Genomic DNA, 57671 nt, shown 5'->3' with positions numbered 1-57671 from the left:
CCTGATCTGACCGGACTTCGGGTCATTCAACGCTATGACATTGAGGGTCTGACCGATGACCAATTTGCCGCCGCAGTTCGCGATATTTTGTCCGAACCTCAAGTCGACGAAACCTTTGCTGAGCTCCAGTTGGGCGAACAGGAAATCGCCTTCGGGGTCGAATACCTGCCAGGGCAATTCGATCAACGCGCGGACTCCGCCGCCCAGTGCGTGCAGATTTTAACCGGTAAAGATCGCCCCACCGTTTCATCGGCGAAGGTGATTGTGCTGCAAGGCCAACTGGCGGAATCCGACGTCGCCCGCATCAAGTCCTACGTCATCAACTCGGTGGACTCCCACGAAATTTCGGTCGATGGCGTGGTGAAGCGCCAAACCCCGGAGCAACCGGCGGATGTTGCGGTTCTGGCAGGCTTCACTCAGCTGGATGTAGACGGCTTGGCCGAGCTGCGGAAATCGCTCGGACTCGCCATGTCCGAGGCTGACATCGCTTTTTGCCAAACGTATTTCCGCGATGAAGAAGCGCGCGATCCAAGCATCACCGAAATCAAGATGCTGGACACCTATTGGTCGGACCACTGCCGCCATACGACCTTCCTGACCAAAATCGACCAGGTCACCTTCGGCGAAATCGGCACGGCTCCGATCCAAAAAGCCTGGGAAACTTATCTCGCGACCCGCGAAAAACTCGGTCGGACCGAAAAGCCTGTCACCCTGATGGACATCGCGCTGATGGGAATGCGCGAGCTGCGTGCCTCAGGCGAATTGGACAACTTGGAGGTTTCAGAAGAAGTCAACGCCGCCTCAATCGTCGTGCCCGTATCGATCGATGGCCAACCTGAGGAAGAGTGGTTGGTGATGTTCAAAAACGAAACTCACAACCACCCGACTGAGATCGAGCCTTTCGGCGGAGCCGCAACCTGCCTTGGCGGTTGCATCCGCGATCCGCTTTCCGGTCGCTCCTACGTTTATCAGGCGATGCGTGTGACCGGTGCTGGCGATCCCCTGACTCCGTTTTCCGAAACCTTGCCTGGCAAGCTGCCACAGAAAAAAATCTGCCAGGTCGCAGCGAGCGGATACTCTTCCTATGGCAACCAAATCGGTCTCGCCACTGGCCAAGTTGCCGAGGTCTACCATCCGGGCTACGTCGCAAAACGCTTGGAAATCGGCGCCGTGGTCGCGGCAGCCCCGCGCAGCAATGTGTTTCGCGGCAGCCCTGCGCCGGGAGATGTGATCCTTCTCATCGGCGGCCGGACCGGACGCGATGGTGTCGGTGGAGCAACCGGCTCTTCGAAAGAGCACACGGATACCGCCCTAGAAAATTCGGCCGAAGTACAAAAGGGAGACGCCCCCACCGAGCGCAAGATCCAACGACTTTTCCGCAATCCGGAACTCACCCGGAAAATTAAAATCTGCAACGACTTCGGTGCCGGTGGGGTCTCGGTCGCGATTGGCGAAATCGCCCCCTCCCTGGAAATCGATCTGGATCGAGTTCCCAAAAAATACGATGGCCTGGACGGCACCGAGCTGGCGATTTCCGAATCGCAAGAGCGCATGGCCGTATGCGTGGATCCATCTGAAATTGATTTCTTCATCGCGGAGGCGGACAAAGAAAACCTTGAGTGTGTTCACGTCGCCAATGTCACGGATTCCGGTCGCTTGGTCATGACCTGGCGTGGCAAGACCATCGTCGATCTGTCCCGCGCTTTCCTCGACACCAATGGCGTTCAGCAATCCACCAACATTCACGTGGGTGATGTTGCCACTGACTCCGCCGCGCCAACTTATTCCACACTCCCGGAATCCCTGGCGGCGCTCAATCACTGCTCGCAAAAAGGCCTTGGCGAGCGCTTCGATTCATCGGTCGGTGCCGGCACGGTTCTCTGGCCTTTCGGCGGTGAAAAGCAACTGACCCCGCCGGACGCGATGGTCGCCAAACTTCCATTGTTAGAAGGACAAAGCGATGTCGCCACCTTCATGAGCTGGGGATTCGATCCTTATCTCTCCGCAAGCTCACCCTTCCACGGAGCGGTTTATGCGGTCACCGAATCGGTCTGCAAAGCTGTGGCCGCTGGCGCTCGCCTTTCCGATGTCCGCCTGACCCTGCAGGAGTATTTCCCACGCCTCGGCACAAATCCAGCACGCTGGGGACTGCCCTTCGCCGCTCTGCTCGGTGCCTTCCACGCTCAACACGAACTCCGGCTCGCTGCGATCGGCGGCAAGGATTCGATGTCCGGCTCCTTCAATGAGCTCGATGTTCCGCCGACGTTGGTTTCATTCGCTCTCGCACCCGGCGATGCTAAACTCGCGACCTCGCCTGAGTTCAAAAAAGCAGGATCTACGATTTCCATCGTAGAAACTCCCCGAGACGCGGACAACTTGCCGGATTTCACAGCGCTCAAGCGTACGGCCGCATGCTTGCATCAATTGAACGAGGACGGAAAAATCCTCTCGATGAAAGCGCTCGGAGCTGCCGGCATCGCCCCCGCCCTCGCCGTCAGCGCGTTTGGCAATGGCATCGGCTTCACGGGACAAGTCGAGCTGCCGTTTTCCGAACGCTATTTCGCTTTCCTGATTGAGCATTCAGAAAGTCTGCCTGCAGAGCTTGGCGCGACTGCGATCGGACAAACCACTGCCGAGCCGAACCTCACGCTCAACGGCACAACTTACGCCCTGCCGGATCTTGAATCCGCTTGGACTGGGACGCTGGAACCGATTTACCCAACTCAGCCCGATACTGCTCCAGCAGAACTGAGCACGATTTCCAGCCCGTCGCCGAAGTCCTCGGCCTCACGCGCCACCAAGATTGCCGATGCCCGCCCCAAAGTGATCATCCCTGCATTCCCGGGAACCAACTCCGAATATGATTCCGCCAAGGCATTCCATGAAGCCGGTGCCAGCTCGGAAATTTTGGTGTTCCGGAATCTGACTGCCAGCCATGTGGAGGAATCGATCCGCCAACTCGCGGAGCAGATCCGCCAATCGCAGATTTTAATGATCCCTGGCGGATTCAGTGCCGGTGACGAACCGGATGGCTCAGGCAAATTCATCGCCACGATTCTACGGAACCCACGCGTAGCCGATGCGGTGATGGATTTGATCCAAAACCGCGATGGCTTGGTTCTCGGTATTTGCAATGGATTCCAGGCACTCATCAAAACCGGCCTAGTCCCTTATGGCGAGATCCGGGAATTGCACCCGGACGATCCGACCCTCGCCCATAACGACATTTCGCGCCACATTTCCTGCTACGCTTACACCAAAGTCGTTAGCAACCACAGCCCGTGGCTCACGGAATCTCAAATCGGCGATATTCACCGAGTTCCCCTCTCCCACGGCGAAGGAAAATTCTACGCCTCGACAGAAACCCTCTCGCAACTGGCGGCCAACGGTCAAATTGCCACTCAGTATTGCGATGTGGATGGAACGGTTTCGATGCTTCCCGCCATCAATCCGAACGGCTCATTTGGTGCAGTTGAAGGAATCACCAGCCCTTGCGGCCGCGTGCTGGGCAAAATGGGGCATACCGAGCGTGCCGGCCGCCTCGTTGCCAAGAACATCCCCGGAAACAAGCATCAGCCGATCTTCCGCAGCGGCGTGAATTACTTTTTATGAGCAAAAATTTGCGCAAAAAACGCTGAAATGCACTAATTCGCGCAACAATTTGCACATCCTTGGTATTTCCGAGTTGTAATTGAGTAAAATTTTGCGCAAATTCCCCTCGTTTGGGGCAATTTGCGCACATTTCTACTCATGCTTGACCTACTTTCCAATCCGCAAATCGAGAAAGAACTTGGTTCCCGGCTGAAAAGCCGTCGGCTTGAAAGAAATCTCAGCCAAGCCGAAGTGGCCGAAAAAAGCGGCCTCTCCCGCCGCACCATCACTGCAATCGAAAATGGCCAAGGTTCGACGCTGGCCACCTTCATCGCCTACCTGCGTGCCCTCAATGCCCTGGATTCGCTGGAAGGCATTCTTCCCGATCCCGGGCCAAGCCCGGTTGCCTTGGCAAGATTGCAGGAAGAACCCCGGAAATACGCTTCCAAACCGCGCCACCCTTCACCGGCCCAACCTTGGAAATGGGGGGATGAATGACCACAGCGGCGGTCCATCTTCACAACTCCGTCATCGGAGCGGTTACCTGGAATCCCGATATAAATCTGGGGGTGTTCGAGTATGACCCCGGATTTCTCCAAAGTGGGATCGAGATTTCTCCTTTGATGATGCCGCTGGGTCCCGGTCGCTTTTCGTTTCCGAATCTCGCTCCGGAAAGCTTCAAAGGCTTGCCGGGACTGCTCGCAGACTCGCTACCCGATAAATTCGGCAACCTTCTGATCAATCAATGGCTCGCCCGCCAAGGGCGGACGCCCGATTCCTTCGATCCGGTGGAACGGCTTTGCTATCTCGGCAGCCGTGCGATGGGCGCATTGGAATTTCACCCCAAAATTTTTCCGGAAGCCCCACCAGAAACGCTGCATGTGGAGGCACTGGTGCAGCTGGCCAATGATGCGCTTGCGTCGCGCGATCAACTGCATGCGAATCTGAGCGAACCTCCGGAAGCGCTCGCAACCATTTTACGGGTAGGCACCTCGGCCGGCGGCGCGCGAGCCAAAGCAGTGGTCGCCTGGAATCCGAAAACCGGCGAAATCCGCTCCGGCCAAGTTCCATTGGCACCGGGGTTTGAACCGTGGTTGATCAAATTCGATGGGGTCTCGGAAAATCGCGACAAGGAACTGGCAGATCCGAAAGGCTACGGTCGCATTGAATACGCCTACCACCTCATGGCTAGAGCCGCCGGGATCACGATGACAGATTGCCGCCTGTTAGAAGAAAATGGACGAGCTCACTTCATGACGCGCCGGTTTGATCGGACCGCCAGTGGCGACAAGTTCCATTTACAAAGTTTGTGTGCGATCGCGCATTTCGACTTCAATCAAGCTGGTGCGTATTCGTATGAGCAAGCGTTCCAGGTGGCACGCCGGTTGCGACTTCCGCAGCCGGATCTAACCGAACTCTACCGCCGTGCCTTGTTTAACATCCTTGCCCGCAATCAGGACGATCACACGAAAAACATTTCATTCATGATGGACCGGCGCGGCGTCTGGAGCCTGGCACCAGCGTATGACCTGATCCATTCCTACAATCCGAATGGCGCCTGGACCCATCGCCACCAGATGACCTTCGCCGGCAAGCGGGAGAACTTTACCACTGACAATCTTCTGGAAGTGGCAAAGGCCGCCGATGTGAAAACCAGAGCGGCGAAAACGATTCTAACCGAAGTTCACGAAGCGGTATCGCGATGGCCTGAATTCGCTTCCGCTGCAGCAATCCCCGAGCTGTGGGCCCGGCAAATCCACAGCGAGATGCGGATGGATCTGCATCTCTAACCATGACCCCGTACAGGCGAAAAAATCGGGCGTATCAACGGGCGCCAGCTTCTTTCAGTTTGGCGATGGCTTCGTCCAATTTCTTGCGCGTCGCGGCGATTTCCTGATTTTGTTCGAGCAATTTAGCGTCGCGTTGCTTGATCGCTTCCATCCATTGCTCGGTTTGCGCCTGGAGTTCGCTCAAACTCTTCGCGAGATCGTCTGCCTCTTTCGATTTCTCGACCAGGGATTTTTCAGAAGTCTCATACGCTTCCCGAATGGAACTGATCGAGTCCTTGAGGCCGACAATATCCGACTGCAAGACCGCGATCTTGGTCTCAGCCGTCATGCGTTCGTTGTGCTCGTTGATCGCCTCGGTCTTGGCATCCTTGAGTTTGAGCTCCGTGGTGAGCCCTTGGTGCCATTGATAAAAAATGAAGCCGACCAAGATCAGGCAACCAATCGCGTTGGTAATGGATAGGATTCTGGCAGTCACTGATTGGGTGCTTTGGTTTCAAAACTGACCTTGCTGATATGCGCTGCGCGCACCGCGTCCATCACCGCCATGACTTGCTTGTGACGGGTTTCCTCGTCAGCCGCAATCATCACGGAAGTTTCATCCGTCGGCGGAATCGCGAGCAGTTTGTCCGTCACCTCAGAAGGCGTCATCACCGCCGTGTCCCAGGTGATCACGCCGTATGCGTCAATCGCCAGATGAATGGGGGGCGTTTTGTTTTCGGCAACGGCCGAGCTTGATACCGGAAGATTCACCTTCACCCGGTTGATATGGGTCATGCTCAGGCTCACAAGCATGAAGCTGGCGAGCAGGAAGAACATGATATCGATCAGCGGCACGACCTCGATGCGTGCTTCGTCCTCGTGATCCGAGGAACCGCCCTGCAAATGAACCGGCATGGAATCTTATTGTGGCGAGTGAAGTCGTTCGGCGAATGCCTCGAGGTCGTAGCCATGAGACTTGGCGGATTGAACCAGGAGTTCGCTGTGGTTGATCCAGCGCTCCAGGGATCCACGAAGCAAGGAAATGCGCTTGCGGAAATAATTGTAGGGCAAGAGGCAGAGAACCGCGATACAGATCCCCGCTGCGGTGGCGATCAACGCTTCGGCAATACCGCCCGTGACTTTCGTCGCCGCAAGTTGGTCATCGCCAAGGGACGCGAATGATCCCATCAGGCCCACAATCGTTCCGAAAAGGCCCAACAAGGGAGCAAGGGTGATGATGGTGTTGAGCACCCACATCCGGGCTTCGGACTTTTCGATCCAATGTGTCGCGTCCAGCTGCATGGCAGCCAACATCGAAATCCGGGAGTGGGCGATGCCCTCGTTGAGGTTTCGCAAGTAGGGATCCTGGCACTGATTTCCCAGATGCCACGCTTGCTCGAAATTACCGGAGCCAAGTGCTTCCCGCGCCTGCGCCTGCAGAGATGGGCGCTGTTTTTTCATGAAGGCGGCCCACCAAATGGCACGTTCTAACAATACACAAAGAGCTAGAAAGAAGGTGGCGAGAATCGGGTACATGACCCATCCCCCTTCATGGAATTTTTCGAGGACAATATTAGCGACTAACATGAATCAATGGAGCTGGAAACGAATGGTTTGGGTGATGCTGCCTCGTGGACCGGGCCGGAATTTCCAGCGGCGAAGGGTGCTCAAAATCGATGAATCGTTCAAAGAGGGATGGGATGCGCTACGGATCGAAGCATTCACCACATTGCCATTTTCATCGACCGTGATGAATACGACGACGCTGCCTTCGATGTTTTGTCGGCGTGCGGCGGAGGGATACGATGGGCGGGGCTTGCGACCACCGGCAAACCGCGCGGCACCGACATTGCCAGAACCGCTTCCGGTCGAGCTACCGGACCCGCTTCCGCTGCCGGAACCTGAGGTGGTGCGCTTGGCAGCAGGGCCATTGCTCCCCCCTTTGCTGCGGCGACTGTTGTTCGAATTGCTTGATGATGTTTTACGAGGCTGGCGATTTGCGGCCGGTTTCGGCTTCGGCGCGGGAAGATCTGGAACATCCGGTAAAGGTTCCGCAGCGACGAGATCCGGCAGTTCCGGAATTTCCATGGTTTCAGGTGCCTCTTCCGTCTCATGGGAACTATCCATCGGCAAGTCGTGGACAGCAGCATCGTTGGCCGCGGTATCCACTTCAGCACGTTCCGATGAACCAGCGGCATAGAGGTCCATGTCGAATACCTCACCGTCTGTAAGTCCGTCTTTTTCTTCGATAGCCTGTGGCAAGTGCTCTGGCGTATGCACCAAACATGCCACCGTCCCTGCGCCCGCAACACTCATCCAAGCGGCAAGTGTCCCGATGTTCATGGAATAGAAAAACGATTTCATGGTGACTCTTATTGAGAACGCGTCTCAGCTGCGCTGATTCAGTTTTTCTTCAGATCGCTTGTCAATCCATTTCCGGCGGCGAGTGGATCCGGGTCTTCGTATTCTTGTTCGTGCCGGAGACGACTCAGATAGGCGGTGATTTCCGCCCCGATGAAAAAGATCTGAATCGTGAAATAGATCCATAATAACACAACTACTAGCGTCACCGCCGCCCCGTAAGCGGTGCCAATACTACTTTGGCCGAAATAAAATTCTATCCCGCGCCGCAACATCGCGAGCAGGCCACAGGAGATCACCCCACCCACCAGCGAATCCTTGAAAGCGGGCGGTCTGGGAGGCAACCATCTGAGGATCAGAGCAAAGAGCAAGGTAACCAGCACCAGTGGCGCCACGCGCTGAATCGATGACCAGAGCGCGAGATTAACGGGCAACCACCCATTCAGGTGCGTCGTTAAAATTTGTAACGCCGCAGTCGCCAGGGCGGAAAAGGCGAGAATCATCCCTAAACCAACCACCAAAGTGATCGGCACCAATCGACCCACGATCAATCCGATGACGAAACCCTTTTTCCCCTCTCGGTGCCTTTTGCCGAAAACAGTGGTGAGCACTTCACGCAATTCAACCACCACCTTTGAGGCTGCAAACAGAAGAACAAAGAAACCAATAATCGAGGAAATGCCGGTAAAAGCCGCACCCGGCTGGGATTTCAACAAACTGCGGAGGTATTCGGAGGATTCGCGATCGAACATGATCTCCGCCGCCTCGCCCACCCCTTCTTCCGCCCACTGCCTGCCCACCACCGCTGCAGCCAACTGGGTCGCAACCACCAAAATCGGCACCATCGAAAACAAACTGTAAAAGGCCAATGCGGCGGCCGATCGAGAATGGTTGTGATGCCACCATCGTTTGCCCACTTCGATCGCCCCATCGTAGATCATCCGGGCTGCACGGTGCTTCGAACGCAACATGCTGGAAGCCTTCCACACAAACCTGTCACTCTCAAGCATGGTGGGATATGCTGAGAAAACTCCGATTTTCGAATCGGTAAATGCCGGATGGCCGGTAATTTATTCCTCGGCTCAAGCGAGATTGTGCATCAAAAACAAAAATTTTCCCAAATTTAATTTTTCCACTGGATTAATCGAGTCACTCATTTAATTTCAATGTCTCCCCGTTGGGCGGAAACCCATTTTATCCGCTCCGCAACCCGTCTCTGGAAAAAATTTAGGGCTCGTGGCATAATATTTGCTGCAATCTTCTCAAGGAGCGCTTTAATGATTCCGGTAAACGCCGGAAATGTCAGAAGCCTATCTTCATCAGTCCTTATCGCAGCAACAGACCCTCGCACCGCAAATGCGGAAGAGTCTGGAGATTCTGCAGGCTGGCACGCTTGAGCTTTCGCAACTGGTCCGCCAAGCCTTGGAAGTGAATCCAGTTTTGGAGGACATTACCGAGTCGGTTTCGTTGGACGAGGAACTACCGGATCCGGAAGAGGCGGACTCGATGGACTACCTCAATGAGACGGATGATGATTGGCGTGAACGGCTCATTATGGATGGCAAATCCTCTCCCTGGACTTCAGAGGATGAGGAACGGCGCCAGCGCCTTTACGACTCGATCGTTGCCCCGGAAACTCTGCAACAACACCTGCAGTATCAGCTGGATATGGCGATGGTCGATCCGGAAATCCGCGATGCAAGCCAAGCGATCATCGGCAATCTCGACGAACGTGGATTTTTGGACATGTCGGCTCAGGATCTGTGCATCCGGTTAGGCATCCCGCCGAAGCACATGGATGAGGCACTGAAATTGGTGCAATCCTTTGATCCGCCGGGCGTCGGCGCATCTGGCATTCCAGAATCGCTCCTGCTCCAGCTGGAGCGAACCGGCGGCCAGGAATCCATCGAATACAAAATCGTTCGCGACCATTTGGAGGATCTCGCCCGCAAGCGTTACCCACAGATTGCCAGAGCATTGGGAACCAGTGTCGAGCGCATCACGGAAGCCGCATCGCGGATCGGTCGACTGACGCCGAATCCTGGTGGCGATTTCGATCCTACGGGAAATCCTTACATCCTCCCGGATGTGATCATCGAAAAGAATGACGAGGGTCAATGGTCTGCGCGGCTCACCGGCGAGCATTTGCCGAATCTTCGCATCAACGACTTTTACAAAGATCTCATCGGCCGGAACGGAACCGATACCAAAGCGCGCCAGTTTCTCCGCGATCAGATTCGGGACGGCCGCAGCCTGATCCGATCGATTTCATTGCGTCAGGAAACGATTCTCGCGATTGCACATCAGCTCATTAAGCACCAGCCGCTGTTTTTCAGCCGCGGTCCACGATATCTTCGCCCGTTGACGATGAATGACATCGCGGATGAATTGAGCCTGCACGCGACCACTGTTTCCCGCGCGGTAGCAGGAAAATACGTTCTGACCCCGCACGGTCTGATGGAAATGCGAGCGTTCTTTGCGACCGGCTATCACACCAGCAATGGCGAGGAAGTTTCGAACGCGGGTGTGCGGGAGGCCATTCAACAATTGGTCGCCCACGAAAATCCGGCCAAGCCGTTGTCAGATGATGCCCTGGCGAAAAAACTCGCCCAGCAAGGGATCAAAGTGGCTCGCCGCACCGTGGCGAAATACCGCGAGCAGCTCAACATTCTGCCGTCCCACCTGCGCAAGTCGTTTTGATTTTTTCCAGTCGACTCTTCGTCGGTTGATCCCACTCCGCCAAAACGCCATCGTCCTCTCATGTTTCTGATTTCGCTACCTGCCCTGCAGCGCAACACCTCGATTCTCCGCCAGGTCAAACAAGCCGCCGACTGCCATTTGGTATTGGCACTGAAAGGGTTTTCCTGCTGGAAGGCCTTCCCGTATTTGCGGGATGATCTCGATGGCTGCTGCGCGTCCGGACTCTGGGAAGCCCAGTTGGCGCGCGATTATTTCCAGAAACACGTCATCACTTACTCCCCTGCTTACGATGAGGAGGACATCGCTGCTTTATGTGAATTCACGGACCATTTGGATTTCAACTCACTCACCCAGTGGTTTCGATTTCGCGATTTCATTCTGAATCACCCGCGTTTCATTTCCGGTGATTTGCAATGCGGACTGCGGATCAATCCCGAGCATTCCACCGGTGAAACCCCCATCTATGATCCGTGTGTGCCAGGTTCCAGACTCGGAATCACTGCGGATCAGCTCGAAGGAGCCGATCTAACCGGCATCTCCGGCCTGCATTTCCACACGCTCTGCGAGCAAAATTCCGATGACTTGGAAACCACGCTCGCCGCAGTCGAAGAAAAATTCGGCGACCTACTGCGATCTCCTCAATTCACCTATCTCAACATGGGCGGCGGTCACTGGATCACCAAACCATTTTATGATCGTGATCGCTTGATCCGATTGGTGCGGGAAACCCGGGAGAAATATGATCTCGAGGTCTGGCTGGAACCCGGAGAAGCGGTAGCCATCCACTCCGGAGTTTTGCGGGCGGAGGTGATGGATGTGTTCGAATCCGCAGGTCATCAAATCGCGATTCTCTCCATCTCAGCAACCGCTCACATGCCGGATGTCTTGGAAATGCCATACCGCCCGGATGTTTATCTGGTTGATCCTGCGCCATCCGACGCCGCGCCATGTGTCACCTTGGAAGGCGAAAATTACCACGCCGCCACCAATGAGCCCCACTTGCCACACACCTACCGCCTGGGTGGCCCCACTTGCCTGGCCGGTGATGTCGTCGGCGATTTCACTTTTCCGCGCGCCCTCAAGGCTGGCGATATTTTGGTTTTCGATGACATGGCGCACTACACCATGGTCAAAACCACGACGTTCAACGGCGTCAAACATCCGCCTATCGTGCTGCAGCACGGGGACGGCCGATTGGAAACCATCCGCGAATTTGGCTATCCGGATTTCCGCGATCGGCTTTCCTAACTGATGCTAATTCCGACAATTCCCCGGTTCGGCTTGAAACCGGCGGCCATCTGGCCCAAAAGGCCGTTAAGATGAAATTTGACTTTGATAAGATCATTCCGAGGAAGACCACCGGGTGCATCAAATACGATCGCAGGCCGGAATTACTTCCATTCTGGGTCGCAGACATGGACTTCGAGTCCGCGCCGGAAATCCTGGAAGCCCTGCACGCACGTGTGGACCACGGAGTGTTCGGTTACGCGCAGGCTCACGCTGGCGTGAATGAAGCGGTGCTCAACTACCTGAAAACACGCCGCCATGCGGAGGTTCCGATGGAGCACATCGTTCACCTCGGCGGCCTGGTCCCCGCGCTCTCGCTTTCCGCCCGCGCTTTCTGCAAAGCGGGTGACAGCCTGATGACCTGCACCCCGGCTTACCCGCCATTCCTCGGTGTGCACCACGACGCAAAGGTCGGGCTCATCACCGTCGATCACGTTTTGGAAGACGGTAAATGGACCTTCGATTGGGAAGCCATGGAAGAAGCCGTCACGCCGGAAACCAAGTTGTTCCTGCTCTGCAATCCACAGAATCCACTCGGCCGCGTGTTCACAGCGGAAGAAGTTGAAAAGGTCGCCCGTTTTTGCGTGAAGCATGACATGGTGCTCGTCTCGGATGAAATCCACTGCGACTTGGTTTACGATGAGTCTAGTACTCCTCATTTTTCCGCCGTCAATCTGCCTGCGGAATTGCAGAAGAACACCATCACGCTTCTTGCTCCGAGCAAAACCTGGAACATCGCCGGTCTCGCTTTCGCCTTTGCCGTGATTCCCGACGACACCATCCGCCGCAAGTTCACCGCGACCCGCGGTCACACGCTTTCTGAAATCAATGTCTTCGCCTACTATGCAGGTGAAGCCGCATACAAATATGGCGAACCATGGCGTCTGGAATTGGTCGCGTATCTGAAAGAGAACCGCGATACGCTGGTCGACTTCATCAACAACCAGTGCCCGGGACTTTCCATCCTCGAACCTGAAGCGACCTATCTCGCATGGATCGACGCCCGTGAACTCGGCCAGGAAAATCCAGCGAAATTCTTCGAAGATGAAGCCGGATTATTCCTGCAGGATGGTGCCTTGTTCGGCTGGCCGGGCCGCGTGCGTTTCAACTTCGGCTGCCCGAAATCCGTGATGATGGAAGGTCTCGAAAAAATGAAAGCAGCCTGCCTCAAGCTGGAGCCCGCTTCAGTTCATTGAGGTCGGCTTTCTGCCTCGCACATAATCCGCGGCACTCATTCGCTTTCCGCCTTCCGGCTGAACCAGAGTGAGCTTCAACGCCCCGGTGCCGCAACCGACGATCAAATCACCAGCCTGTGGAGCCAACTCTCCAGGCTGGAGGTTGAGATCGACCACCTCGGTCGGTGGAAAAATTTTCAGGCGCTTCGATTTTCCATCCTCCGCAACCAACGTGAAGGTTCCCGGCCATGGATCATACGCGCGGATTCGGCGCTCAATCGCTTCTGCACTCCGCTGCCAATCCAAGCGCCCGTCATCGCGTTCCAGTTTCGGAATGTAAGACGATTTCTCGACATCCTGTGGTTCGCCGGTCGCCTCGTCTGCCTGAAGCTTATCCAAGGCATCCTGCAGCACCAGTGCCGCCAGGTCGGCCAACTTATCGTGCATGCTCCCTCCGGTTTCACCGGTCTCAATGGGGATCGCCCGATCGCAAATCATGTCACCGGCATCCAATTCCCGCACCACGTGGATCGCCGTGACTCCAGTAGTCGCGTCGCCGGCATCGATCGCCGCCTGAATGCAGGCAGCACCACGATATTTCGGCAACAAAGAGGCGTGCAGATTGATGATCGCCTTGCTGGCAAGCGTTAGAACATTTTTCCGCAAGATTTGCCCGTAGGCCATCACCGCGATGACTTCCGGGTTCATGGCTTCAAGTTCCTCGGAAATGTCACCGATTTTCCCAGGCTGCAGCACCGGGATTCCGGCGGCGAGTGCTTCGGTTTTGATCGCGGGTGGGGTCAACACCTGATGCCGCCCCACCGGTTTATCGGGCTGGGTCACCAACGCGAGCGGCTTGGGGCCATGCTCTAACAAGTGGCGAAAAGATGGCAGGGCGATGTCGCCGGTCGCTACGAAAATCAGGCGCATGGCTTCGATCTGGATCAGAATATTTGTCCTTCGTTCTCCGGGTGAAGAGGCAGGGTGAGAATCTTCGAGATGATTTCTGAAACCACCTTCACCGGTGCCTGGGTCGCATCAATGGTGGTGATCTTCTCATCCGGATAATACTCCAGAATGGGCTTGGTTTCAGCCTCATACGTCGCAATCCGTTGATCGATCACCCGGTCACTTGCGTCGTCCAGCCGGTTGTCCTTGAGGGCACGTTTGCGCATGCGGCGGGCCAATTCATTCCGGTTCGGGCAGGACAGATGGAACACATGGTGAACTTCCAAATGCCGCTCAAGGATTCTCGCCTGCTCAACATTTCGCGGAATGCCATCGAGCACCAAAGTGTCGATATCCGGTTTGTAGACGTGGCTGTCCGCCAGGTTGTCGATCTGCGCCTTCCAGAGCTCGATCGTCAACTCGTCGGGAACCAACTCACCGCGGCTCGAATACTCGACGAATTTCTGGCCGAGTGCGGTGCGGGTATCCAATGACCGGAACACATCACCACAGGCGCAGTGAAAAAATCGCGGAATCGTGCCAAGGATCTTGCCCTGTGTTCCCTTGCCGGAACCTGGAGCGCCGAGGATGATGATGGCTGGTTTTCTGAAATCGTGAACGGGTGACATGCCGGGAGGGAAATAATTAGGGAACGCCGACCCGCGCCGCAAGTCCTTAGCCTTGCTCAACCTCAGTTACTGGGAAATGCCACAAAAATGATCAGTGGAATCATCAATGCCACATCGGCGAGGACCCGGAGCGCCATCAACGAAAACCGCGATTTGGTGCGATTCAGGATTTGCAGCAGTGCGGCACCGGTCAAAGTCGCATAAAAAAACGGCCTGGTGCTGAATTGGTGGTCCAAAAGGGCAAACACCAGCGAGGCTCCACCCAGCAGAGTCAAAGGCAGGGTCAACGCCAATTCGTCAGCCGCTTTCACCTCGGGATCGGGTGATCGATTGGAGTGTTCCCACAGATCGATGGCGGAAATGTTGAGCACACACAGGGCGGAAAAGCACAGGAACTCACGGGTTTTCAGCAGCTCCAACGGCCCGCCCATCGCCGGTTGATACACGTGGGCCAGCATCGCGGTGCCATAGCCGAAAGCCAGACCGCCAAAGATGTTTTTCAAATACGAGATCTCATTCCCGCCCTCGCTGGAGAACAGTGACATCGCAAAAAACGCCATCACCAGTATCATTCCCATGAAAATGTAAGCAAACAGGGCAATGGGCAGGGTGGTGACGGTCAACCCCAGGCAGGTAATCGTCGCAACCGTCAGGCCGATCAGGAATTTGCCTCGATGCCGCCAGTGGAAGTGATGCCGTTCCTCGCAGCGTTTCGGATCGTTTTTCCGCAACGCCGCGTCCAGCAGGCGGTCTGCCACATAGATCACCCAAACCGCCAGAAACAACACAGCGTAAGCACTCCACGGATGAGATGCAACTCGCCAGGTTTTCGCAAAAACGAACAGCCACGCGACCGCAACCAGCGGGGCGTCCAGGCTCAATAAGTTTGGCAACAGCCAGAGTGGCTTGCGTTTATCCGAAATCACGGCACGCGGACCTTCTCCGAGCACTGGCCTGAACGCAAGTGCGCATTCGGTCTAAGACTTCATTGCGGTCGAAAGAGGCGGCAAAGGAGCGCCAATTGCTTCCGCAGCTGCCCGCAGTAGCTCGATTTCCCCGTCTTCCAGGGAATTGTCGTGCAGCGCGACCAGAGCACAAATTTTCAGAATTCGGACTTTTACCACCGGACTAGCCGCTTCCAGCTTCACCAATGCCTTGGCTACATCCGCCAAAGTGCATTTTTCGGGGTCGACAGGATTCAAATCCACCCCGGAGCGATGCCAAAATTCCACAACGCCTGCTTCCACCGCTTCTGGATCGCCCGAAATCGCCGCAAACGCACCGATCAACACCGCCGCTTCATGCGAAACATCGGCCAAAGTGTGATACCGAATGCCCGCGACCGCCCGGAGCCCAAGCCCGACCGCAATCTGGCGTTCGATGACTTTTTGCAGCATGAACTCGAACAGGTTCACGTGTCCGTCCGCATGAATCAGCTCCCGGGTGATCTCGATGAATTGTTTCGCCTCGCTCCGACTCATCCGTCGCAGCCAGGGCAGCGAAAGATCGACCAGGGCCAGCTTTTCCGAAGCCGGACGGCCGGCCAGCTCGCGATTCCAAATCGCCGCATTTTCCGCCATGGCCCGGCTTGCCTTCGTCGCGAGAAGATCAAAGCAGGATTCATGCAGTGTCGGGTCCTGCGCCAACAGAAGGCCATACAGCAGTGCCTTCGCTTCGGTTTTGGATCGAAACACGACATTGCGCTCGCTCAGCTGGCGATGGATCGCCTCCCCCACTTTAGGGTCCATCCTTTGGCTATCGCCCAGCTCTTCCAATTGGAGCGGTTCCGATTCTGGAGCAAGACGCGATGGGATCGCGCCGCTCGGTCGGCCATCCCAAAATGGGGCATCTGGATCTGGGCGTTCGCGATCGCGAAAGATTTCCTCCGTCTCTCCCTGCAACATTTCTCCGTTCCATGACGGATCGATTGCCTTGATGCGCTGCTTCAGCGGCGGATGAGTGGAAAGCCCGAGGCCCATCAACTCGCTTTTCACGAAAAACATGTGCCGTGCCTCCGAGGCCTTGGAGCTGTGCAGGGCTCCATTTTTGGAAAAGCCGCCGATCTTTTTCAGTGCATTTGCCAAGCCATCCGGATTCCGGGTGAACTGGACCGCGGAAGCATCTGCGAGAAATTCGCGCTGCCGGGAAACCGCCGCCTGGAGCAAGCGTGCAAAGAAAACGCCGATCGAACCCACCAGCCACATGGCAAGCCCTGCCACCACCACGCCGATGATCGCGCCGTTCCCCTTCGAATCACGCGATCCGCGACTGAACCTGAGCAGCTCGATCAACATTTTTCCGAGCATGGCGATCATGATCAGACCGAACACCCAGCCCATCAGCCGCATGTTCAATTTCATGTCGCCATTCAGGATGTGGCTGAACTCGTGCCCGACCACGCCTTGAAGTTCCTCACGGTTCAAGCGCTCCAGACAGCCTCGGGTCACAGCCACCACCGCGTTGGACGGATCCGTGCCAGCGGCAAAGGCGTTGATTCCGTCCTCGGCATCCATCACCCAGACCTGAGGAGCGGACAAACCAGAGGCGATCGACATTTCCTCGACCACGTTCAGAAGGCGGCGCTCCAGCGGATCACTGGTGGATGGATCGACCGGTCTGGCTCCCATGTCCCGCGCCACAACGCTTCCGCCCGCAGAGAGCTGGACGAGCTTGAACAAACTTCCCAGGACAATGATTCCCCCAACCGTGGGGCAAATGATCGCCGCCAATTGGGGGTCCCACCAGCTCAGATGGGTCGCGTCCGGTTGTATCAAAAATGGGCGGATGAAAACCGCGGCGAGGTAAAGCGTGATCATCACGCCCACCACACAGAGCGCAAACCAGAGGACCAGCCGTCTGGTTTGCTTCAATGCTTTTTCCTGAGCCTCAAAAAAGTCCATTCGCGGGAACCACCTCCAATCAGAACTTCACCTTCACCGCTTCACGCTCGCTCGCATCAGAAACTTCAAAAGAAGCGGCGGTCACGAAGTTGAACATCCCGGCAATGATGTTGGTTGGAATGGTTTCCAGCAAGTTGTTGTACTTCATCACGGCATCATTGTAGGCCTGGCGGGCAAACGAAACCTTGTTTTCGGTTGTCGTGAGTTCCTCGCTCAACTGCATCATGGTCTGGTTCGCTTTGAGGTCTGGATACGATTCGGCAACTGCAAACAGCCGACCGAGCGCTCCTCCGAGCCCTGCTTCTGCGCCCGCAAGTTGATTGATCGCGCCACCATTCGTTGGATCCGCCGCTGCGTGGGAACGCGCGGTTTCTGCCGAGTTCCGCGCTGCGATCACGGCCTCCAGCGTCTCACGCTCATGAGCCAGATAGGCTTTCGCAGTTTCGACGAGATTGGGAATCAGATCGTGACGCCGCTTCAGCTGCACATCGATTTGAGCGAAGGCATTCCGATAGAAATTCCTCGCACGGACCAGCGTGTTGTAGAGTCCCATCACCCAAAGTGCCAAAAAGATGACAAGGACAACTACGACCGCCACAATGATTAAAATTACAGTCATCACCTTTGAATCTATGCCGCATTTTCTTGATCTTGCCATTCCAAAAATCACGACTCTTTCCATGCGAATGACGCATAACGCGAATGCGTTATTCATTCACAACTCATTGATTTAAAATCGACAATATCATCAAACTCGTTCTCTAACAACGCAAAACCCCTGATTTACCTAACGTGATCACGTCAATGTAGATGGTTTGATCCCTTGAAGTATCTAGGTTTATATTCTTCCCCGTGACCCCAAGACCACTCATCGCCTGCTTCACCGCACTCACTCTCGCATCCTCACTCGCTGCGACTGACAATCCGAATTCCAATTCGCTTAACGCCCAAGCTGCAAACGCCGAACGCAAAGCCGATAAAACCAACAACGGCAACAACGGCAACAACGGCAACAGTTCCGACGACGACGCTGAAAAATCCACCGAATCTGACAGCGCTGCCTCTACCGGCACTGAATCGGCCGCCGATACCACCACCTCTCAAGATAGCGAAGTTCAATCCGCTGCCCGCCCTTACAACCTCGACATCGCCGCACCGGTGCAAGTCGCAGGTTCTGACGCCGCTTCCGCAGATTTCCAAGCCAACGTCCTCCCTGGAATGTTGGAGTTGATCAACCAGAACCTTTCAGAGTCCACCTCCGTCGGTGATGCTTCTGCAATCGCGATCGACCCGGCAAATCTGGTCCTCACTGAAGATGCCACCGTCCGGGTTTACTTCCTCGGCGAAGGCGCTGGTTATGCCAACACCCTCGGCTACTCCACCACCGGTGGCAGCCCCCTCAGCGAAGATGCCCAACTCATCTTCCCGAATGTCTCCAGCTCCGGCACCGACGTCCGCACCTCCAGTGAGCCTTTGGTCGCTGGAGATTTCGTCGATCTGGGAACTTTCACTGCGGGAACCGCGTTGGATTTCTTCCTGATCGCCAATGGCGCGAACGGCGGCACCGACTTCTTCTCCACTCAACAAAGCCTCAACGCAGACGGCATCGTTCACGCGATCACGATCGCGGCAGATGGTTCGGCTTACTTGATTATCGGCTTTGAAGACTTGATGGGTGGCGGAGACCAAGATTACAATGACGCCGTGTTCGCAGTTCAAATCGGCAAAGTAAACGTTGCCAACTTGGCAGGTCTCGGAGCTCCTGAGCCATCACTCGCCGCCGGCGCTCTCCTCAGCTGCTGCGCATTGGGCTTCTTCCGCCGCCGCAAGCACGCCTGAACTTGCCTTCCCTTCACCGAATCAACTAGAAGTCACCCGTGCCCAGACCCGTAAAACGCTTTGCCATTTTCACCCTACTTGCAGTTGCCATCACTGCCGCATTGGTCGGCTACTGGCGCTACACGGTGGTAAAAAAGCAGGCGAATCTTTCCGGATCAACGATTGAACAAAGTCTGGCAGCGGGTGACTTCGTCGCCGCCCGATCCGCACTTCAGGGACTTGCGGACCCCGGGATTCGAAAACAAAAGGAACGCCAGATCCGCACTGCGGAGCTGGAAAAAGCCCTCAGCGTCCGCGATACCAGCCTGGCAGCAGTGGCCGTGGGAGATGATGGCGCATCCTGGATCGATCCCAAATTGTTAGAGCGGGCAGACCTCGAATCCGCCCGCGAATCGATCCAAAAACGTGATTTCGATCAGCTGCCAAAGCTCGAAGAAAAATGGACCGGCAAATCGGCCATTCCAGCCAGTTGGAAATTGTTAGAAATCGATTCCCTGCTCGCTCAAGGACATCCCGAGGAAGCCCTGAAAGCACTCAAAGCCGCATCATTTACCGGCAGGGACGAAGCTTCCCGTTTGGCCCGCGTCGCCTTGCTCGAAGCGCGCGATCCGGCGAAGGCCTTCGAAAGCATTGATCAGGGATTGGCCGCCGATCCACGAAATGCCGAGCTGCTTTCCTTCCGCGCCCAAATCGAGGAAGCCGCAGGCCGGGTCACCGATGCCCGGCTGGATTACGTCGCCGCCGTGTTGGCAGATCGTAAAAATCCGTTGTTCCGAGATGTGCTCGCCAATTTTTACCTGCGGACCGAAGACTTTCCAGCCGCGGCCGAAACCTGGCGCGACGCCGCCGAAGACACCGGCCTTGGCGTTTATGCGTTGAAGAGCTGGTTCTGGTCACGCCTGTCCGGAGTGGCCCTCAGCAAACCCCTTCCCGAATGTCATCAAGCAGGCTGGAGTGAACTGATCCCATTGCTTTCAAAAGCTCCCGCTGACGAATTCTGGAGTCCGGCATTGGCCGCTCAAATGCTGAAAATCCCCGGCGGACCGGATCGCCCGGAGGTGATCTGGCTCGATCTGTTAGAAAAAATCCGCACCAAGGATTTTGCCGCAGCGAAAGCCCGCCTGGAAACTGGCTTCCCGAACAACGCGAACCGGGTCAGACCGAACCTTGCCCTGCAAGTTCTGGTGTGGCTGGCTGCCGAACAAGGCCAGAACCCACGCGAAGCCATCGCAGGCCGCCCCCTTCCCCAGGCTCCGGCCAGCAACGATCATCCTTTCATCTCACAATTTTCCTCCTGGGCGCGCAATAACCTGACCTTGGAAGAAGCGAAATCCTTCGAGCAATGGATGGCCCGCCCGGAAGCACTCGTGGGCATTCTTTTCACCACCGGATGGCAAGGTGCAGCTGTCATCATGGGCGGCGCAGAATCGCTTGCTCCTCAAGCAGAACTTCCCGACTGGTTCGATTATGGCTACGCCAAGTCCCTGCAGCGCTCAAAAGGTGTGCAACCCGCGAAAAAATGGCTGACCTCGCTATCGCATCGATCCATTGCCGCTGATCTTTATTTGGGCGAACTCCAGCTTGCGAGCGGTGAAGTGAAAGACGGCCTTGAGCGATTGGAAAAAATCTCAGCGGGCGATTCTCCCCAAGCCTCCCGCGCGGCATGGACTGTGGCATTGGCCGCCCTGGATCAAGGCGATCTGAAGCGCGCGCGTGAGTTGACCCTCGCCCACAGCAATCTTGCCGAAAGCACACAAGGCAAGGAGATCCTCGCCCGCGTGTCACTTGGAGAACAAGACCGGCCCGCCGCGGTGAAAATCTATCAGGAACTCGGCGAAAACTCGGTGGACGCGATGATTTTCCTCTCAAAGGAAGCATTCGCCGCCAAAGATTGGGCACAAGCGCGGAAATGGACTGCAGCGCTCGCTCGCAGATTCCCGGAGCGGCCTGAATTCAGGCGCAATCTGTTGAAGATCGAAGAAGCTGAGAAAGCGGCGAAGCCATGAGCCGTCCCACAAAAGTCTGGCTCTGCGGATTGCTGCTCATCCTCGCGGCAATCGGCATCTGGCTCCGTGATACCAGTTGGATCCACGAAGCTTCGGACATGGTTCCACTCGCGGTCGGCGTTCCCCTCGCTTGGTTTCTGGGAGGCCCCTGGAAAATCGAGACATCGCCGGTTTCCCATCATCTGAAGAAACTCGGCGTTGCAGGTGTGCTGGTTTGGCTCATCGGCTGGGTAGTCGGCAGCATCACGGCTCTAACCGTCGGCTGGACGGCCGTCTGTGTCGTCTGGGCGACATGGGCGTTTGCTCCAGAAGAACGCCGTGGAAGGTTGTCTCTGGTATTGTTGTTTTCCTTCCCGTGGTTGGTTCTCGAATGGCCACAAATCGGTTGGCTGTTTCGCCTCACCTCCGCGGAATTGGCGGAAGGCTTTTTCAAGCTGCTTGCCATGCCGGTCGTCCGGGAAGGCACGCATCTGCGGGTGATGAATGTCCCCGTCGATATCGAGGCCGCTTGTGCGGGCTGGAATCTTCTGCAGCTGACATTACTCGCCGGGGTTGTGATGGGCGCTTACGAAATCCGCGCCGCGCGGCGATTCTACGGCTTGCTTTTGTTCCTGCCCATTCTCGCCTGGGTTGCAAATTTCCTAAGAATCCTCATTCTAACAGCAATCGCCCTGTCATTTGACGTCGATCTTGCAGCCGGAACGGTTCATGGCTTGACGGGCTTGGTGATTCTCTTCGCAGTGCTTGCCATGACCAAGGGCATCTGCCGCTTACTTGAACCCAAACGAACCGCAAGCCGCCGGGTCGTATCTGCCACATGAAATTCTTTTCCCGTCCATCCACTGGAGGCATCGGCTTATTGCTGCCGTTCGCCGTTTTGCTGGTGACGATCTGGAAAGCCTTCCCGACGTTAACGGCGGCCTGGAACAATGACCTCTACTCGCGTGGAGGAATGATCGCTTTTGCCATCTGGACCGCCACCCAGATCGGTTTGGCCTTCCTCTCGCGGCGAGTCGGCTTGCGCGGGCGCTTTTTCTGGGTTGCGGCATCTCTCGGATTTTTTGCGATCGCAGGCCTGAGTGAGCTGAACGTGTTTTATCATCTATCTCTCGCCTGTGCCGTGCCGGGATTCCTGGGGCTCAGGATGATGGGCGTGTTTGTGGTCATTGCCTCCGCTGTTTGGCTGCCCGCCACCGGATATTTTGTCAGCACCTGGAAAGCGGGAGGCTTTTCCGGTTGGGAACGCCCTGGCCTGGCACTCGCGTTTGCGGTGTTTGCCATTGGCTTAGGCCTCGCCAAACCTCATTTGGACTGGTTGAACCGTGGAATTTTGAAGGCATGAAACGCAAAATCCTCTGGGGAGCACTGATATTCACCCTCATCGTGTCCATCATTTGGCCGATGATCCCATTCCCGGGTGCGGGAGCTCGGCTGACGAGCATCCCAGCATCAGGACCTGGATTTCTAACTGAACCACTGAAGCTCAGCAAAGCGGATCAGGAATTCCTCGGCAAAGCCGAAGCCGCTCAATACCTGGTGAGCATGAAAGGTGGTGCCAATCTGATCCTGAGTGTGATCGACGGCAGCAACAACCGGCACGCGGTGCACGATCCCAGTTATTGCTTCTCAGGGGCCGGATGGAAAATCCATGAACAGGCCACCCTCAAAACTTCTTCGGGCGAAGCTTCATGGGTTTCCCTGATCAAAGGTTCCCAAACCTCGGAGTCGCTCTGGTTTTTCGACGATGGCAAAACGCAGTTCACTTCTCCGATGGATTACTGGCTGAAAACCAGTGCCCGCCGGGCGACGCTCGGCCACAGTGGAGAAGAGCCTGTTCTTGTCACCCTGCGCGGTCTTCCGGGAGCGCCGGTGGATTGGGATCGGGTCCGCCAAGTGCTTCTCCCATCGCTCGGATTCAACTGAATCCGCGGCAAACTGCGGACCTAACAAACCGCCGCAGAATATGGAATTTGCAAAACTGTCGTTTTGAGACGAAAGGCATAGGAACATGCCCTTCCCCAAGTCCCGGACTTCATCCGCAGAAGCAATCATTGGTCTTTGGACAATTTCGCTGACCACCTTCATCATTGCGGCGCTCTACTTCGGCCGGGAATTATTAACACCGCTAGCTCTCGCGGGACTTCTTACGTTTCTTTTAACCCCATTGGTCAACCGCCTGCAACGCTGGGTCGGGCGGGTCGCTTCCGTACTGATAGTGGTCGCCATGATCTTCGCGATGACGGTCACAGCCGGGTATGTTCTTACCCGACAAGTGATGGACCTGGGCATGCAATTGCCGGGCTACAAGGAAAACATCCGGACCAAACTGCAAGCCATCCACGTCCCATCTAACGGCGCGTTGACCAAGCTTTCCGAGACTTTCGATGATCTCAAGGAAGACATCCCCGGCGCGCACGGGCTGATCGGCAAGGATGGCGAATCCACGGATAAAGTGAAGCAGGTGGCTCCCCTTTCAGATGAAGCGCAGGCCCTGCCAGTCAAAGTGGTCGCCGCGCCGGACCCGACGCCGCTTGAACTTTTCCAGATGGTGGTTGCCCCGGTCGTCGGCCCGTTGGGAACGACGGCTCTGGTGCTGTTGCTGCTGATTTTCATGCTGCTGAAACGCGATGACCTGCGCGCCCGCATCATCCGACTGATCGGCCAAGGTCGCATCAGCGCAACCACCAGTGCAATGGATGACGCCGCAGCGCGGGTGACTCGCTATTTGCTGATGCAGTTGGTCGTCAACGTTACCTACGGGATTCCGGTCGCGATCGGACTGTATTTCATCGGCGTTCCCAATGCGATCCTGTGGGGCACTTTCGCGACGGTATTGCGATTCATCCCTTATGTGGGGCCGTGGATTGCCGCTTCATTTCCCGTGATCCTGTCGCTGGCGGTTTCGACCGATTGGACCACGCCGATGCTCACCGTCGGCTTGTTCATTGTTCTGGAATTACTCAGCAACAACGTCATGGAACCGTGGCTGTATGGATCAAGCACCGGCGTTTCATCTCTGGCGCTCATCGTCGCCGCGGTTTTCTGGACTTACATCTGGGGACCTGTCGGGTTGGTGATGGCCACCCCGATCACCGTTTGCCTTGCTGTGATGGGCAGGCACATTCCGAAGCTGGCGTTTTTGAGCATCATCCTGAGCGACGAACGAGCGCTCACCCCTGCCGAAGATTGTTATCACCGACTGTTACGTCCGGGTGGGCAGGATGAGCTGGAGCTGGCGGAAGATTTCCTGAAACAGCACACACTCACGGATTTCCACGATTTCATGTTGATGCCCGCGCTGATCGCAGGGGGTCGCGATCATCGGCTGGGTCATCTTAACAAAGATCAGATTGATCAACTCGAACTCGCAGTCGAAGAGCTGATTCTTGAGCTCGATGATCGCCTGCCGGCAGTCGCCCGATTGGATCGGAAGGCTTGGGAAGAATACGAACCGAAGCGCCCGCCTTGCCTGGTCTGTTGCGTTCCGGCTCGGGCACGACGGGATTGGCTGGGCGGGCGCATGCTGGACCAGGCATTGCATCGGCTTGCATTCGAAACGACCCACGGCTCATCACGGATGGTCACCTCCGAGCGGCTGGATCTAGTCCGCGAATCCGGGGCAGATGTCGTTTGCATTTCCGTGGTTGAACCCACCACCACCGCGCACGCTCGATACCTCGCGATGAAGGTCCGCGAGAAGTATCCGATGAAAAAAATCATGGTCGGGCTCTGGGGCATCAAATCGATCGATCCGGAAACCGAGAAAACCTTGCTCGATGCAGGAGCCGACGTCGTTGTCAAAGGCATCAGCCAAGCCACCGCTGCCTTGGAACGAATCGCCCGGCCTTTAGCCATCGAGATGGTCAAAGCCCCGATCCCCGACGACGAAGCGGAGCGAGTGAAAGCGCTCGCTTCCACTGGCGCACTCGAATCCAGCGATGATTTCACCTATTTCACCGACAAGCTCTCGCGGATTTTTGAAATTCCAATGGCGATGCTGAGCTTGATCGACGGTCGCTTGCAGCACTTCAAAGCAGAAACCGGCTTGCCCGTGCCATTTTCCAAAAAAGGCCACACCAAACGGGAGATTTCCATTTGCGGTCATGTCGTCGCCAACAACGAAATGATGATAGTCCAGGATCTCAAGAGAGATCGCCGGTTTGCCAATAACCCGATTGTCCAAGAACACGGTTTTCGTTTCTACGCGGGTGCGCCGATCCGTTCTGCAGAAGGTCACGCCATTGGAGCACTTTGCTTGATCGATACCAATGCGCGTGACTTTTCCCAGCGCGAAAGGCGGCTCTTGAATGAATATGCCTCGGACATCTCGGAAGAAATCAATCGCAAGGTGAAAAAGACCATTTCGCCCAATGCTTGAAGCCAGCCCCGCCCTCAATGCGGTGCCAGCAGAGTGAACGGCCACCAGGGAAAATTTCGCACAATCCCGAAAACGATCACTCCGATAAACAAAACCCACCCCGTGTGCGCGGAAATCCGCACCCGACAGCGGCCCGTTTTCATTTCGATCCAGCGCGCAATCCCATAAGCGCACGCGAATAGCACGCCGGGCAGCAACAGCGGGTGCATTCTCATCGAAAGCAGCGGGTCCCCTTTCACCAAGGCGAAAAATGCCCGGGTCCCACCGCATCCCGCGCAATACAAGCCGGTAGACCGGTGCAATGGACAACCCGGTGAAAATCCGCGGATCGTGGTCTCATACTCTACCAGCAGCCAACGTCCCATGACCCATACAGGCAGCGAGCACACGATCCACAGCCACCATTTTCTTCTCGAAAACCGTGAATCACGCAGGGGATCGCTCATCTCTCAGAAGTGCGATGTCCGAATTATCCTAGAGGAAGAGCTGCTAGACGATCTAGTGGACGTCCAAGCGAAAGTAGCGGTCGTGATCAGCATCATCAGCACCGTCACTCCAATCGCGATCCAGCCCATGATGACGCCGCTCTTGGCCTTGCCAAGATCGTGCATCAGCTCCGGACGAGCCATAATCTGCTTTTTCGCCTGATTGCCAAATACGACTGCTAGAATGGCACAAGGCAACGAAATCAGAATCGAATAACATCCGCAAATTGAGAGTACCAATGACACGATCCCCAGCACCATGGAGGCCGTGGCCTTGCTGCTGGTAACCTGCAAGGGACCGCTAGCAGGCATTGGAAAAGCAGGCGGGGCATAGGGTGAGGGCTCGCCTATCACAGGAGGCCGTGCCGGATTCAGTGGATTCGTCGATGCAGTCTTGAAGATCTCGACTTGTCCCGCCGGCTTCCAGTCAGGCATCCCTTCACACCAGACAAGATCCTGCGCAGACACCTCGCCAGAGGCGATTTTCACGATCAATTCCTCTTGGAACACAGGTCCCATCTGGGTGCCGTTTTTCGAATAATACCACTGCATTTGGAGAAAGATCAGGTTTGGAAAATGTTTCAAAGGAAGATTCCGATTGGAGCGCTTTCTGGCAATGCTCAAATCGCTGCCCTGTCCCCAGTCTCAGAAGACTTTCCAAGCGCGAAAACATTTGCCAGAGATCGCGTCAAAGTTAACCTCGCCGGACCATGATCGTTGCCCCAAAGATCCGCGGATTTATCTGCACCACCGCACACCCGGATGGTTGCGCCAAACATGTCGCTGACCAAATCGCTGTTGTGAAAGCACGCGGCTTGATTGAGAACGGACCGAAGAAGGTTCTCGTGATCGGTTCCTCCACCGGTTACGGCCTCTCCTCCCGGATCGCAGCCGCATTTGGCTCAAACGCCGCTACCATTGGCGTCTTTTTTGAAAAACCAGGCGAGGCCGATAAATGCGGCACTGCGGGTTGGTACAACACCGCTGCATTCGAAAAAGAAGCTGCCGCAGCTGGATTGTATGCGAAGTCATTCAACGGAGACGCGTTCTCCGATCCGATGAAATCGGAAGTGATCGAGGCCATCAAAGCCGACCTCGGCAAAGTCGACCTCGTCGTCTACAGCCTCGCCTCGCCTCGCCGGACTGACCCGAAATCAGGTGAAGTTTACAAATCCGTGCTCAAGCCGATCGGCGAAGTTTACACCAACAAAAACCTCAACACGACCACCGGCGTTGTCAACGAAGTGACCATCGAGCCGGCCGAGGGGGACGACGTTGCACAAACCGTAGCCGTCATGGGTGGCGACGATTGGGAACTCTGGATGGAGGCTCTCATTGCCGCTGATGTTCTCGCGGAAGGGGTGCAAACTGTGGCCTACTCCTACATCGGACCGGAAGTGACCTGGCCGATTTACAAAAACGGAACCATTGGCCGTGCCAAGGAAGATGTCGAACGCGCACAAGCCGCGCTGGACGAAAAATTGAAAGGTCTCGGCGGCAAAGCCTGGGTATCCGTCAATAAAGCGTTGGTGACCCAGGCGAGCTCCGCCATTCCCGTCGTTCCTCTTTACATTTCGCTGCTCTACAAAGCGATGAAAGCCGCTGGCACTCACGAGGATTGCATCGAGCAGATGGATCGCCTGCTGCGCGATCGCCTCTACAATGGAAATCCACAACCCGATGAAGTCGGCCGCATCCGCGTCGACGATTGGGAAATGGCCCCCGAAATTCAGGAAATCGTCGGCAAACGCTGGGACGAAGTGAATACTGAAAACCTCGCTGAGTTCGCCGATTTCGAAGGCTATCAAAGCAGCTTCCTGAGACTTTTCGGCTTTGGCTTGGAAGGTATTGATTACGAAGCTCAAACGGACACCGCGACTGCCGTTCCTTCTCTAACGAAGTAATCCCTATTCCATAAACCTTGATCAGGGTCGGCTGTCAGTGATCGCACTGGCACCGACCCTTTTTTAATGGCTGATCCCATCGCGGGAAACCCAGGAAAACTTAACCCTGTTTCGCGCGTAATTTCTTCATCCTTTTACGCTCCTTGAATTCCGCCTTGAGCTCGCGATGAGTCACCCTGCCTGCACCGAACAAGTTCGGGGATGAAATAAAAGCAGCAAGCCCAGCGATTCCAATAATGGTTCCGATAGGTATATTGATCAGGGAGAGCGCACTGACAATGATGCCCAAAGTTCGACCCCAATTCGTTCTTTTAACCAGCCCGACGGCAGTAACCACGTAAAGTACTAGCACAACGCAAAATATTGCAGTCATCCACCACTCATATCCACCCGAGTTGCTCAGCGTGGGAATTATGGCCACGAGAAAAACGATGGCTAACATGATCAACCCCGCTATGAAATTCACGTTACTGGAACGATGATAAAGTTTCTTCAGAGCTTTATCATCCAGATCGGCGAAATTTGGATTTGCACTGAAAGCAGCATCATCAACAACCTGGGGGGCGGCGTAGGGATTTAGATCACTCATACTGTTTTGACCAATTTTGTCGGGCAGCAGCTATACTTGTCCTAATTCTACCTTTGAAAGCTTTTTACACTTATCGGATTCCTTTTTATTAAACGGATCCGGGGGATTCGGGAAAAATTGAATTGCAGAATTCAAGATGGGTTCCACGTTCATGGGTTAAATTTGAACCCTCGAACGCATGAATGAACCCAACGCCTACCCGGATTCCACGCATCCAATCCCGCAGGAAGCATTTGATTGGTATGATGAATACGCCCACGGAATCATCGACCGCCGGACATTCATGGCTCGCCTCGGCACTCTAACAGCAGCTGGTTTAACAATGAGCTCCATGCTCGCCGTTCTGATGCCCGACTACGCCGTAGCAGAGCAAGTTTCGTTTAATGATCCAGACATCAAAGCAACTTACGAAAAGTTCGATTCGCCCCATGGATACAGAGAAGGCAGAGGCTATCTTGTAACGCCAACCGCGATGGATGAAAAAGCACCGGCCGTTCTGGTAATCCATGAAAATCGAGGGCTCAATCCCTACATCATGGATGTCGCTCGCCGCTTGGCCAAAGACGGCTTCGTCGCATTCGCTCCAGATGCCTTGTTTCCGAAGGGAGGGTATCCAGGAAACGACGATGAGGGTCGTGAACTGCAGGCATCCATGGAACGGGGTAAAATCGAACAGGATTTTATTGCCGCAGCCAACTATCTCAAAACCCACCCAAAATCGAGTGGCAAACTCGGCGCTGTTGGGTTTTGCTTCGGAGGCTACATCGTCAACATGCTAGCAGCGGTAATCCCTGAAAAACTCAATGCAGGTGTTTCATTCTATGGCACACCGGCAGCAAAAGAACTCCGTAAAAATGTTAAAGGTCCTCTGGTCATACAGCTCGCAGGATTGGATCAACGCGTCAATGCCACTTGGCCAGAATATGAAGAAGACCTGAAAGCGAACGGTGTTGATTACAAAATGTATGAATACCCCAACGTCAATCATGGCTTCCATAATGACTCCACCGGCCGATTCGACAAAGATAGCGCAGAAATCGCATGGAAGCGGACTGTCGAGTTTTTCAAAGCAAAGCTCGCCTGAATGACATAGGGGCACAAGTCACCAAGTTTCTGGCAACACACAAACTTTCGGATGCTTTGGATCGATCAACACGCGAATTGTTTCACCTAGATCCAATGCCCGCATGGCATATTTGAGTTCCTTCTCCTTCATCGTCTCATAGCGAATCTCTGACATCCCATTGATTGGCTGAATCCATATCGCAAACACCGCCTGATAATTCTCAGTCTTCCCCGTATCTTCGATTCGGACGATCTTTGCCACCTCAACCGTTCCATGGCGTAAGACACGAAACCGCCGACTTTCGGCAGCATGGGGAATGACAAGCATGCATAAACCAATGGCTGGAAAGATAAGTAAAAAGATCCCAATCAAATTTGCTCTTTCAATCCAAAAACCATCTGGCAACGAGGCCTCTGGATGATCTCTATCATATTTCACATTGATTTGGATTCCTGGCGGGTGACCTTTACCAACGGTGTAGACAACGGATTGGTGCGTATATCCGTATTGATCTTCAAAAGAGTATTTGACCCTTATCACCGGGATGGAAATGAAATCCACTCCATCCTCCTCACGAACTACCGTCGCCACTGCTGTAGCATCCAATCGGGACTTCATCACCCAATTCCATGAAACCAGTTTACTGGAAAATATTGCCCCAGTTAAAAAGATACCGATTCCCATGATGGTGGGGATCGAGGTTCTAACCAAGTAAGGAGTATTCCACCTCAGCTTCGAAGGCAACTTTCGTGGCACTGGTGAGTTGAGGAAATCGTCTATCCAAGGAGCCACCTGAAGTGGCTTCGCAATCGTTCCTGATTTTGTTTTCTCGAGGTAATCATGGGAACTGATACTGAAAGTTTTTCCCCAGGCCTCTGGCAGATCGATCTTTTTGGGTTCCTTCGGGTCGTAGAGCAACGTGACCGCTTCATTCGCTTCTCGTTTCCGATAACATAACTCGATCTTCGCTGTATCGTACGTCACCCACTTCATTTCTTGGGCATCATCCAACCGCACGAACTGAATGGTGTGCCGAAATCGGCCATTTACTCGCAAGCTTTGCTTGTTGATATCCGCCACCATTGCTTGTGCAACCCAACCATCTCTCAGGAGCTTTTTATTTCGCTTCCGCCCCTTAAAAGCCGTGAGCAGAAGGCCCAATCCAGCTATCGGAAAGATCAAAACAAAGGATGCGGCCGGACCAAACGGGTCCAAACGAGTTCCCTTGATCAAAGCCTTTTCAGGATCACGATTGAGGTAGATCACCCTTACTCGATCATTCGGGTCCCAACCGCCCCCTGTGCGGAATACAGTTCCCTCACGCTCCTTTCCATCCTCCGCACGATACTGAAATGTTGTCTCCCAAACCTTTACCTCATTCTCGGATTGGGAGGTCTCTGTTGAGTCTAACACAGTTCCCACTACTTCCGTCGATGGGCCTCTAAGAATAGACAGCTGTTGAATATAGTTCTTCGGAACGAAAATAAGGGTAAAAACGGAACCCAAAATCAAAAACATGGCTCCAAAGATTACCTTGCCCCATACCTCTTTCCGATCGGGTATAGCCTTCGTAAATCCCGCCGGCACCAGGCGAGGCGGCGCGGATTGAAGAAACTCCATCAATTCCGGATCGCCTTTCAAATCGCTGTCTGACATCGGTCGAAAGATGAATGAAACAGCGAAGCGAACCAGTCGATTTTACTGATAGGCAGCGATTTTACACGACCGCTTGATCCGGTTCCCCTTGCGCAGCCAGCGCCCCGGTCTTAGAAAACCCCAGCAGCTATGGCCGAAAAAGCATTCTTTTACCAAGATCCCTTCCCACTGGGTCCCGACACGACTGAATACGAACTCCTCACCACGGACCACGTTTCCGCCTCGGAGTTTGAAGGACAACCGGTTCTAAAGATCAAACCGGAAGCTCTGAGTTTTCTCGCAGCGGAGGCGATCAAGGCGATCAATTTCACGCTCCGGCCTTCTCATTTGGCCCAAGTGGCGGCCATTTTGGACGATCCGGAAGCCACCGAAAACGATCGCATGGTCGCGCTCATGTTGCTCAAGAATGCGGAAATCGCGGCAAAAGGCATCCTTCCCGCCTGTCAGGACACCGGCACCGCAACGGTGATCGGTAAAAAAGGCCAGCAGGTATGGACGGGATGCGACGATGCCGAATTGCTTTCGCAAGGCATTCACCAAACCTACACGCAGGAAAATCTGCGCTACTCTCAGACCGCGCCGCTCAACATGTTCGACGAGGTCAACACCAAGACCAACCTGCCCGCGCAAATCGATCTCTATGCGACGGAAGGCGATGCTTATAAATTCCTCTTCGTCAGCAAAGGCGGCGGCTCGGCCAACAAAACGTTTCTCTATCAGGAAACCAAGGCGCTGCTGAACCCGAAGCGCTTGCGCGAATTTTGCATTGAGAAAATGCGTTCGCTCGGCACTGCAGCCTGCCCGCCCTATCACCTCGCTTTCGTCATCGGCGGCACCTCGGCGGAGACTTGTTTGAAGACGGTCAAAATGGCTTCGACTCGATATTACGATGCGCTCCCAACTGAAGGCAACGAACACGGTCAGGCGTTCCGCGACCTGGAGCTCGAAAAAGACCTGCTCGCTGCCGCCCGGGAAATCGGCATCGGCGCGCAATTCGGCGGCAAATACTTCGCGCTCGATGTGCGCGTGATCCGCCTGCCCCGCCACGGCGCGTCCTGCCCTGTCGGCCTCGGCGTTTCCTGCTCTGCGGATCGCCAGGCGAAAGCGAAGATCACCAAGGACGGCATTTTCCTGGAGAAACTGGAAAAGGATCCCGGTCGCTTCATTCCCGAAAAGTATCGCGATTGGAAATTCAAAGGCGTCGCCATCGATCTCGATCTTGGCATGGAAGAAACGCTCAAGACTTTGTCAAAGTATCCGGTCACGACCGCCGTTTCTCTCAGCGGCACCATCATCGTCGCGCGCGATTCGGCGCATGCCAAGTTGAAGGAAATGCTCGATGAAACCGGCGAGCTTCCGGATTACATCAAGAAATATCCGGTCTATTACGCCGGTCCTGCCAAGACGCCGGAAGGCATGCCATCCGGCTCATTTGGTCCGACCACTGCAGGTCGGATGGATGGCTACGTCGACCTGTTCCAAGCCAATGGCGGCTCAATGGTGATGCTTGCGAAAGGGAATCGCTCCCAGCAAGTCACCGACGCTTGCAAAAAACATGGTGGATTCTACCTCGGTTCCGCAGGTGGACCTGCCGCCTTGCTGGCGAAACATCATATCAAGTCCCAGGAAGTCGTTGCCTTCCCCGAACTTGGCATGGAAGCCGTTTGGAAAATCACGGTGGAAAATTTCCCGGCATTCATCCTGGTCGATAACAAGGGCAACGATTTCTTCCAACAAATCAACAACTGCCCGATCTGTTAGATAGGTCATGATACCTCTCGTCGTCATCCTCGTCGCATCGATACCGATCACCTGGTTGCTCATCCTGCGACCTTACTCGATTCGACATGGCGAGGGTTACACTCCGGGAGCGGTAGCCTGGGTCACAATGTCGGTCGACTGGCAACAGGCGAAAGAGATTTCAAAACGCAAAGGACACAAACGAATTCTCCCGCTTTGTAATCTCTTCATCTGGATACAAGTCGCCCTCATCAGCGTGATTGTATTCGAGATTGCAATGCCATACATTGGTTCCAAGCCTTGATGATCCGAGGAATACTTTTTTGATCTCGAACGACAAATGGGCGTTTCTGGAATGCTATTTCCGATGCTAAGGCCTTGCCGACAATCGTCGGTAAATTTGGATTGAGACATCTGATGCGCAATCTATTTTGACGGCGATGGATCCATCTAACAATTCCGCACCTGAAAGGCGATTCTCCAACCGGGTCGAAAATTACGTTCGCTATCGTCCCAGCTATCCAAGTGAAATTCCCGACCGTTTAGCAGAGGTCGCGGGACTGACACCTGATTCGATCGTTGCGGACATCGGCTCCGGCACCGGCATTTCCACCGAACTGTTCTTGAAATTCGGTTGCGCGGTTTACGGGGTGGAGCCGAATGCTGATATGCGTGGTGCTGCAGAGCATATGCTGGCCGGTTATCCAAAGTTCCATAGCATTGACGGCAAGGCTCAGGCAACTACCCTACCCGATCAAAGCGTCGATTTCATCATCGCGGCCCAGGCGTTTCATTGGTTTGAAAATGCGGAAACGAGGGCCGAGTTCAGTCACATCATGAAGCCGAATGCCAAACTCGGGCTTCTCTGGAATAAGCGTCAGCTCGATACGACACCGTTTCTTCGCGACTATGAGGAGATCATGACCACTTATGGCAGCGACTATTCCAGAATTCGCCACGAAAACATCGATGATGAACGACTGGCTAAATTTTTCATCGGCCCGTTCGATCTTCACACTTTCCAGCATCGAACCCGGCTCGATTTTGAATCGCTCAAGGGGCTTGCCTTGTCTTCATCATCGTCACCGCTTGAGGGACATCCCAATCATGAACCAATGATGAGGAGACTACAAGAAAGCCACGCTCGCCACCAAATCGATGGGAGCGTGGAAATGATTTACACGACGAAACTTTACGTTGGCAGTTAATCTCCAACACTAGCCGGATCGCCGAAGACATAGCCGTGGGCAATCTCGGAATAACGGTGAACTTGGTCGTCGATCCACGCGTCACCATTGCCCAATTCTTCCGCCATAATGTGCGCAACCGCTGGCGCGGCTTCGATACTCGCCTTCGCATTCAATAGAAGACAACGACTCCGTCGCGCCAGGACGTCCTCAACGGTTCTGGCCATTTCTTCACGAACGTGCCAACGGACTTCTGCGACTGTTAGATTGAGAGCCGGGTGAATTAAAGCCGGCTCATTCAGCTGGCGAATCGCAGAAGCATCAGCTCCATAAGGACGAAGATTCACTTCACTGATCGGAGTTCGTGTCCACCCGCGAATTTGCAGCGTCACCGTTTCACAACGCTTCTGTTCAACCCCAGACACCATTTCCGCCTGATCGATCACATCCTCCGCCATCTTGCGATAAGTCGTCCATTTGCCGCCGGTGACTGTGATCAACCCGCTATTGCTGACCACAATCGTGTGATCGCGGGAAATCGCAGCCGTGTTGCTATCATCACCCGATTTCACGAGCGGGCGAAGGCCGGCAAAGATGCTCAGGACATCCGATGGCTGTGGATCTTTTGTTAGATACTTTGCCGCATGTTCCATGACGAAGTTGATTTCCTCGTGAAGCGCGCGGGGCTCCATCGATTTTTCATGCAACGGGGTGTCGGTCGTTCCCACTACGACACAATCATGCCACGGCACCGCAAACAGCACCCGACCATCGGCGGTTTTGGGAATCATGATTGCCGAATCGCCCGGCAAGAATTCTTTAGGCAAAACGATGTGAATGCCCTGACTGACGGTGACCATCGGCTTCGAAGACTCATCGTCCTTGGCGCGCAGATCATCCACAAAAATTCCCGTGGCATTGATCACGCATTTCGCCCGCACTTGGAAGGACTCGCCGGTTTCGACATCGACGGCATCCACGCCTTGGACCAACCCATCGACTTTGATGAGGCCGGTGCATTTCGCGTAGTTGATGATTTTGGCTCCAAGTCCCGCCGCGGTTTGGGCGAGGTTGACCGCTAATCGCGAGTCATCAAATTGGCCATCGTGATACATCACGCCACCGGTCAGGTCTTCGACCTCGACAGTCGGGATTCGCTGAATGGTATCTTTTTTAGAAAGCCATTTACTTGGGCCAAGGCCAAGTTTCCCCGCAAGTTGGTCGTAAACCTTCATGCCGATGCCATAGAATGGGCCTTCCCACCAACTGTAGTTAGGGATCACGAATGAAAGGTCATGAACCAAATGCGGAGCATTCTTCGTCAACCGACCACGCTCGCGAAGTGCCTCCAGCACCAGAGAAACATTTCCCTGCTGCAGGTAACGGACACCACCGTGAACCAGTTTCGTAGAGCGCGATGACGTCCCCTTCGCAAAGTCAGCTTGTTCTAACAGCACGACTGAGTGGCCACGCGATGCTGCATCCACAGCCGAACCAAGTCCGGTTGCACCGCCGCCGACGATGCAAAAATCAAAGGGTTCTGTCGCGTTGCGGACTTCTCTTAAATGATTGATTCTTTTCATGATTCTTCCTCCGGTAATTCCCAGGCCTTCGCGCGTTCCACCGCACGATCCCAACCTGCGGCCAGGGCTTTCATTTCCTCAGCAGGTCGTTCTGGTTTGAAGTGAGCGCCGGCTTTCCAACGATCGATGATGTCCTGCTTACTCTCCCAGAAGCCAACGGCCAGGCCTGCTAGATATGCCGCCCCCATCGCGGTTGTTTCGACATTTTCAGGTCGGATGACATGCACATCCAAAAGGTCTGACTGGAATTGCATCAACGGTTCGCTGCGTGAGGCACCGCCATCGACTCTCAATTCTTTGATTTCGATTCCACTGTCCTTTTTCATCGATTCGGCGAGGTCTGCGCTTTGATAAGCAATCGCCTCAATCGCGGCCCGGCAGAAATGGGCCCGGTTGGTCCCGCGGGTCATGCCAACACAGGTGCCGCGTGCGTAGGGGTCCCAGTGCGGTGCCCCGAGTCCTGCAAATGCAGGAACCAGATACATGCCATTCGCATCTGGAACGCTGGACGCGAGCCAACTCGCTTCCTCGGCACTGCCGACCATTTTCATTTCGTCGCGCAGCCACTGGACCACGGCGCCGCCCATGAAGATGGACCCTTCCAAGGCATACTCGGTTTTGTCACCAATTTTCCACGCGATGGTGCAGAGCAGATTGTTCTTCGAAAAGACGGGCTTATCTCCGGTTAGCATGAGCATAAAGCATCCGGTTCCATAAGTATTTTTTGCCATTCCCACATCGAAGCACGCCTGGCCGAAAAGAGCCGCATGCTGATCCCCGGCGATTCCCGCAATCGGCACGTTCTCGGACGTATGGCCATAAACTTCACTTGATCCTTTTACCTCCGGCAGCATCACGCGGGGGATATTGAAAGTTTTGAGGATCTCATCATCCCAGTCCTGTTCCGAGATATTATAGAGCAAGGTTCTCGACGCATTGCTCGCATCCGTCACGTGCACACTTCCTCCCGTGAGTTTCCAAACCAACCAGCTGTCAACTGTCCCAAAAAGCAAATGACCTGCTTCCGCGTCTTCGCGAGCGCCTTCGACGTTTTCAAGGATCCAGCGCAATTTGGTCCCTGCAAAGTACGGGTCCAGCCGTAGTCCGGTTTTTTGCGAAAACTTTGGTTCAAGCCCCTGCTCCTTGAGCTTCGCGCAATAATCCGCAGTTCTCCGGTCCTGCCAAACAATGGCATTGTAAACCGGTTTGCCGGTGCGTTTGTCCCACACCACGGTGGTTTCCCGTTGATTGGTGATGCCGATCGCGGCGATATCTTTGTGACTGAGATCGGCCTGGCTCAATGCCTCGGCTTCAGTCGTCGATTGGCTCGACCAAATGTCCATCGGGTCATGCTCCACCCAGCCGGGCTTGGGATAAATTTGCTTAAATTCTTTCTGGCTGACCGAAATCACCTTTCCGGAATGATCCACGACCAATGTCCGCGAGCTGGTTGTGCCTTGGTCGAGCGCGAGAATGTATTGTTTCGATTTCATGGGTTTTTAAAATTAAAGATTCGAGAAGTTAGATTGGGTTTATGACTTAAATAAAGCGGAGAACAGGACCGCGCCGAGCGCCCCACCGACCAGGGGGGCAACCACTGGGATCAATGCGTAGCCCCAGTTCGACTGCCCCTTCCCGGCGATGGGAAGAATTTGGTGGGCGATGCGAGGCCCTAAATCTCGCGCAGGATTGATGGCATATCCAGTAGGACCACCGAGCGACAGACCAATGGATACAACCAAAAGTCCTACAAGCATAGGGCTCCACCAGGTTGCCACGACGCCAACAAGTGAGGTGGGAACCGCTTTTCCGATTGGCGCAAATTCAGCGGCTGGAACTCCGGCTCCGATCTTACCAATGGCGAGAATTCCGAACACCAGCATGAAAGTCCCGATGACCTCGGTGATGAACGCTGGAATTTTCTTTGGCACCGCTGGCGAGGTGGAGAAGCATGCGAGCTTTGCACCTTGGTTTTCGGTTTCACCCCAGTGGGCCAAATAAGTCAACCACACCAGTGTCGCGCCAAAAGCTCCGCCTGCGACTTGTGCCGCAATGTAACCCGGAACCTTTGCCCAAGGAAAATCTCCGAGAATGGCAAGTGCCACAGTCACCGCAGGATTCAGATGCGCGCCTGAAATCCGTCCAACCGAATAGGCAGCGATCGCCACCGCCAATCCCCAGGCCGTGGCAATCACCATCCAACCCCCGTTTTGACCGTAGCTTTTTTTCAAATTCACATTTGCGACCACACCGTTCCCAAGAAGAATCAGGATGGCCGTTCCGACAAATTCCGCTAAATACACATTCATGATCGTTTCGATATTAAATTGTTAAACATCAACTTCGACCTGTTAGAATTTGAACGAAGCGGTCAGGCCTGCCCACGATTCATCACCACTATCCAAGGCATCCAGCGCAAATGCGTAACCAGCCAGGGGCTTCAGAGTAATTTGATCGGTGATCTTGATGGGTAATCCGACGGAGATCGTCAGGTTATCAAGTCCATTGCCACCCGATCGCAAACCGTCAGAAAATCCAAGTGCGGCGGAGGTTTCCAGAGAAAGCCGATCCGTCAGCTCTGTATTTCGCGAAAGTTTGAGTTCATCATACCAACCATCAGCGCGCTCGTTGTAGGAGAAGTAAGCGGTGGCTTGGATTCCGTAAGCAATCTCTGAGGAAGCACTGACAAAATACTCGTCACTATCGCTGCCTTTTCCACTTGGGAAGTGATACAAAATAACACCAGTCGAAAGTCTAACTGGCCCTACATCTTTATACAAATAAGCGCTCGGAGTAAGCTCGTTGTATTCACGATTTGAGGAATGACCACTATACAGATTGAAGTGGAAAAAGTTGAGCATATCGAGATCCAGCGAGCCCCAGTAGTTCTGCTCACCGAAGGATGAATCCACACCGCGATATACGTGGAGCGTTTCGAAACCAGCATTCAGAGATCCCGTGATCCAGGGATCTGATGTCGAGGTTGGAGTGATTGAAGTAAATGCATCAGGTTCCGTGGATGAACCGGCAAACAACATACTGGTTTGAAGCAGGCAAACTGAACATACAGCGCCGAACAACTTGGGTTTCATGAGTTTTAGGTTTTTGGGGTAGATGATGGGCTTTCACCCGTGTGTCACTGGGTTAAGTGACAAGGGAAACCATTCCATCAAAACCTAACTCATCAATGATATTTATTTGATAACATCAACCACAACAGCATTAAAACATCCTACAAACCCAATCACATATCTTTTAAACAGTTCCCGCACCGAACAAACCCAAGCGAAACCCAAGTTGAGGCGCAAAATTCCCAAGCTTCCGTCTTGGCAAAAGTTGGGAAAAAAGTTTTACTTTTTCGCCGCCATGTTGGTCTCCGAACGTCAAAAACTGATCCTGCACCGTATCCAGGTGCAAGGTTTCGTCCGCAACATCGATCTTGCGGAGGAATTTGGCGTCTCTGATGAGACGATTCGCAAGGATTTGACGGTGCTTGAACAAATGGGACGAGCGGTCCGGAACCATGGCGGAGCGGAGCGTCCTTCGCCGGATCGATTCGATCTGCCACTACCCGTCAGAACCGCCGTCAACGAACGGGAAAAGGACCTGATTGCCCGTGTCGCGGCTGACCTGATTTCCCCCCGTGAAACCATTTTTCTGGATGCGAGTTCGACAGTTCTCAGGCTGGCGGATCATCTCCCCGTGATGCCGCTCACGGTTGTCACCAATGCCCATCACATTGTTGTCAGTTTGGCGACCCGCCCGGACCTGACCTTGGTTTGCACCGGTGGCACCTATGAAAACCAGTCTCGAGGTTATACCGGCGCAATGGCAGAAGACGCGTCGAAACGCTTTGTGATCCGCAGTGCCTTTCTCGGTGTCGATGCACTGGACCCGGATCGCGGCGCGATGGATGTGAACCATGGACACGGCGTACTCAAACAGCGCCTGATCGAGCGTGTCGACCGGGTGATCATTCTGGCTGATTCAAGCAAACTCGGTGCCCGCAGTGCCTACCGGTTTGCAGACCTGAGCGATATTGATATTTTAGTCACGGATGACGCGGCTGCGCCTGAAATTCTCGCTCGATTCAAAGCCGCAGGCATCACCGTCATGGTTGCTAAATCATAACAAGTAAACAGCGGCATTTGATCAATGCCCTGATCTCGCAGGCTCAGTCTGTTCCCACCGTTCGCGGAATGATGGGCTTTCTTCACTAAGTCGCCTTGCCGCACTTTCCGCACGACTTCTGGCGCCAGTGAGCCAAGCGAATGAAACCGCTTCGAAATTCGATTCCACCCGATCTTCTTCAGTCGTGTCAGAACTGATATACTGCCGATAGAGGTCGATCAGGGAATCCGCATCAACCCGATCCCAGCCAACAAGTTCCCCCCCTAACATCAAACTTCCGTCTTTGGTCAGTTCCGCTGGTTGAACTTCAGAGGCATTCAACAGCTGCAATTGGGCAGCTCCATGCAATTCCCCGACGAGGGCTTTCATTCGTGTCATGAAACGAGCGGCCGCTTGAGACATCTCCTTTCTCGCAATCAGCGCGGGGGTGGAATTGGTTTTCAAGCCGATATCAATCATTGCGGTTGCGTCATCGAATCGGAGTTCGGCTTCGCATTCCCGCATCTCATCATAAGAGAAAACCGGCTCAGGTTTTTCAGGCTCTTGCAGTAAACCAGTCATGGCGTCCAGTGCCTTGCGGCGCTGCTGCAACACCAAAGCAGCCGGGCCGTTGGGTTGAACTTGCAGACTGAGCCGATCCAAATCCTCAAGTGCCTCCTTCAATTCCGTCTGGGATGAGGGGACCGATTTGAGCTTCACCTCTTCGGCCAACAAGTTGGCTTCTGTTCGATAACTGGCGGCAATCGATTGATAAATTAAAACCCAATGATCCTGCGGGCTGAGAACCGCATTGCCAACCCAGGCGAAGTCGTCTGCAGCTTGCTTGAAATGGTCCAGATCCCATTGCTCCAACCCTGCAATCATCATCAAGGTCACATCCGTTGCATCAGATGCCTCGCGCTCGGGAGGTGATAGTTCCCCACCCTGCTGCAATTGAGTCAAGGCATCCAGCAACCGGTTGGAAAGTTCCTGATCGGCAAGTCGTCCACCCTGCAAATGGTCGATCACTTTCCGCGCTTCATAACGGGCGTCATCCGGAGCACCTGCTAAAAACGCGGTCAGAACCACCTCAACTCCAGCAAAAGTCCGGGTGGGTTCTTGCACCGCCGCGTTGTTTCGCAACTCGGAAAAAAGCTTCCGCGCGGTTCCGTAATCCGCCGCGTTCAAGGCTTCGCGCGCTTGAGTGTAAATCTGAGCGATGTGCGCTGCCGCTTGCTCATTCGCTGACGTATCAACTACCGGCGTAACCGGTGCTACTAGAGCTTTAGGAGTTTCGACCGCTTCATCTTTTGGCATCAGCGACCAAGCGGCAAAGCCAAGTCCAATCAGCAAATTCGCCGCGACCACGGCAGTAAAGACGGTCTTGAGCTTTCTTGATTGCGCAGCCGCTTTATCGTCACTTAATGCAAGGTTGAGCTGGGATATCATTTCCCGATAAGAACCGAATCGATCTTTCGGATCGTAGGCCATCGCGCGATCCACAATCCGACAAATCTCGGCCGAGAGGTGTGGTGCCACATGTTTCAGGGGCACCACTTTCTTCTTCGCTTCCCGCAAAACGTCCGTCGCCATGGTTTCCTCCGAACAGGAAGGGACTCCAGCCAATGCATGATATAAGGTTGCTCCAAATGAATAAATATCGGAGCGGAAATCTTCCTCCTGGCCCTCTATGGTTTCGGGAGGAACGTAGTACGGCGTTGCCCATAGTTCCTCAGCCTTGGCTTTTCCACCCTTGGTGACCAATGCCAGCCCGAAGTCGACGATCTTGGCATTTCCCTGTGCGTCTAACAAAATGTTCCCCGGCTTTACATCGCGATGAATCAAGCCTGCCTGCCACGCTGCTTCCAGGCCTTCGGCAATCTGGATCGATAACGGCAGCATTTCCATTTCAGGCACTTTCCCGCGTCGTTTGATGAACGTCTCGAAATGCCCTCCAGGAACCAATTCCATGGCGATGAAAAATCGCCCGAACGCTCTACCCGTGGTAAAAACTTTTACGACGTGCGGATGACTGAAGGATGCGGTGATCCTTGCTTCTTCCTCGAACGCCAGGATGCGCCGTTCGTCTGCGGAATAAGTTTCGTTAAGAATCTTCAAGGCGACTTCGCGACCCAAGGTGTTGTCGCGCCCCACGTAAACGACGCTCATCCCACCGTGCGTGAGCCGCCTCACCAAGGTGTATGGACCGAAGTCGATATTCACCAAGTTATCCCCTTTGCAGAACGGGCATTCCACCATCGAAAATGGCTCGATCGCGGAAACATTCATCGACTCCCCACATTCCTGACATGAAAATAACTCCTCTTCCGCCTCCGCCATGTGCTGGATGATAGCGAACGAAAAATTGGCGCGCAAACTTGAAACTTGCCGCGCGATCCAATGCGGAAACACTCGGCGTCGTGGAAATCCATGTCGAAGAAACTACCGGAGAGCGCCTTGACGCGTTTCTTGCGACTCAACTCGCCGATTTGTCCCGGTCCCGCATCCAGACCCTGATTCGGGAGCAATTTATTTTGGTTAATGGGAATCCAGCGAAACCGCGCGACACCGTTCGAGCCGGAGACAGCATCAGTGTCGCCTTGCCAGAGGCGGTTCCAGATATCGCCCAGCCTCAGGACATTCCGCTCGATGTGCTTTATGAGGATGATGACCTCTTGGTGATCCATAAACAAACCGGCATGGTGGTCCATCCCGCCGCAGGAAACCCGGATGGCACTCTGGTAAATGCCCTTCTCCACCACTGCCATGGCCAACTTTCAGGCATCGGCGGCGTAGAGCGGCCCGGCATCGTGCATCGACTCGACAAGGACACCTCCGGCTGCCTGGTCGTGGCCAAAACCGACGCGGCTCATCAATCGCTCACCGGGCAATTCGCCGAGCGGACGACCATGGAAAAGCTTTACCTCGCCGTGACCCAGGGAATTCCGACCCCGGAGCGCGACACGATTTTCACCCACATCGGTCGGCACCCGGTGAATCGCCAGAAAATGGCAGTCGTCAATCCGCCCGGAGGCAAACCCGCGATTACGGATTACGAAATTCTGCACACGGATCTGGAAACCCGCACGGCCTTGGTCCTCTGCCACCTGCACACCGGTAGAACCCATCAAATCCGGGTCCACCTCCATCACAAGGGCTCGCCCATCGTCGGCGATCCGATTTACGCCAAAAAAGCCAAATCAACCGTTAAAACGGGCCGCCTGATGCTTCATGCCTGGAAACTCAGCTTTGCCCATCCAATATCTGGCGAAACCGTTCGATTTGAGGCACCCATTCCACCAGAATTCACTCCCTGGACCCAAAATGCCAATCTTCCGACATGAACGACGATATCCTTCCTGAACTTCTTCTCGCCGTTGAGCAGCAATTGGTTTCTCCCCAGACTCCATACGTCGCCAAAGCCTTCAAACGCTTGACCGCCCTCGGTTTGGACGAAAATGAGGCGAAAACTCAGATTGCGATCGCCCTTGGGAAAGAAATGGAATCGGTGATGCGTAAAAAACGATCGTTTGACGAATCTGCTTATCGTGAGTTGTTAGATGAGCTACCTTTTGCGGAAGAAGACGACGAAGAAGAAGACGATCTCGAATAACCCGGCCATTCCCATGCAACGCAACTCCCATTCCTCACGCCGAGATTTCATCCGCAGACTTGCGGGAGCAGGATTGATCGCAGGCACAGGCGGTCAGCTTTTGCGGGCGGCTGAAGTAGCGGATGTAACGCTCCCGTTCGCCAATGGGGGCCGGAAGCTGGTGCAATTTCCCGGCAAGCGACCGCTCATTCTACTGACTTCGCGCCCGCCTCAACTCGAAACCCCGTTCGGCATTTTCAACGATGGCCTGCTGACTCCGAATGATGCCTTTTATGTCCGGTATCACCTGGCAGCGATCCCTCTCAGCATTGATCCGGATCAGTTCCGATTGGAAATCAAAGGCGTGGTCAAAACGCCACTCTCGCTTTCACTTCAGGATCTCAAAACCCAGTTCGAACAGATCGAAACCGTGGCCGTCGCCCAATGTTCCGGCAACAGCCGGGGTTTTTCCAATCCGCGGGTAGCGGGTGGTCAGCTTGGCAATGGCGCGATGGGCAATGCGCGCTGGAAGGGTGTGCGCCTGAAGGATGTTCTGGAAAAAGCAGGCCTTTCCGCGAAGGCTAAGCAAGTTTCGTTCGATGGACTCGACACCGCAGTGATCGATAAAACTCCGGATTTCGTCAAACCCCTGGATATCGAGCAAATCATGGCGGGAGAGATCATGATCGCCCACACCATGAATGGCGAAGATTTACCGATGTTGAACGGTTTCCCGTTGCGACTGGTCGTTCCCGGCTATTACGCGACCTATTGGGTGAAGCACCTGCACGAAGTCACCGTTTTGGAAGACGAGTTTGAGGGATTCTGGATGAATCCCGCCTACCGGATTCCTACCACTGGCGGCGGATTTATCGAGCCAGGCACCAAACCTGAGGCCACCGTTCCCATCAATTCTCTCAACGTCCGCTCGTTCATCACCAGTCACGCGGATCACGATACTCTTCCTGTCGGCAAGCCCACCACCATCCGCGGCATCGCATTTGACGGTGGCGAAGGAATCAAGGAAGTCGAGTTCTCGGCGGATGGCGGAAATTCCTGGCGCAGCGCCAAACTCGGCGAAGACCTGGGCCGCTTTTCGTTCCGTGAATGGACCATTCCGTTCACCCCCAGCAAAAAAGGCACTGCGCATTGGAAAGTCCGCGCATTCAATCGCATCGGAGCCAGCCAGCCGATGGAGCCGCTGTGGAATCCTTCAGGCTACATGAGGAATGTTGTAGAAACCGTTGAAGTCGAGATCGCCTAAGCCATGAAATACTTCATCTTCCCTGCCTTGTTAGGCCTGCTATCCATGGGTGCCATTCCTGCCGCATCCGGTGAGGCGAAAACCATTGAGTTACCGGTCCCGGAATCAGCCACCTACAAGCAAATCAAGGGGGTCGACTTGGCGATGTCCTATTGCTACACCTGCCACTCCGCTGAATACGCGGCATCCCAGCCCCCATTGCCACGCACGTTCTGGGCAGGAACCGTTGCGAAGATGCGTGACAAATTTGGCGCGCCGATCCCCGACTCGGTGGTCGAGGATCTCACCGACTATCTAACTGCCGCTTACGGCACCAAATAGAACTTCAGGCCAGGTCCTTCACCTGGACTTGGGCCCAGAGCTCCTTGAAGGTGCTGATGAAATTCTGGTGATCCGGGTGGTTCTGATAGATGTCGTGCTTTTCCACGCTCTCGAACTGCATGGTCAGCGCGTAATCCCAGGATTGATCCACAACCGGTCGCAATTCCACATCAGCGGGAACTGCCCAGCGTCCGCTGACAATCCCTTCGATCTCGAATAGTGCGGCCAGTCCTTGTTCAAAGGCGGCACGATCTGCCGGGTTCTTGTTTTCCTCCTTGAGCCAGAAATAAACGTGATGGTCCATGCCGCTTGGTAGCCGTGCAAGCCCGCGCCCGCAATCTTCATTCCTGAAATCCCTTGCCGAGCGGAGTTCACTCCCTACCATCAGCCCATTCCTATGAAATGCATTTTCGCCGTCTGCTCATCCTTGCTCCTGGCAATGCCGGCACTGCGGGCTCAATCCAAAGCCGCTACTCCTTCCGCCCCTTCTGCTGTTTACCACTCGGTGGTCCGAGTCGAGGTTGCCACTCAGGTCCCGGACTACGGCACTCCCTGGAATAGCGGTCGCTTCAGCGGCGGCATCGGCACCGGGTTCATCATCGGCGAAAACAAGATTCTCACCAACGCGCACGTTGCCTCAAATGCACGCCGCATTCTGATCACCATTCACGGATCGCCGGAAAAATACCCAGCCAAGGTTGAATACATCGCGCATGACTGTGACTTGGCCATCCTTTCGGTCGATGATTTCACGGACTTCGAATCGTTTCCCAAACTGGAACTCGGCGACATCCCGGCGCTTGAGTCCCAGGTCCGCGTGATCGGTTACCCGATCGGTGGAGATCGCATTTCCGTCACCCGCGGTGTGGTTTCCCGGGTCGATTTCCAACCCTACGCGCACAGCCGCGCAGATTCCCACCTGGTCGTGCAAATCGACGCCGCGATCAACCCCGGAAACTCCGGCGGTCCGGTGCTTCAGGACGGTAAAGTTGTGGGGGTTGCATTCCAGGGTCTCCGTCAAGCAGACAACACCGGCTACATCATCCCCACTCCTGTGGTGAAACGTTTCCTCAAGGATATTGAGGACGGCCATTATGATCATTATGCCGATCTGGGCATTTCAGAGTTCCCGCTCTTCAACCCTGCCATGCGTAAAGCACTCGGTTTGCCGAACGATGGCACGGGCGTGATGATTACCAACGTCGTTCCCGGCAGTTCATCCGATGGCATCCTGCAACCCGGCGATGTTCTGATGTCGCTGGATAAATACGCGGTCGACAGCGATGGCATGGTGCTCATCGATGGCGAAAAGGTGAATTTGAACGAAGTGATCGAACGGAAATTCGCTGGAGACAAGGTCGCCGTCCGGTTCAAACGCGATGAAGGATGGAACGACGTCGAGATCGAGCTGAAGCCGTTGAAGTGGTCCCGCATGTATGCGATTCAATACGAAAAAGATCCGCGCTATCTGGTTTTCGCCGGTTTGGTTTTCCAACCGCTCGACACCAATCTCTTCGCCACCTCTAAATTCACCGACGTCACGGTCCGCCGCCTCTACACGGACTACGTGCCGAAGGGGCTTTTCCAAAAACATAAGGACATCGTCGTTCTGACTCGGGTCGAATCCGATCCGGTAACCAGCCAGCTCACCGATTACGAAGGCTTTGCCGTCAACAAAATCAACGGAGTCGAAGTCACCGATCTGGTGCAGGCCAATGAGCTGCTCCACCCGGAAAATCCACCTGAGTTTTTCGTGATCGAACTCTTCGGTGCCGATCGCCCCATTGTCATCCCATCTTCCAAAGTGGATGACGCCAATCGCCGGGTGCAGAAAAACTACGGCATCGCCTCACTCAGCAATCTCAAGGACTGAATGAGCAACCGTGCTGGAGTTGCACTTGGCTCCAATCTTGGCAACCGCTTGGAAAACCTCCAGCACGCGAGAGATTGCCTGGCTACCGAGGCAACCATCTCAAATCTGCGGGCAGCTCCGGTTTATCAGAGTGTTCCGGTCAACTGCCCGCCCGGTTCACCCGATTTTTTCAACACCGTGGTCGATTTCGACTACGATGGCGATCCGGCCTCACTGCTGACACTCACTCAGCTAATCCAGGCAAAACTCGGCCGAACTGCTAGCGCAGAAAGAAACGCCCCGCGCATCATCGATCTGGATATCTTGTTTCTCGGCGATCAAATCTGCCAGACCGATGAGCTCGAAATCCCCCACCCGCGAATCGGAATTCGCAGGTTCGTCCTGAAACCATTGGCGGATCTATCTCCAGATCTGATGCTGCCCGGTCTGACACTCCCGGTCCGGTTGCTTTTGGAACAACTCTCTGAGGAAGATGAGCCGTTGGTCCGGCTTTACGAATCCTGGTGAGAAAGCGCATCCCGGCCATGCGCAGCGGTGAAATCAAGCGCTGGCCCGAGCGGCACAATCCGGCTCGGATTGATGTCATCGTGAGTGAAGTAATAATGCCGCTTGATGTGATCAAAATTCACAGTTCCTGCGATTCCCGGGTGCTGAAATAGATCCAGCAGATAGCCGTGAAGATTCGGGTAATCCACGATTCGCCGGAGATTGCATTTAAAATGGCCGTGGTAAACTGCATCGAACCTGACCAGCGTGCAAAAAAGTCTCCAATCCGCTTCAACAATCTGATCGCCAAACAGATATCGTTTGGTTGAGAGCCTCAGCTCCAGCTCGTCCAGTGCAGCAAAAAGCGCTTTGAAAGCCTTGTTGTATTCAGTCTGGGAAGTGGCAAAGCCCGCCCGGTAGACGCCGTTGTTGACGTTTTCGTAAATATATTGCGCCAGATTCGCATGCTCCGGCTCAAGTTCGGCAGGAAACAAATTGATCGACGATTCCGCAACTGCGCCAAAATCATCATTCAGCATGCGGCAGATATCGTCCTCTGAGTTGTTCACAATGACCGCTTTTTCCTTATCCCAGAGCACCGGCACCGTGATCCTTCCTTTGAAGGCGGCATCCGTCGCAAAATAGGCCTCACTCAGATAATTGAACCCATTGATCGGATCCTTTCCATAGCCAGGTCCTTCACGAAAGGCCCATCCTTTTTCATCGCGGATCGGGTCCACGACTGAAACCGAGATCGCCTTTTTCAAGCCTTTGACATTTCGCACGATCAGCGTCCGGGATGCCCACGGACAGGCCAATGAAATGTAGAGGTGATATCTTCCCGCGACCGCCGGAAATTGATCCGCATCGGGGGTACCCAGCCATTGGCGGAACTCATCGGCTTGCCTGACAAATCCGCCGTTCGCGTCTTGTTCGTCAGGAAATTGGGATTGGGCATTCATGGGATGGTAAAAGACATCGAATATCCACCCCATTCAGCGCGCCGCAAGTCACAAAAAAAGCAACCGCAGCAGGTCCTCCAACCTGCTGCGGCTGCCAGCCAACAAGCATAAACACACGGGAATTCGTCAAGCCTCTGCCAAACCGCCAATTGGTTTTGGCATCGGCTTTTCCTTCTTACGGAGAGCGCGGCGCATTTTTGTCAAAGCAGAATTCTGCAATTGGCGGATCCGTTCACGGGTCACACCAAACTCACGACCGACTTCCTCCAAAGTCAGCGGAGTATGACCACTGAGACCAAAACGGTCATCAATGATGCGTCGTTCACGGTCGTCCAAAACGGAAAGCAAACCGTCCAGTTCTCCATGAAGATTCTTATCGGAAAGCATGTCCAGCGGGTTCACGGCACGCTCGTCACCAATGACTTCGCCATATTCGGTCGCTTCCCCTTCGTTGATTGGGGCATCGAGCGAAGTCGGGCGTTGCGAAGCTTGCTTCAGCATGGCCAGCTTGCGGCGTGGCAAGCCGACTTCTTCGGCAAGCTCTTCATCGGTAGGCTCGCGACCGAGTGCTTCTGCGAGCATGGTCGAAATCCGGCGCATTTTTGCGATTTTATCGACCATATGGACGGGCAGACGAATCGTTTTCGATTGGTTTGCCAGTGCGCGCTTGATGGATTGCTTGATCCACCATGCGGCATAAGTCGAAAGTTTGCCGCCCTTTTCAGGGTCGAAACGTTCCACCGCCTTCATCAAACCGATGTTTCCTTCAGAAATCAAATCGGTCACAGGAAGGCCGTAGCTTGAATAATCTTGGGCGATTTTCACCACAAGTCGAAGGTTCGCGCGGATCATGTGAGCGCGTGCTTCAGGGTCGCCCTCTTTGATGCGCGCTGCGAGCGCGACTTCCTCTTCGGTAGTCAAAAGAGGGGTTTTTGAAATCTCGCGCAGGTAAAGTTTAAGGCTGCTGTCAGATTCGTAGGCCATAATTTTGTGGGGCAGGAGTTACTTGATTAAGCGAAGCCGGAGAGTAGTTTATTCCTAATATTTCGAGAAAAAATGCTTTGTAATGACATTCTGAGATCAGGAGAACATTTCAGAACGATCGTTGGCTTCCATGGACCATTCTATTCGCAGAATGCGTGCCCGCAGGAATAATTACTCATACCCTTGATAAATCAACAGTTGCGGAAGAACATCGTGACACATTGGCACTTTGCATCGTGCATAATGTCACGGTGCCGGGTCATTATGACACATTTCGCACCACGGTGTCGCGCCACTCGACAACTTAGATCGAGTTCCGCAAATTCGACGCGTGCTCGATATCTTATATCCCGTTCTTCGTTCGATATTGTTTCGCTTAGATGCGGAACAGGCCCATCATCTTAGTCTTTCCGGTCTCCGGGTTTGTGAAAAAGTGGGAGTTTTAAAGCTCCTCGCGGATTCACCCGAATTTGTCACCCCCGTCGAGTTGATGGGACTCACCTTTCCGAATCGAGTCGGCCTTGCCGCAGGGCTCGACAAAGAAGGAAACACGATCGACGCGTTCGGACGTCTCGGCTTCGGTTTCATCGAAATCGGCACCATCACTCCGCGGCCTCAAGCCGGAAATCCAAAGCCTCGATTGTTCCGACTGATCGATCACGAAGCGATCATCAATCGCATGGGTTTCAACAATCCCGGGATCGACGCCGGCGTCACCAACGTTCGCCAAAGCAAGGACTTCAACGGAGTCATCGGCTTCAACATCGGCAAAAACAAGGATACCCCGAACGAAAATGCCGCGGACGATTATCTCGCCTGCCTACGCGCCGCCTATCCGGTTGCAGATTATATTGCGGTCAATCTTTCATCCCCGAACACGCCGGGCTTACGCGATCTCCAAGGTGCGGAAGCGAGTGCGCGATTGCTGGAAAAGCTGAAGCAGGAACAACAAAAACTGGCCAGTGAGCATGGCAAATCCGTTCCGTTGTTGTTCAAGGTCGCGCCCGATTTGGAAGATCAGCACATTCAGGACCTGGCCAAAGTTTTCACCGACGGCGGATTGGATGGCCTCATTGCCACGAATACGACGCTGGATCGCCAGTCGGTCATGAGCCATCCGCGCGCCAACGAAGCGGGCGGCCTGTCAGGCAAACCGGTGTTCGATAAAAGCACCGCCGTTTTGGCCGCTTTTTCATCTCATTTGGGAAATAAAGTGCCGATTATCGGGGTCGGCGGCATTTCTTCTGTGGAAGAAGCGAAGGCAAAACTGGACGCAGGAGCTTCCCTCGTCCAAATCTACACATCATTCATTTATCAAGGCCCCAGACTCGTCCGCGAGCTTGCCGCATCCCTTTGACATTTCAAAATGCCCGATCTCCCCACCCCAGCCCGCCTAGAACAGGCGGTTTGCTCCGTTGTCCGCGGTCAGGAACCCGTCATTCGCCGCATCCTCGCCACCATGATTTCAGGCGGGCACGTCTTGCTCGAAGATTACCCGGGGACCGGGAAAACCACGATGGCTAAAGCAATCGCAGCCGCCATTTCCGGTTCGGTCTTCAAGCGGGTCCAATTCACCCCGGATCTCCTGCCGTCCGATATTCTTGGAATTTCCGTTCTCGATCCCCGCTCCCAGGAGTTCCGATTTCATCCCGGGCCGATCTTTACCAACATTCTTCTCGCGGACGAAATCAACCGCGCTTCACCGCGAACGCAAAGCGCGCTACTCGAAGCCATGGCCGAGGGCCAGGCAACGATTGAGGGAGAGCGACATGACTTCGGCAGTCTGTTTTTTGTGATCGCCACCCAAAATCCGGTCGAATTTCGCGGAACCTACCCGTTGCCGGAAGCACAGATGGACCGGTTCGCCCTGCAATGCACCCTCGGCTACGTCAGCGCGGCCGAAGAAGTCGCCATTTTGGCCGATCAAGTGCAAACGCATCCGGTGGACCAACTGGAACCGGTGGTCTCACGCGATGAAATCCTCGAACTGATGGATGCCGCGAAAAAAATCCGCTTCAGCGAAGAGCTGCGTCACTACACCGTGGCCCTGGTCGCAGCAACCCGCTCCCGGCCAGAGGTCCAACTCCCGGCCAGCCCGCGTGCCTCACTGGCATTGATGAAAGTTTCCCAGGCGCTGGCACTGTTTGAGGGCCTCGACTTCGTTTCTCCGGAAATCATCCAATCGGTCGCTGTCGACGTCATCGCCCACCGCCTGGTGCTGGCTCCTGAAGCGAAATATTTAGGACAAAATGCCCGACAAATCGTGGAGGACATCATTGCTCAAACACCGGTTCCCGTTTAGACCGAACAACCGCGATGAGTTCCGCTGCCACCGAGACGAAACGCCAGTCACCGCGACCGGAATGGTTGGATCGGACGCTGCACCGTGCTTACATGAAAAGCGCGGGTCCGCGGTATTTCTTCACCCGGCGGATCCTCCCAGCTGGTGTTGGACTCGCAGCAGTCCAGGTGATTTCCTGCGGATTGCTGATTGGCTACTGGAATAATGATGCGGTGCATCAAATCTTCTCCCTCGCCTTCGCCATCGGATTCATCGCGTTCTTCTGGATGCTGGCCAGACGGGCAAACATCCGCGCCATCCGCGAACTCCCGCGTTATGGGACTGTCGATGAAGTTCTGCGCTACCACCTCCATGTCACCAACCTGGCCCGAAGACGTCTCAGCCACGCATGGCTTTCAGAAACGGCGCCTGATCCACGGCCAAACTATGGGGATTTCCGCTTCAGCCGCGAGCCGGGCGAACATGAGCGCAATTGGTTCGATCGTACCCTGGCTTACTATCGCTGGAAGTGGCTGATTTATCATCGCCGGCTGTTCGAAGGAGGAAAGGCCAAGCTGCCGCTTGATCTCGCTCCTGGCGAAACCAAAATGAGCACCATCGAATTCATCCCACTCCGCCGCGGAGTCACCCAGTTGGAGGATTTGCGGGTGCTATTGCCCGATCCATTTGGCCTGCTGCAACGTTGCCGCAGAACCCAAACCGCCACATCCACCCTGACGGTTTTACCGAAGCGCTACCGCCTGCCGAATTTCGAAATGCCCGGAAACACGAGATTCCAAATCGGCGGCGATGCGACGGCCAATGCGATCGGCAATTCCGGCGAATTCGTCGGCCTGCGAGATTACCGCCCCGGCGACCCGCTGCGTCAGATTCATTGGAAAAGCTGGGCCCGAACCGGGCGGCCGATTGTGAAGGAGCTCGAAGACACGTTTTACCCTCGCTATGGGCTGATCCTCGATACCTTTTCCACCCCCAACGAGCGGGAAATCTTTGAAGCCGCAGTTTCTGTCGCGGCCTCATTTGTCGTCACTTTGGATAGTGGAGAGTCGCTGCTGGATTTGATGTTCATCAAGGACAAGGCCCACATGGTGACCGCAGGACGCGGAGTCGCCCGGACCGAGACCTTGCTGGAAGTCCTCGCCGGGGTTCACTCGGAAAGTGAACCGGCGTTCGAGCCTCTCACCAATTTGGTCCTGAAACACCGCGAGCTGCTCACTTCGTGCCTGGTCGTCCTGTGCGGCTGGGATTCACACCGTGCCGAATTTCTCCAAAACCTTGAACGTGGCGGAGTGCTATGCAGCGCGCTAGTCCTAGGCATCGGCCCGCGCCCGCAAGATGCTCCGATTCCTGGACAATGGTTGAACGTTCACCAGCTGGAACAAGACCTCCACCGTCTCCCGCGCCGACTCCCAACACTCAACTAATTCCGCCATCCCTACAGCCCTTCCACCGCCCCGTTATCTGCTTGGTTGCGCCCTCCTGTTCTGGGGGGCGATGACTGGAAATGTCATCGCGGCAGTGCTACTCGCCGTCATCGTCGAGACGGCGCATTTCGTCCGTCTTCGTTGGAATTTCGATGATCATGGCTACGCCAGATCCTGGCATCTCTCAACCATCGCCATCATCGTGCTGCTGGTCGTTTTTTGGTTGGATGACAGCCATCGCTCGCTCGCGGTCTCGCGCGTGATGGGCTGGCTACCGGTGCTGCTGTTTCCGGTCCAATTCACCCAATCCTACGGGCTTCAGACATCCATCCCGCTGAATATTTTCTCCTTTTTCGCCCGGCAAAGATACGAGCGAAATCTTCGTCATGGATTGCAGGAATCCGTGATTAAACTGAATTTCGGCAATGCCTACCTGGTGATCACGTTGGTGGCATCGACTTTGGGAGAACAAGCCAACCCCTATTTTTATCTGCCGGGGATCGTTTTGTTGATCGGGTGGCCCATGGTTCGGAATCGCCGGAAAAGACCTGCCGGAGTTCTTTTCGCCCTATTCATCGCCACTCTTTTTGCCCTCACCGGTCAAGCGACCCTGCACTTCGCCACCAGTAAATATAGCTATCGCGGCAAAGATTCAGGTTCAGGCACCGGCCTGGATGCGAAAACCTCCCATACGCAAATTGGAAAACTGGGTGATATCAAGGTATCGCGGGACATCCTCTGGCGATTGAAAATTCGAAAAGGAGACCCATTTCCAAGTTTGTTGCGAGCTGCCAGCTACAATCGCTACATCAACGGGACTTGGGATACACGATTGCCGCCGGGGTCACGTAGCTTGGTGCTCGATTTCCAGGATTTGAGTGCATACGGCACCTCGGATAGCGAAGATTATTACCTGATCCGCGCCAATGCAGATGGTAAGGAAGCAACTTTGCCGACCCTTCCGCGTTTTTCCATACGTGGCTCTGTAAACAACAAAAGCCTGCTCCCGATGCCCGGTAATGCGGCCAGCATCAAAGATTTCGAGCTGGATGGTATCGAGCGGAATTCGTTTGGAACCATCCGAATTTACCCACAGAACCCGATCATCGATGGGACCATCCTCTGGGGGGATCATCAAAGCCCGGAAGTACCGCCGTGGCCACAACAGGATCTCGCCGTCATCCGAAGTGAGTCGCGAACCGTCGCAGAAGTCGTTGAAAGCCTGGGGCTCAAATCCGCGCCGACCCTGGATGAGAAACTTAACATCGTGAAACGGTGGTTTGATCAAAATTTCACCTACACCCGCTATCTCAGCATCCCCGCCTTCTACGATGCGTCCGCCAATCCCACTACCGCCATTTCCCAATTCCTGACGACCGATCGCAAAGGGCACTGCGAATATTTCGCCACAGCGGCCACCCTGCTACTGCGGGAAGCCGGGGTTCCAACACGTTACACCATCGGCTTTGCCGTTCGGGAGACCGATCCAAAGGATGGAACCGCCGTCATCCGTGGTGAACATTGCCACGCGTGGTGCCGGGTATGGGATGAAAAAAACGGCATCTGGAAGGACTTCGACCCGACACCCGGAAATTGGTTCGCTCTCGAAGAGCAACGCCTTGGGAAATCCTCGTTCCAGTGGCTGGCAGATGGATTGCTGATCGCTCGGGAAGATTTCTTTCTGTGGAGAAACCGGCCGAAAAACCAACTTATCATTTCGATCATTGTGACCATCCTGGCGGTGGGTGCGCTGATTGTGATCATCCGCCGTCTTGCCAAATCGCGGCATGTGGTTCACGAGCATCAGTCTGCGGAATCTGTTTTCGAAAGCAACATCCGCACTGCGCTCAACGAATTGGAACCCACAGCCAAAAAAATTCTGGGACCCCGCCCGCCCGGGCAATCGCTCCCGCAATGGCTGCTTCCCCTGCAGGGCTTGATCGCTGCACCTGAGCTTGTCGCCGAAGCCATCACCTTGCATCAAAAACTGCGCTTTGACCCCGCGCCCTCATCGAAATCGGTAAAAGACCGCCTGCAATCGCTTGCAGATCAAATTCGGGAGCAACTTGATCGCTTGGCCGATGCCAAGGCGTGAACATGAAAAGAGGCCGGATGCATCATCCGGCCTCTTACTCAAATTCTGCTCTGCGAGCGCGGTTACTTCGCAGCGTTGACCACGGCCTCGGTGGTGATGCCGAGTTCCTTGAAGACAACATTTCCCGGTGCGCTCAGGCCGAAACGATCGATGCCGATCGCCTTGCCATCCGTGCCCAGGTATTTCCACCACAGCCCGGTGATGCCGGCCTCGATCGAGATCCGTTTCGTGACCGCTTTTGGCAATACTTCCTCTTGATAGTCAGCGCCTTGGCGATCAAATCGCTCAAAACAAGGCATGGAGACGACCCGGACACCGTCGCCCAACTGATCCGCCGCATCCATTGCGTATTGAAGCTCAGAACCGGACGCCATCAGGATGGTGGTCAGCTCACCCTTCTCCTTGCGCGCGATATAGCCACCGCGCTGCGCACCATCGCGGCGCTCAGCCACGGAAACCGAAGTCTGCAATGGGATTGCCTGACGAGTCAGGATCAGTGCGGTCGGTCCATCCGTCCGCTGCATCGCCGCAATGAAGGCACCAGCCGTTTCCTCGGCATCTCCAGGACGGATGACATCCAAATTCGGAATCACGCGCAGGCTGCTCACTGTTTCCACCGGTTGGTGGGTCGGGCCGTCTTCGCCGACTCCCACGGAATCATGAGTAAAGATATAGGTAACCGGAATGTGCGAAAGTGCCGCCAATCGGATCGATCCACGCATGTAATCCGCGAAGGCAAGGAAGGTCGCGCCACTCACCCGGAAAATGCCGTCATAGGCGATGCCGTTGCAGATCGCGCCCATGCCGTGTTCACGAATGCCGAACCAGATATTCCGGCCTAGCGGATTTCCGGTTGAATAATCACCGCCATCCTTGAGGTAGTTTTTGGTCGAACCGAAAAGGTCCGCACTGCCGGTCAACAGCTGAGGCATCGCCTTGGCGACTGCATTGATCACCGTGCTTCCAGCCGAACGGGTTGCGTCCTTGTAATCCGCAGCGAATTCAGGAATCGCACTGCTGAGGTCTGTCGGAGCGGAAAGCGCAATCCCTGCAGTCAATTCAGCTGCCAGCTCAGGATTCGCAGCGGCCCAGGCATCGTAAGTCGCTTGCCAGGCATCGAAAGCTTTCTTCGATTCCTCTTTTTTCGCGGCGAAATACGCTTTCGTTTCTTCCGAGACGAAAAACAGCTCCTCTTTCGGCAAACCGAGCCCGGCGCGAGCCGCTTCGATAAACTTCGCTCCACCTTCGCCGTGGCCCTTGGAAGTGCCTGCCACTTCAGGAATTCCCTTAGCGATCACGGTTTTGGCAATGATCACCTTCGGCCGACCGTTCTGGGTCGCCTTGGCTTTCTCGACAGCTTCCGCGATGGCAGCCAAATCATGGCCATCAATGGTGACCGCATCCCAGCATTGAGAATGGAAATACTCCTCGGCATCCTCACCTTGAGTGATTTCAGCCATCGCATCCAGCGTCACGTTGTTGGAATCATAGATGAGGATCAAATTGTCCAAACCGGAATGCCCCGCGAAAGCGATGGCTTCTTTCGCAACCCCTTCTTGAAGACAGCCGTCCCCCATGATCGCGACCACATGGTGATCAAACACCACATGCTCTGCGGTGTTGAATTTCGCAGCCGCGCGCTTGCCGGAAAGCGCATAGCCCACGGCGTTACCCACTCCCTGTCCCAGAGGACCCGTCGTCGCTTCGACGCCTGGCGTTTCATGGAACTCAGGATGTCCTGGAGTGATCGAGCCAAGCTGGCGGAAATTTTTCACTTCTTCGAGGGACACCGCGTAGCCCGAAAGATGGAGCCAGCTGTAGAGGAACATCGAGCCGTGACCTGCAGACAGGACAAAGCGATCGCGGTTCAACCATTTCGGGGCATCAGGATTATACCGGAGAGCCTCGCCGAAAAGGACGGCACCGATCTCCGCGCAGCCGAGAGGCAGACCGAGATGTCCGGAGTTACAGGCATGGATGGCATCCATGGCGAGGCCACGGGCTTCATTGGCGGCTTTTGCGAGCACGGTTGTATTCATAAGTGAAATTCGTTTCCGGCGGTTTGAAAATCCGGATTGAAGGGAGGTTAAGAGACCACCCGGGGATGACAAGTCACCATTCACACCTTCCGTGCCTGAGGCACGAAACCGGGTAATGAAAAAAATTCGAATTTTTCATCAAAAAGGTCTTGCCTTTAATCCGCTGGTGGGATTCTTTCTCGCCGCACCGCGACTTACGACCCGTTCGTCTATCGGTTAGGACTCCAGGTTTTCATCCTGGCAAGAAGGGTTCGATTCCCTTACGGGTCGCCATTTTCCAACTGTCTGGAAAATGAGCGCACGACAGCCCCTCTGGGGTCTACACCAAAGATGGGTCTACACCAAAGATTGGGGATGAGGCTTTTTTGTTGAGGTTTTGAGGTTGGATTGATGATGGATTTTTAGCCGCATTGGGCGATCACGCGG

The 57671-nt window shown here is 54.8% G+C and carries 51 protein-coding genes and 1 tRNA gene (1 of these 52 running past the window's edge); 29 read left to right on the top strand and 23 right to left on the bottom strand.

Annotated elements, in window-relative coordinates:
* The 3 genes from JIN85_RS04500 to JIN85_RS04490 form a co-directional block, all read left to right on the top strand.
* A protein-coding gene (locus JIN85_RS04500; RefSeq protein WP_200268068.1) for a phosphoribosylformylglycinamidine synthase crosses the window boundary here: on the top strand, nt 1–3612 show its 3' portion. Its footprint begins 87 nt before the window's first position; the window shows 3612 of its 3699 coding nt (coding positions 88–3699); its start codon lies off the left edge, out of view; it ends in the stop codon at nt 3610–3612.
* Nucleotides 3613–3750: 138 nt separating this feature from the next.
* Nucleotides 3751–4089, top strand: a complete 339-nt coding sequence (locus JIN85_RS04495; protein WP_200268067.1) for a helix-turn-helix domain-containing protein — start codon at nt 3751–3753, stop codon at nt 4087–4089.
* A complete protein-coding gene (locus JIN85_RS04490) occupies nt 4086–5381 on the top strand; it encodes a type II toxin-antitoxin system HipA family toxin (RefSeq protein WP_200268066.1) in 1296 nt (431 codons plus the stop codon). Before JIN85_RS04495 ends, JIN85_RS04490 begins: the two co-directional genes overlap by 4 nt.
* A 34-nt stretch (nt 5382–5415) precedes the next feature.
* Here the strand turns inward: JIN85_RS04490 and JIN85_RS04485 are convergent, their stop codons facing one another.
* From JIN85_RS04485 to JIN85_RS04465, 5 genes are read right to left on the bottom strand one after another with little or no spacing between them, the layout of a single operon-like run.
* Entirely contained in the window at nt 5416–5856 is a 441-nt protein-coding gene (locus tag JIN85_RS04485) for a hypothetical protein (RefSeq protein WP_200268064.1), read from the bottom strand.
* On the bottom strand, nt 5853–6275 hold the full coding sequence (locus tag JIN85_RS04480; RefSeq protein WP_200268062.1) for an ExbD/TolR family protein: 423 nt from the start codon (nt 6273–6275) through the stop codon (nt 5853–5855). The genes JIN85_RS04485 and JIN85_RS04480 overlap by 4 nt, the downstream gene beginning before the upstream one ends.
* Nucleotides 6276–6281: 6 nt before the next feature.
* Nucleotides 6282–6947, bottom strand: a complete 666-nt coding sequence (locus JIN85_RS04475; protein ID WP_200268060.1) for a MotA/TolQ/ExbB proton channel family protein — start codon at nt 6945–6947, stop codon at nt 6282–6284.
* 3 nt (nt 6948–6950) lie between these two features.
* Nucleotides 6951–7724 (bottom strand): energy transducer TonB, encoded by a 774-nt coding sequence (locus JIN85_RS04470; protein WP_200268058.1) that lies wholly within the window; start codon nt 7722–7724, stop codon nt 6951–6953.
* Between the two features lie 38 nt (nt 7725–7762).
* Nucleotides 7763–8566 carry a YihY/virulence factor BrkB family protein gene (locus JIN85_RS04465; protein WP_234047239.1) on the bottom strand — a complete coding sequence of 268 codons (804 nt, stop codon included), beginning with the start codon at nt 8564–8566 and terminating at the stop codon, nt 7763–7765.
* 454 nt (nt 8567–9020) lie between these two features.
* Here JIN85_RS04465 and rpoN point away from each other — a divergent pair, with 454 nt between their 5' ends.
* From rpoN to JIN85_RS04450, 3 genes are all read left to right on the top strand, one after another.
* Complete coding sequence (gene rpoN, locus JIN85_RS04460; RefSeq protein WP_200268055.1) at nt 9021–10421, top strand: RNA polymerase factor sigma-54; 1401 nt, start codon at nt 9021–9023, stop codon at nt 10419–10421.
* A gap of 60 nt (nt 10422–10481) precedes the next feature.
* Nucleotides 10482–11669 (top strand): carboxynorspermidine decarboxylase, encoded by a 1188-nt coding sequence (gene nspC / locus JIN85_RS04455; RefSeq protein WP_200268052.1) that lies wholly within the window; start codon nt 10482–10484, stop codon nt 11667–11669.
* A gap of 71 nt (nt 11670–11740) precedes the next feature.
* The gene (locus JIN85_RS04450) at nt 11741–12904 is read left to right on the top strand and encodes a MalY/PatB family protein (RefSeq protein WP_200268050.1); all 1164 of its coding nucleotides are present in this window, start codon (nt 11741–11743) and stop codon (nt 12902–12904) included.
* Here the strand turns inward: JIN85_RS04450 and fmt are convergent.
* From fmt to JIN85_RS04425, 5 genes are all read right to left on the bottom strand, one after another.
* Nucleotides 12893–13813, bottom strand: coding sequence for a methionyl-tRNA formyltransferase (fmt, locus tag JIN85_RS04445; RefSeq protein WP_200268048.1), 921 nt, complete (start codon nt 13811–13813; stop codon nt 12893–12895). The genes JIN85_RS04450 and fmt overlap by 12 nt on opposite strands.
* 14 nt (nt 13814–13827) lie before the next feature.
* A complete protein-coding gene (locus JIN85_RS04440) occupies nt 13828–14460 on the bottom strand; it encodes an adenylate kinase family protein (RefSeq protein ID WP_200268046.1) in 633 nt (210 codons plus the stop codon).
* A 62-nt stretch (nt 14461–14522) separates the two neighbouring features.
* A complete protein-coding gene (locus JIN85_RS04435) occupies nt 14523–15386 on the bottom strand; it encodes a UbiA prenyltransferase family protein (RefSeq protein ID WP_200268044.1) in 864 nt (287 codons plus the stop codon).
* 51 nt (nt 15387–15437) lie between these two features.
* Nucleotides 15438–17360, bottom strand: a complete 1923-nt coding sequence (locus JIN85_RS04430; RefSeq protein ID WP_200268042.1) for a M48 family metallopeptidase — start codon at nt 17358–17360, stop codon at nt 15438–15440.
* Between the two features lie 19 nt (nt 17361–17379).
* Nucleotides 17380–17979 carry a LemA family protein gene (locus JIN85_RS04425; RefSeq protein WP_200268040.1) on the bottom strand — a complete coding sequence of 200 codons (600 nt, stop codon included), beginning with the start codon at nt 17977–17979 and terminating at the stop codon, nt 17380–17382.
* A gap of 233 nt (nt 17980–18212) precedes the next feature.
* On the opposite strand from JIN85_RS04425, the gene JIN85_RS21875 reads away from it, so the two are divergent.
* The 6 genes from JIN85_RS21875 to JIN85_RS04395 all read left to right on the top strand — a co-directional run bounded on the left by JIN85_RS21875 (nt 18213) and on the right by JIN85_RS04395 (nt 25583).
* Nucleotides 18213–19199, top strand: coding sequence for a DUF4114 domain-containing protein (locus tag JIN85_RS21875; RefSeq protein ID WP_200268038.1), 987 nt, complete (start codon nt 18213–18215; stop codon nt 19197–19199).
* A gap of 38 nt (nt 19200–19237) precedes the next feature.
* A complete protein-coding gene (locus tag JIN85_RS04415; protein WP_200268036.1) occupies nt 19238–21205 on the top strand; it encodes a tetratricopeptide repeat protein in 1968 nt (655 codons plus the stop codon).
* Nucleotides 21202–22026: an exosortase/archaeosortase family protein gene (locus JIN85_RS04410; protein ID WP_200268034.1), complete on the top strand. Its 825-nt coding sequence runs from the start codon at nt 21202–21204 to the stop codon at nt 22024–22026. The genes JIN85_RS04415 and JIN85_RS04410 overlap by 4 nt, the downstream gene beginning before the upstream one ends.
* On the top strand, nt 22023–22547 hold the full coding sequence (locus JIN85_RS04405; RefSeq protein WP_200268032.1) for a hypothetical protein: 525 nt from the start codon (nt 22023–22025) through the stop codon (nt 22545–22547). The genes JIN85_RS04410 and JIN85_RS04405 overlap by 4 nt, the downstream gene beginning before the upstream one ends.
* Nucleotides 22544–23128 (top strand): hypothetical protein, encoded by a 585-nt coding sequence (locus tag JIN85_RS04400; protein WP_200268030.1) that lies wholly within the window; start codon nt 22544–22546, stop codon nt 23126–23128. Before JIN85_RS04405 ends, JIN85_RS04400 begins: the two co-directional genes overlap by 4 nt.
* 85 nt (nt 23129–23213) lie before the next feature.
* Nucleotides 23214–25583 (top strand): AI-2E family transporter, encoded by a 2370-nt coding sequence (locus JIN85_RS04395; protein WP_200268028.1) that lies wholly within the window; start codon nt 23214–23216, stop codon nt 25581–25583.
* Nucleotides 25584–25597: 14 nt separating this feature from the next.
* On the opposite strand, the gene JIN85_RS04390 is transcribed toward JIN85_RS04395, so the two are convergent.
* Nucleotides 25598–26029, bottom strand: a complete 432-nt coding sequence (locus JIN85_RS04390; RefSeq protein ID WP_200268026.1) for a DUF2752 domain-containing protein — start codon at nt 26027–26029, stop codon at nt 25598–25600.
* A gap of 3 nt (nt 26030–26032) precedes the next feature.
* A complete protein-coding gene (locus tag JIN85_RS04385) occupies nt 26033–26620 on the bottom strand; it encodes a GYF domain-containing protein (RefSeq protein WP_200268024.1) in 588 nt (195 codons plus the stop codon).
* 158 nt (nt 26621–26778) lie between these two features.
* Here JIN85_RS04385 and fabV point away from each other — a divergent pair, with 158 nt between their 5' ends.
* On the top strand, nt 26779–27972 hold the full coding sequence (gene fabV / locus JIN85_RS04380) for an enoyl-ACP reductase FabV (protein WP_200268020.1): 1194 nt from the start codon (nt 26779–26781) through the stop codon (nt 27970–27972).
* A 100-nt stretch (nt 27973–28072) separates the two neighbouring features.
* Here fabV and JIN85_RS04375 read toward each other — a convergent pair whose 3' ends face one another.
* Complete coding sequence (locus JIN85_RS04375) at nt 28073–28561, bottom strand: hypothetical protein (RefSeq protein WP_200268019.1); 489 nt, start codon at nt 28559–28561, stop codon at nt 28073–28075.
* A gap of 178 nt (nt 28562–28739) precedes the next feature.
* On the opposite strand from JIN85_RS04375, the gene JIN85_RS04370 reads away from it, so the two are divergent.
* The gene (locus JIN85_RS04370; protein ID WP_200268018.1) at nt 28740–29645 is read left to right on the top strand and encodes a dienelactone hydrolase family protein; all 906 of its coding nucleotides are present in this window, start codon (nt 28740–28742) and stop codon (nt 29643–29645) included.
* A gap of 18 nt (nt 29646–29663) precedes the next feature.
* Here JIN85_RS04370 and JIN85_RS04365 read toward each other — a convergent pair whose 3' ends face one another.
* The gene (locus JIN85_RS04365) at nt 29664–31283 is read right to left on the bottom strand and encodes a DUF3592 domain-containing protein (protein ID WP_200268017.1); all 1620 of its coding nucleotides are present in this window, start codon (nt 31281–31283) and stop codon (nt 29664–29666) included.
* Nucleotides 31284–31412: 129 nt separating this feature from the next.
* Here JIN85_RS04365 and JIN85_RS04360 point away from each other — a divergent pair, with 129 nt between their 5' ends.
* The 3 genes from JIN85_RS04360 (at nt 31413) to JIN85_RS04350 (ending at nt 34231) form a co-directional block, all read left to right on the top strand.
* Entirely contained in the window at nt 31413–33044 is a 1632-nt protein-coding gene (locus tag JIN85_RS04360; protein ID WP_200268016.1) for a fumarate hydratase, read from the top strand.
* Nucleotides 33045–33051: 7 nt separating this feature from the next.
* A complete protein-coding gene (locus tag JIN85_RS04355; RefSeq protein ID WP_200268015.1) occupies nt 33052–33327 on the top strand; it encodes a hypothetical protein in 276 nt (91 codons plus the stop codon).
* A gap of 136 nt (nt 33328–33463) precedes the next feature.
* The gene (locus JIN85_RS04350; RefSeq protein ID WP_200268014.1) at nt 33464–34231 is read left to right on the top strand and encodes a class I SAM-dependent methyltransferase; all 768 of its coding nucleotides are present in this window, start codon (nt 33464–33466) and stop codon (nt 34229–34231) included.
* Here the strand turns inward: JIN85_RS04350 and JIN85_RS04345 are convergent.
* Genes JIN85_RS04345 through JIN85_RS04330 form a run of 4 tightly spaced genes read right to left on the bottom strand, consistent with a single transcriptional unit; the run spans nt 34228 to nt 38885 of the window.
* Nucleotides 34228–35793, bottom strand: a complete 1566-nt coding sequence (locus JIN85_RS04345; RefSeq protein WP_200268013.1) for a glycerol-3-phosphate dehydrogenase/oxidase — start codon at nt 35791–35793, stop codon at nt 34228–34230. The two genes, JIN85_RS04350 and JIN85_RS04345, sit on opposite strands and share 4 nt — an antisense overlap.
* A complete protein-coding gene (gene glpK / locus JIN85_RS04340; RefSeq protein WP_200268012.1) occupies nt 35790–37286 on the bottom strand; it encodes a glycerol kinase GlpK in 1497 nt (498 codons plus the stop codon). Before glpK ends, JIN85_RS04345 begins: the two co-directional genes overlap by 4 nt.
* A gap of 39 nt (nt 37287–37325) precedes the next feature.
* Nucleotides 37326–38102 (bottom strand): MIP/aquaporin family protein, encoded by a 777-nt coding sequence (locus JIN85_RS04335; RefSeq protein ID WP_200268011.1) that lies wholly within the window; start codon nt 38100–38102, stop codon nt 37326–37328.
* Between the two features lie 42 nt (nt 38103–38144).
* Nucleotides 38145–38885, bottom strand: coding sequence for a hypothetical protein (locus tag JIN85_RS04330; protein WP_200268010.1), 741 nt, complete (start codon nt 38883–38885; stop codon nt 38145–38147).
* 274 nt (nt 38886–39159) lie between these two features.
* Between JIN85_RS04330 and JIN85_RS04325 the strand changes: the two genes are divergently transcribed.
* Nucleotides 39160–39924 (top strand): DeoR/GlpR family DNA-binding transcription regulator, encoded by a 765-nt coding sequence (locus JIN85_RS04325; RefSeq protein WP_200268009.1) that lies wholly within the window; start codon nt 39160–39162, stop codon nt 39922–39924.
* A gap of 21 nt (nt 39925–39945) precedes the next feature.
* Here the strand turns inward: JIN85_RS04325 and JIN85_RS04320 are convergent, their stop codons facing one another.
* Entirely contained in the window at nt 39946–42279 is a 2334-nt protein-coding gene (locus JIN85_RS04320; RefSeq protein WP_200268008.1) for a serine/threonine-protein kinase, read from the bottom strand.
* Between the two features lie 2 nt (nt 42280–42281).
* Between JIN85_RS04320 and JIN85_RS04315 the strand changes: the two genes are divergently transcribed.
* Genes JIN85_RS04315 through JIN85_RS04300 form a run of 4 tightly spaced genes read left to right on the top strand, consistent with a single transcriptional unit; the run spans nt 42282 to nt 45080 of the window.
* A complete protein-coding gene (locus JIN85_RS04315) occupies nt 42282–43247 on the top strand; it encodes an RluA family pseudouridine synthase (protein ID WP_234047230.1) in 966 nt (321 codons plus the stop codon).
* Nucleotides 43244–43516, top strand: a complete 273-nt coding sequence (locus tag JIN85_RS04310) for a hypothetical protein (protein WP_200268007.1) — start codon at nt 43244–43246, stop codon at nt 43514–43516. Before JIN85_RS04315 ends, JIN85_RS04310 begins: the two co-directional genes overlap by 4 nt.
* Before the next feature lie 13 nt (nt 43517–43529).
* Entirely contained in the window at nt 43530–44759 is a 1230-nt protein-coding gene (sorA, locus tag JIN85_RS04305) for a SorA family sulfite dehydrogenase catalytic subunit (RefSeq protein ID WP_200268006.1), read from the top strand.
* Nucleotides 44760–44762: 3 nt separating this feature from the next.
* The gene (locus tag JIN85_RS04300) at nt 44763–45080 is read left to right on the top strand and encodes a cytochrome c (protein ID WP_200268005.1); all 318 of its coding nucleotides are present in this window, start codon (nt 44763–44765) and stop codon (nt 45078–45080) included.
* A gap of 4 nt (nt 45081–45084) precedes the next feature.
* Here the strand turns inward: JIN85_RS04300 and JIN85_RS04295 are convergent, their stop codons facing one another.
* Nucleotides 45085–45384, bottom strand: coding sequence for a Dabb family protein (locus JIN85_RS04295; protein WP_200268004.1), 300 nt, complete (start codon nt 45382–45384; stop codon nt 45085–45087).
* A 93-nt stretch (nt 45385–45477) separates the two neighbouring features.
* On the opposite strand from JIN85_RS04295, the gene JIN85_RS04290 reads away from it, so the two are divergent.
* Both JIN85_RS04290 and folK read left to right on the top strand, forming a co-directional pair.
* Nucleotides 45478–46953, top strand: a complete 1476-nt coding sequence (locus JIN85_RS04290; RefSeq protein WP_200268003.1) for a S1C family serine protease — start codon at nt 45478–45480, stop codon at nt 46951–46953.
* Complete coding sequence (gene folK, locus JIN85_RS04285; protein WP_200268002.1) at nt 46954–47460, top strand: 2-amino-4-hydroxy-6-hydroxymethyldihydropteridine diphosphokinase; 507 nt, start codon at nt 46954–46956, stop codon at nt 47458–47460.
* On the opposite strand, the gene JIN85_RS04280 is transcribed toward folK, so the two are convergent.
* Both JIN85_RS04280 and JIN85_RS04275 read right to left on the bottom strand, forming a co-directional pair.
* Nucleotides 47445–48401 carry a glutathione S-transferase family protein gene (locus tag JIN85_RS04280; protein ID WP_200268001.1) on the bottom strand — a complete coding sequence of 319 codons (957 nt, stop codon included), beginning with the start codon at nt 48399–48401 and terminating at the stop codon, nt 47445–47447. The two genes, folK and JIN85_RS04280, sit on opposite strands and share 16 nt — an antisense overlap.
* A 126-nt stretch (nt 48402–48527) precedes the next feature.
* On the bottom strand, nt 48528–49385 hold the full coding sequence (locus tag JIN85_RS04275) for a sigma-70 family RNA polymerase sigma factor (RefSeq protein ID WP_200268000.1): 858 nt from the start codon (nt 49383–49385) through the stop codon (nt 48528–48530).
* 331 nt (nt 49386–49716) lie between these two features.
* Here JIN85_RS04275 and JIN85_RS04270 point away from each other — a divergent pair, with 331 nt between their 5' ends.
* The 4 genes from JIN85_RS04270 (at nt 49717) to JIN85_RS04255 (ending at nt 55206) form a co-directional block, all read left to right on the top strand.
* A complete protein-coding gene (locus tag JIN85_RS04270) occupies nt 49717–50742 on the top strand; it encodes a quinone-dependent dihydroorotate dehydrogenase (protein WP_200267999.1) in 1026 nt (341 codons plus the stop codon).
* A 9-nt stretch (nt 50743–50751) separates the two neighbouring features.
* Nucleotides 50752–51687 (top strand): AAA family ATPase, encoded by a 936-nt coding sequence (locus JIN85_RS04265; RefSeq protein WP_200267998.1) that lies wholly within the window; start codon nt 50752–50754, stop codon nt 51685–51687.
* 14 nt (nt 51688–51701) lie between these two features.
* Nucleotides 51702–53111, top strand: coding sequence for a DUF58 domain-containing protein (locus JIN85_RS04260; RefSeq protein ID WP_200267997.1), 1410 nt, complete (start codon nt 51702–51704; stop codon nt 53109–53111).
* A 70-nt stretch (nt 53112–53181) separates the two neighbouring features.
* The gene (locus JIN85_RS04255; RefSeq protein ID WP_200267996.1) at nt 53182–55206 is read left to right on the top strand and encodes a transglutaminase-like domain-containing protein; all 2025 of its coding nucleotides are present in this window, start codon (nt 53182–53184) and stop codon (nt 55204–55206) included.
* A gap of 62 nt (nt 55207–55268) precedes the next feature.
* Here JIN85_RS04255 and tkt read toward each other — a convergent pair whose 3' ends face one another.
* The gene (tkt, locus tag JIN85_RS04250) at nt 55269–57254 is read right to left on the bottom strand and encodes a transketolase (RefSeq protein WP_343225487.1); all 1986 of its coding nucleotides are present in this window, start codon (nt 57252–57254) and stop codon (nt 55269–55271) included.
* Nucleotides 57255–57443: 189 nt separating this feature from the next.
* On the opposite strand from tkt, the gene JIN85_RS04245 reads away from it, so the two are divergent.
* A tRNA-Glu gene (locus tag JIN85_RS04245) sits at nt 57444–57518 on the top strand.
* Nucleotides 57519–57671: the final 153 nt, after the last annotated feature.

It is taken from the genome of Luteolibacter pohnpeiensis, assembly GCF_016595435.1.
GTDB classification, from domain to species: domain Bacteria; phylum Verrucomicrobiota; class Verrucomicrobiia; order Verrucomicrobiales; family Akkermansiaceae; genus Luteolibacter; species Luteolibacter pohnpeiensis.
Note: the sequence above shows the minus strand (reverse complement) of the source record. Positions and strands in the feature narration are given on the sequence as shown.

Bases quoted from the DNA above. Each gene is read 5' to 3' on its own strand.
- JIN85_RS04495 (WP_200268067.1), top strand. From the start codon at position 3,751: ATGCTTGACCTACTTTCCAATCCGCAAATCGAGAAAGAACTTGGTTCC.
- JIN85_RS04490 (WP_200268066.1), top strand. From the start codon at position 4,086: ATGACCACAGCGGCGGTCCATCTTCACAACTCCGTCATCGGAGCGGTT.
- JIN85_RS04480 (WP_200268062.1), bottom strand. From the start codon at position 6,275: ATGCCGGTTCATTTGCAGGGCGGTTCCTCGGATCACGAGGACGAAGCA.
- JIN85_RS04475 (WP_200268060.1), bottom strand. From the start codon at position 6,947: ATGTTAGTCGCTAATATTGTCCTCGAAAAATTCCATGAAGGGGGATGG.
- JIN85_RS04470 (WP_200268058.1), bottom strand. From the start codon at position 7,724: ATGAAATCGTTTTTCTATTCCATGAACATCGGGACACTTGCCGCTTGG.
- JIN85_RS04465 (WP_234047239.1), bottom strand. From the start codon at position 8,566: ATGGTGCCGATTTTGGTGGTTGCGACCCAGTTGGCTGCAGCGGTGGTG.
- rpoN (WP_200268055.1), top strand. From the start codon at position 9,021: ATGTCAGAAGCCTATCTTCATCAGTCCTTATCGCAGCAACAGACCCTC.
- nspC (WP_200268052.1), top strand. From the start codon at position 10,482: ATGTTTCTGATTTCGCTACCTGCCCTGCAGCGCAACACCTCGATTCTC.
- JIN85_RS04450 (WP_200268050.1), top strand. From the start codon at position 11,741: ATGAAATTTGACTTTGATAAGATCATTCCGAGGAAGACCACCGGGTGC.
- fmt (WP_200268048.1), bottom strand. From the start codon at position 13,813: ATGCGCCTGATTTTCGTAGCGACCGGCGACATCGCCCTGCCATCTTTT.
- JIN85_RS04440 (WP_200268046.1), bottom strand. From the start codon at position 14,460: ATGTCACCCGTTCACGATTTCAGAAAACCAGCCATCATCATCCTCGGC.
- JIN85_RS04430 (WP_200268042.1), bottom strand. From the start codon at position 17,360: ATGGACTTTTTTGAGGCTCAGGAAAAAGCATTGAAGCAAACCAGACGG.
- JIN85_RS04425 (WP_200268040.1), bottom strand. From the start codon at position 17,979: ATGACTGTAATTTTAATCATTGTGGCGGTCGTAGTTGTCCTTGTCATC.
- JIN85_RS04410 (WP_200268034.1), top strand. From the start codon at position 21,202: ATGAGCCGTCCCACAAAAGTCTGGCTCTGCGGATTGCTGCTCATCCTC.
- JIN85_RS04405 (WP_200268032.1), top strand. From the start codon at position 22,023: ATGAAATTCTTTTCCCGTCCATCCACTGGAGGCATCGGCTTATTGCTG.
- JIN85_RS04400 (WP_200268030.1), top strand. From the start codon at position 22,544: ATGAAACGCAAAATCCTCTGGGGAGCACTGATATTCACCCTCATCGTG.
- JIN85_RS04395 (WP_200268028.1), top strand. From the start codon at position 23,214: ATGCCCTTCCCCAAGTCCCGGACTTCATCCGCAGAAGCAATCATTGGT.
- JIN85_RS04390 (WP_200268026.1), bottom strand. From the start codon at position 26,029: ATGAGCGATCCCCTGCGTGATTCACGGTTTTCGAGAAGAAAATGGTGG.
- JIN85_RS04385 (WP_200268024.1), bottom strand. From the start codon at position 26,620: ATGCAGTGGTATTATTCGAAAAACGGCACCCAGATGGGACCTGTGTTC.
- fabV (WP_200268020.1), top strand. From the start codon at position 26,779: ATGATCGTTGCCCCAAAGATCCGCGGATTTATCTGCACCACCGCACAC.
- JIN85_RS04375 (WP_200268019.1), bottom strand. From the start codon at position 28,561: ATGAGTGATCTAAATCCCTACGCCGCCCCCCAGGTTGTTGATGATGCT.
- JIN85_RS04370 (WP_200268018.1), top strand. From the start codon at position 28,740: ATGAATGAACCCAACGCCTACCCGGATTCCACGCATCCAATCCCGCAG.
- JIN85_RS04365 (WP_200268017.1), bottom strand. From the start codon at position 31,283: ATGTCAGACAGCGATTTGAAAGGCGATCCGGAATTGATGGAGTTTCTT.
- JIN85_RS04360 (WP_200268016.1), top strand. From the start codon at position 31,413: ATGGCCGAAAAAGCATTCTTTTACCAAGATCCCTTCCCACTGGGTCCC.
- JIN85_RS04355 (WP_200268015.1), top strand. From the start codon at position 33,052: ATGATACCTCTCGTCGTCATCCTCGTCGCATCGATACCGATCACCTGG.
- JIN85_RS04350 (WP_200268014.1), top strand. From the start codon at position 33,464: ATGGATCCATCTAACAATTCCGCACCTGAAAGGCGATTCTCCAACCGG.
- JIN85_RS04345 (WP_200268013.1), bottom strand. From the start codon at position 35,793: ATGAAAAGAATCAATCATTTAAGAGAAGTCCGCAACGCGACAGAACCC.
- glpK (WP_200268012.1), bottom strand. From the start codon at position 37,286: ATGAAATCGAAACAATACATTCTCGCGCTCGACCAAGGCACAACCAGC.
- JIN85_RS04335 (WP_200268011.1), bottom strand. From the start codon at position 38,102: ATGAATGTGTATTTAGCGGAATTTGTCGGAACGGCCATCCTGATTCTT.
- JIN85_RS04330 (WP_200268010.1), bottom strand. From the start codon at position 38,885: ATGAAACCCAAGTTGTTCGGCGCTGTATGTTCAGTTTGCCTGCTTCAA.
- JIN85_RS04325 (WP_200268009.1), top strand. From the start codon at position 39,160: ATGTTGGTCTCCGAACGTCAAAAACTGATCCTGCACCGTATCCAGGTG.
- JIN85_RS04310 (WP_200268007.1), top strand. From the start codon at position 43,244: ATGAACGACGATATCCTTCCTGAACTTCTTCTCGCCGTTGAGCAGCAA.
- sorA (WP_200268006.1), top strand. From the start codon at position 43,530: ATGCAACGCAACTCCCATTCCTCACGCCGAGATTTCATCCGCAGACTT.
- JIN85_RS04300 (WP_200268005.1), top strand. From the start codon at position 44,763: ATGAAATACTTCATCTTCCCTGCCTTGTTAGGCCTGCTATCCATGGGT.
- JIN85_RS04295 (WP_200268004.1), bottom strand. From the start codon at position 45,384: ATGGACCATCACGTTTATTTCTGGCTCAAGGAGGAAAACAAGAACCCG.
- JIN85_RS04290 (WP_200268003.1), top strand. From the start codon at position 45,478: ATGAAATGCATTTTCGCCGTCTGCTCATCCTTGCTCCTGGCAATGCCG.
- folK (WP_200268002.1), top strand. From the start codon at position 46,954: ATGAGCAACCGTGCTGGAGTTGCACTTGGCTCCAATCTTGGCAACCGC.
- JIN85_RS04280 (WP_200268001.1), bottom strand. From the start codon at position 48,401: ATGAATGCCCAATCCCAATTTCCTGACGAACAAGACGCGAACGGCGGA.
- JIN85_RS04275 (WP_200268000.1), bottom strand. From the start codon at position 49,385: ATGGCCTACGAATCTGACAGCAGCCTTAAACTTTACCTGCGCGAGATT.
- JIN85_RS04265 (WP_200267998.1), top strand. From the start codon at position 50,752: ATGCCCGATCTCCCCACCCCAGCCCGCCTAGAACAGGCGGTTTGCTCC.
- JIN85_RS04260 (WP_200267997.1), top strand. From the start codon at position 51,702: ATGAGTTCCGCTGCCACCGAGACGAAACGCCAGTCACCGCGACCGGAA.
- JIN85_RS04255 (WP_200267996.1), top strand. From the start codon at position 53,182: ATGACTGGAAATGTCATCGCGGCAGTGCTACTCGCCGTCATCGTCGAG.